The organism is Microbacterium sp. Ru50, assembly GCF_002920555.1.
GTDB classification, from domain to species: Bacteria; Actinomycetota; Actinomycetes; order Actinomycetales; family Microbacteriaceae; genus Microbacterium; species Microbacterium arborescens.
Window position 1 is genome coordinate 56691 of record NZ_PQSV01000005.1, and the last position, 56933, is coordinate 113623.

The window sequence follows — 56933 nt, forward strand, 5'->3', positions numbered from 1 at the left end:
TAGTCGAAGTTGCGCTCGCCGCACGTGCCGATGACGCGCGCGCCGCGGTACATGGCGATCTGCGCCTCGATGCTGCCGACGCCACCGGCCGCCGCCGAGATGACGACGGTGTCATCGGCGCCGATCTTCAGCTCGTCGAGGATGTCGAGGGCCGTGGTGCCTGCGAGATACAGCCCGCCCGCTGTCTCGAAGGTCACGGCGCGAGGCTTGCGCACCAGCCGGTCCGCCGCGACCGTGACATGGGTCGCATGCGCACCCGACCGCAGATGACCGACGACATCGGTGCCGACGGGGAACCCGCTGGTGCCGGGGCCCGCAGCGATGACGGTGCCTGCGAAGCAGCTGCCCGAGCGGCGCGGATAGGGATCGTCCCACTCCTTCTCGGCACCGGAGCGCACGAACCCGTCGATGTGGTTGAGCCCCATCGTGATGACCTCGACCGTCACCTCGCCGGCGCCGGGTTCCGGCAGCGGTCGCTTCACCAGACGCAGGACCTCAGGACCTCCGGGCGCGTCGTATTCGACGACCGCTGCCTCGGTGACTTTTCTCATGGCACCCTCCTGACCTGAATGTGAATCAGACAGTAGACCGCGCATCCGGGGGCGGGGAGAGCTTGACAAAGACGGATGCCGCGAGCCCGAAGGCCCGCGGCATCCGTTCGTCCGGAGTCGGGATCAGCGCGTGGCTGCCGCGTCGCCGATGTTGGTGTCGTACTCGGAGTCCTTGGTCTCCTTCGACAGCCACAGGGCGATGAAGGTGAGCACGGCGGATGCCGTCAGGTATACGCCGACGAGCCACGTCGATCCGCCCGCGAGCGCCCACAGGGTCGTCGCGATGCTGGGGGCGACGGCCGCGCCGAGGATCGACGCCACGTTGTACGAGATGGCCGAGCCGGTGTACCGCACGTTGGTCGGGAACAGCTCGGGGAGGAGCGCCCCCATCGGACCGAACGTCGCGCCCATGAGCATGAAGCCGAGTACGAGGAACGCCTGGACGAGCGCGCCGGTGAACTTCGGGTCGAGCTGCGGCGCGAGGAACACCGCGAACAGCAGGCCGAACACGGCGATGACCCCGGTGACCCACAGGAGCAGCTTGCGGCGGCCGATCGAGTCGGCGACGGGGCCCGACAGCAGCGTGAAGATGCCGAAGAAGATGACGCCGACGATCTGCATGATGACGAAGTCGGTGAACCCGAACCCGAGGCCCGGGACGTAGGCCGCGGCATCGAACGTCGCTCCCGACGCCTCGGCGGTCGCCTGCGCGGCCTCGAGGGTCGGCTTGGTGCCGTACGCGAGGGTGAAGCTCGTCATGAGGTAGAAGAGCACGTAGGTCGCGAGCATGATGAACGTGCCGAGGATCAGCGCGCGCCAGTGGCCGCGGATGACGGATCCGAGCGGGAACTTGCGGATGGCGCCGGTCTTCTCCGCCTTGGCGAACGTCTCGCTCTCGACGAGCTTGAGACGCACCCACAGGCCGACGATGACCATGACCGCCGAGAACAGGAACGGCACACGCCAGCCCCAGGCGAGGAACTCCTCGGAGCGCTGAGCCGGGCCGTCGGGGTGGGGCAGCGCGAAGTAGATCACGAGGAAGACCGAGTTCGCGATGATGAACCCGATCGGAGCGCCCAGCTGGGGGAAGGTTCCGTACCAGGCGCGCTTGCCCTTCGGGGCGTTCTCGGTGGCCACGAGTGCCGCTCCCGACCATTCGCCGCCGAGGGCGAAGCCCTGAGCGAGGCGCAGCACGAGAAGCAGCAGGGCCGCCCACCAGCCGATGTCATTGAAGGTGGGGAGGCATCCGATGAGGATCGTCGCGATGCCCATCGTCAGGAGCGACGCGACGAGGGTCGCCTTGCGGCCGAACTTGTCGCCGAAGTGACCGAAGACGACGGCGCCGATGGGGCGGGCGATCATCGCCGCGCCGAAGACCGCGAACGAGGCCAGGAGCGACGCGGTGTCGTCGTCGCTCGGGAAGAAGAGGATCGGGAAGACCAGGACGGCCGCGGTCGCGTAGACGTAGAAGTCGTAGAACTCGATCGTGGTGCCGACGAGGCTGGCGGTGATGACGCGGGAACGGGGGTTCGCGGGCGCGGCGGGGGCCGCGGTGGCGGATGACATGTGCGGTGTGATGCCTGTCTGGGAGAACGGGTGAGCGCCCTCGTGGGAGCGTGCCGGTGGGCGGACGTCCGAGGCGGGGTGGTGCGGCGGACGCTCGACGCGGGGATCACCGGCGGCGTCGACGGTGTCGGCGACGCACGATCGTCCATTCTACGGCGGATGCCGCGACCCGGCGTCCGAGTCGCGGCATCCGCGTGCGTGGTGGGCCGGGGCCCGCGTCGTCAGCGCCAGAGCACCGCGATCGCGACGTTGGCCACCGTGCCGATTCCGATCAGCCAGAAGATGGCGGCGGGAACCGACTGGGTGCGCTTCTGGCGGGCCGAGCCGATGCCCAGCAGTGCACCGATCACGAGCAGGATGACGAGCTTGACGGCGATCTTCGTGTAGTTGAACTCGTGGTCGGTTCCCCACGGTGCTGCCAGGGCGAGCCCGGCGACACCGGCGACGAGGAGGCCGTAGCTCATGACCCGCGTGATGCGGCGGGCGCCGAGGGCTTCGACGAGCCAGGCGCCGAAGAGCGTGGCGAAACCGATGAGGTGGACGACGAGGACGATTCCGCGGAGCGTTTCCATACCCTCAGCCTAGCTGAAGGTGTGGGGTTCCGACACGGTGTCAGCCGCGAAGCGTACGCAGCGTCAGTGCGGTGCGCAGCGCGGCATCCGCGGCCTCGGCACCCTTGTCCTCCTTCGAGCCGGGCAGACCCGCCCGGTCGATGCCCTGCTGCTCGTCGTCGAGGGTGAGCACGCCGAAACCGACCGGCTTGCCCGTGTCGATCGCGACGCGCGTCAGCCCGTCGGTGGCCGCCGACGACACGAAGTCGAAGTGCGGTGTGCCGCCGCGGATGATGACGCCGAGGGCGACGACGGCATCCGCTCCGGAATCCAGCGCGGCCTTCGCCACCACCGGAAGCTCGAAGGATCCCGGCACGCGCACGAGGCGCCAGGCCGCACCCGACTCCTCGAGCACGCGCTCGGCGCCGGCGATGAGGCCGTCGGTGATGACGTCGTGCCACTGGCCGGCGACGACGACGACCTTCAGGTCGCTCGCGTCGATCTGCTGGCGTTCGGGGGCGCCGTGTCCGCTCATGCGATGTTCTCCGAGTTCTGTCGGGGGTCGGTGGTCTCGTCCGCGGTGGCTGCGGCCGTGTCGCGGGCGAGCGCCGCGCTCAGCTCGGCGTCGTCGATGATGTGCCCCATGCGGTCGCGCTTCGTGGCGAGATACTGGTGGTTGTTGGCGCCCACGCCGACGAGCAGGGGAACCTGCTCGGCGATGTCGAGGCCGAGCGCGCGCAGCTGCGACACCTTGTCGGAGTTGTTCGTCAGCAGCCGGATGCTGCCCACGCCCAGGTCCGCGAGGATGCCGGCCGCCGCCGCGTAATCGCGGGCGTCGGCGGGGAGCCCCAGTGCGAGGTTCGCATCGAGGGTGTCGAGCCCGCGCTCCTGCAGCTGGTAGGCCCGCAGCTTGTTGATGAGACCGATGCCGCGACCCTCGTGCCCGCGCATGTAGATGACGATCCCGCCGTCGCGGTCGATCGCGTCGAGAGCGGCATCCAGCTGCGGTCCGCACTCGCACTTGAGCGAGCCGAACGCCTCGCCCGTGAGGCACTCGGAGTGAACGCGCACGAGCGGGGCGGCCTCGGTCAGGTCGCCCGAGACGACCGCGATGTGGTCGGTCCCGGTGACGCGATCTTTGTAGGCGAGGAACCGGAACGCGCCGTGCGAGGTCGGCACCTGCGCCTCGGCCCGCAGGCTCACGCGGCGCCGGTTCGATGCGGCACCGCCGGCGGGACGCGGGTCGGTCTCGTCGAGGTGTGCGATGAGCTGCTCGATCGTGATGACCGGGATGCCGTCGCGCTCACCGAGCTCGAGCAGACCCGGCATCCGCATCATCGAACCGTCATCGGCCACGATCTCGGCGATCGCGCCGACCGGCTCGAGACCGGCGAGCTGCATGAGCTCGACCGCGGCTTCGGTGTGACCGCTGCGCTCGCGCACGCCGCCCTCGACGGCGCGCAGGGGGAGGATGTGGCCGGGGCGGATGACGCTGCCCGGCGTCGACGCGGGATCGGCCAGCACCGTGAGGGTGCGAGCCCGGTCGGCGGCGCTGATGCCGGTGGTCACGCCCTCGGCAGCGTCGACAGACACGGTGTAGGCGGTGCCCCGAGCGTCCTCGTTCGTCTCGACCATCGGGGGGAGGTCGAGGCGATCGGCCCACTCGGCGGGCATCGGAGCGCAGATGAAGCCGCTCGAGTGACGGACCGTCCATGCGATCCACTCGGGCGTGGCGAGGGCGGCCGACAGGATGACGTCGCCCTCGTTCTCGCGGTTCTCATCGTCGGCGACGATGATCGGCTTTCCGGCCCGCAGCGCGTCGAGCGCTTCGGAGAGGGGAGAAAGGCTCATCGGGAGCCTCCTTCGTTCGAAAGGGTGGTGAATGCCAGCAGCCGCTGGACGTGTCGGGCGAGGATGTCGGTCTCGAGGTTGACCGCGTCGCCGGCGATCCGGTCGCCGAGCGTCGTCGCGGCGAGGGTCTCGGGGATCAGGGAGACCTCGAGCCACGCCTCCGGCACGATCGCGGCGCTGACGTCGCTGACGGTCAGCGAGACGCCGTCGACCGTGATCGAGCCCTTGTCGACGACGAGCGGGGCGAGATCTGCGGGCACCGAGATGCGCAGGACGCGCCACTGCTCGCCGGGACGCACTTCCAGGACGCGGCCGAGGCCGTCGACATGTCCCTGCACGATGTGCCCGCCCAAGCGGGTGTGCGCCGCGAGCGCGCGCTCGAGGTTCACGGCCCGGCCCGGCTCGATCCCGGTGAGGCTCGACACGTCGAGGGTCTGGCGCATCACGTCCGCCGTGAACCAGTCGTCGCCCTGATCGACCACCGTGAGGCAGACGCCGCTGACGGCGATGGAGTCGCCGTGGCCGGCATCCGACACCGCCTTCGGCGCACGCACGGTGATCCGCACGCCGTCACCCGACGGCTCGACGGCGACGACCTCGCCGATCTCTTCGATGATTCCGGTGAACATCAGGCGTCTCCTTCGGACGGGGATGTCGGGGGCACGGGGGAGGCGATCACCAGCAGGTCGTCGCCGAGAGTCTCGATCGAGCTCACGCGCAGACGTCGCTGGTCGGCGATCGTCTCGACGCCGAGCGAACGCAGCGCCGGGCGGTCGTCGCCGGCTGAGCCGGAGCCGATGAGCGTCGGAGCGATGTAGGCCAGGATCTCGTCGGCGAGTCCGGCGCGCACGAACGCGCTCGCGATGGTCGGGCCGCCCTCGACGAACACACGCTGCACACCGAGTTCGCGCAGCTCCGCCATCAGCGAGGGCTCGTTGGAGCTCTCGCCGCCCAGGTTCTCGCCGTCGCGGTGCAGGAACGGCAGCGGATGACGGCGAACGAGCGCGTCGTCGGGCACGGCACGCTGGCCGAGGATGACGGGCATCGGCTGCCGGTCGTGCAGGCTGCCGTCCGGTCGCCGGGCGGTCAGAGCGGGGTCGTCCGAGAAGAGCGTGCCGGTGCCCACGACGATGGCATCGGCCTCGCTCCGGCGGCGGTGCACGTCTGCGCGCGCGGCGGGGCCGGTGATCCACTGGCTCGTGCCGTCGGCGGCCGCGGCGCGACCGTCGAGCGACTGCGCCCACTTCACGGTGACGTGCGGACGACCGAGGCGTTGCACGGTCAGCCAGTCATGGATGAGGGCTCGGCCCTCGTCGGCGAGCACTCCGTCGACGACGTCGACCCCGCCATCACGCAGGCGCTGCGCCCCGCCGGCCGAGGCGTCGCCCGGGTCGGACGCCGAGTAGACCACACGCGCGACGCCGGCCTCGATGAGCGCGAGCGCGCACGGGCCCGTGCGGCCGGTGTGGTTGCAGGGCTCGAGGCTCACGACGGCGGTGGCGCCGCGGGCGGCCCCTGCGGGCAGCTGAGAGAGGGCGTCGACCTCGGCGTGCGGAGTGCCCGCGCCGCGATGCCAGCCCTCCGCGAGCACCGAGCCGTCGGGCGCCAGGAGCACGGCGCCGACCTGGGGGTTCAGCCCGCGCGGACCGTTGCCGGCGAGCTCGAAGGCACGACGCATCGCGGCGATCTCGCGGTCGGTGGTGCCCGGCATCCTTCGTCCTTCGGTCAGTCTCCGGGGACGCGGGCGGGCGCGCGCAGCGCGAACGCTGCCGTGCTTCCTCTCATCCGGACTAGCGACTCGCGTCGCATCACCGTCGGTCCCGGAATTCCACCGGATCAACCTCTCGGCCCGAGGGCCTCGAGGGTCGCGGACTCTCACCGCCGGTTCGGATTCTCACCGACCCCGGAGCACGTTCAATACTCCGATCGTACTCAACGCGCGGACGCTCGCGGCATTCCCGACTTCCGCCGTCACTTGAGCAGGCGTGAGAGCCGGCGATCGGCGAGCAGCTTGCCGCCGGTCTGACACGTCGGGCAGTACTCGAGGCTGTTGTCGGCGAAGAAGACGCTGCGCACCTCGTCGCCGCACACCGGGCACGCTTCGCCGCGGCGGCCGTGGACCCGCATCCCGCGGCGCTTCGCGTCCTTCAGATCGGCGGGCGGCTTGCCGGATGCCGCGGCGACGGCTTCGGCCAGCGTCTCGCTGAGCGCGGTATAGAGCCGGTCGATCTCGGCGTCGTCGAGGTTCGCCGCCAGTGCGTACGGAGACAACTTCGCGACGTGGAGGATCTCGTCGGAATAGGCATTGCCGATTCCGGCGACGATCGACTGATCGCGCAGCACGCCCTTGATCTGCGTGCGGCGGCCCGCCAGCAGGCTCGCGAGGGCGTCGCGGTCGAACGAGGGATCCAGCGGGTCGGGACCGAGTCGTGCGATGCCCGGCACCTCGGCCGGATCGCGGACGACGTAGACCGCGAGCGACTTCTTCGTGCCGGCCTCGGTCAGATCGAAACCGGAGTCGTCGTCGAACCCGACGCGCAGCGCGATCGGGGTCTTGCCGGGGCGGATGACGGTCGACGGCAGCGCGTCGTACCAGCGCAGCCATCCCGCCTTGGCGAGGTGGAACACGAGGTGCGTGCCGCTGTCGGTGACGAGGTCGACGAACTTGCCGTGGCGGGCTGCGGCGGTCACGGTCGTGCCCTCGAGGGTCTCGATCGGCGGGTCGTAGGTCTTCAGGGCAGAGATCGCGCTGACACGGGCTTTCGTGATTCGGCGCCCGGCGAGGCGACCGCCGAGGTAGTCGACGAGTCCCTGCACTTCCGGCATCTCGGGCATGGCGTCATCCTGGCACGCACCACCCCAACCGGGCACGGGGTTGCGCGCGGCGGCGCTGCCGGTCGGGGTTCAGTCGGTGAGGATCGGCCAGGGCTGCGGGGCGCGGTCGTCGGTGGGCAGGATGCCGGCGATCCAGCCGTCGTGGCGGCCGCGGATGTCGGACAGGCCCTGGCGCAGCATCCCCTCGTACCGGAACCCGAGGCTGCGTGCGGTCCGCGCCGAGGCGATGTTGCCGGCGACAGCCCGCCATTCGATGCGCGCGAGCGCCAGCGGCTCGGCGAACCCGAAGTCGATGACAGCACGGGCGGCCTCGCTCAGGTAGCCGTGCCCGCGCGCCGGCGCGCTCATCCAGAACCCGATCTCCGCGGCACCGCCCGGGCTCACGCGATGGAGGCCGATCATGCCGATCCAGGCGCCCTCTCGGCGGATGCCCCACGTCAGCTCGGACTGTTCGTCCCACCAGCCTGCGGCCTTCGCGACGAAGTCCTCGGCGTGCTCGCGCGTATAGGGAGATGGCAGGGTCGTCCAGCGCGGCACCTCGGGGTCCTGAGCCGCGGTCGTGATGGCATCGACGTCGTCGAGCGTGGGGATCGACAGCTCGAGCCGCGCGGTACGCAGGGTCACCGGTTCCATCCCCCGACCCTACCGAGGTCGGGCCCGGCCCCCGGCCCCATGGCTGCGCCGCGAACAGGCTCATCCCGGTGTCGCCGTGCCGAGCGGCCGCAGGCCCCGTCCTCAGCCTGCTGACGGCACGCGCTTCAGCTGATGCGGATGCCGGGGCCGATCAGCCGACATCCCGAGCCGCGATGAAGGACGCCTCGTCGGGCGCGTGCCGAGGGGAGCCCAGCCGTGCCGTCAACAGGCTGGCGGCGCCAGGGTGCCTCTCATCGCGCGGAGTGCGGCGCCTGAGCCTGTCGGCGGCACGGATCAACGACTTCCGCACAGGCGGCGGGCGAGTTCAACTGTTCACAATTGTCTTCCGCGCCGGCCCCGCACGGGACCACGGACGACACCGTGTCGGCATGGACCCTCACGCCTCGTCAGCCTGGCTTCCCTCAGAGATCATGGAGTTGCATTGCTGGTCGACATCCGATCTGCGCGCGGGTGGTCTCCGCAAGCGCGACATCGCGGATGCCGTCGCCGCCGGCCGACTCGTGAGGCCTCGGCGGGGCTCGTACCTCGTCGCCGATGCGCCACCATCCGCCGCCGCCGCAGTATCGCTCGGCGGCCGTCTGACCTGTGTGAGCCTGTTGCGCCTCCTCGGGGTGTTCGTCCTCGAGCCCAGCGGGCCGCACGTGCAGCTGCCGCGCACGGCCTCGCGCGTGCCGACGCCTGAGGTGGGCGCGGGATCGAGGCCGGTGCTGCACTGGACACCTCCCGTCGCTCCGCGCCCCAGATGGTTCGTCTGCTCGAGCATCATCGACGCGCTGGTCCGCGCGGTGCAGTGCCAGTCACCCCGAGCTGCTGTCGCCACGCTCGACAGTGCGCTCCACCTCAGGCTTCTCCATGCCGCGGATCTCGACACGGTCTTCGCCGCGCTGCCCCTGCGGTACCGCACGCTGCGGCGCTTGATCGACGGGCGGGCGGAGTCCGGGCCGGAGACGCTCATGCGGCTGCTTCTGCGTGGAGTCGCCAAGACGGTGGAGCTGCAGGTGCGTATACCTGGCGTGGGGCGAGTCGATCTGCTGGTCGATGGATGGCTGATCGTGGAGTGCGACAGCGATGCTCATCATTCGGGCCTCGACGCGCGGCGACGAGACGGCGCGCGCGATCTCGCGGCGGCAGCCCTGGGGTACCTGACTCTGCGCCCGATGGCGTCGGACATCATGTGGCGCCCCGATCGCGTCCTCGAAGCTGTGCGCGGCGCCCTCAGCCGCGGAATTCGGCCGGTTCCCGCGCGCTGACGCTCGCCGGGCGGGTAGCCAGTGTTCTGTGCGTGCCGTGCGCAGGCCGAAACGGCCGGCGGCGGGCTGTCGAGGCGTCGATGGTGCGCTGAGCCTGTTGACGGAACAGGGATGACGCGAAGCGGTGGCCGTCGGCCCGCCGGCTAGACGCACGCCGCCCTGCGGCGCCGCCAGCCCTCAGGCCGATGCCCTGGGTCCGCGCTGGGGTCGACCGGCGGCGGAGTCCGGCCGTTGTGCGTGCCGTGCGCAGGCCGAAACGGCTGGCGGCGGGCTGTCGAGGCGTGGAACGCACGCTGAGCCTGTTGACGGAACAGGGATGACGCGAAGCGGTGGCCGTCGGCCCGCCGGCGCCTGCCCCGCCAGTGAGGACGCGGCCGAGACGGGGTCAGGCGGAGGGGTTCTGCGAGATGTAGACCGCCATCGCGGCGAGGTTCGACAGTGGGGCCATGGCACCGTTGCGGGGCGCGTCGAAGACCATCGCCTCGACGCCGGCCTCGGCGTAGGACGCGACCCAGGCCGCCGCCGAGGGAAGCGGCACGGCGAGCAGGCGCGACGCCTCCTCCTCGGGCAGGCCGAAGCCGAGCGCGGCTCCATGCGCCCGGTCGGCTGTGGAGAACGCGAAGATCACCGCGCCTTCGTCGGAGCGCAGGGCGAAGGGAGTGGGCTCGTCGTCGGAGCCTCGGGCGATGAAGAGCCAGCGGTCGAGCGCGAAGGCGGCACGCCAGAGCCGCTCCTGCACCGCGGCGTCGGCGGGGGCGGCCTTCGACGCGGCCGCAGCCTCGTCGAGCGCCTCGATCAGCGCGGGCGCGGGCTCGGCCGGCATCTGTGCGGGACCGCCCGGCGTCGCGGCATCCGGGCCGCCCTCGGCCGCAGCAGGCAGCTCCGGGTCGCGCTCGGTGGATTCGTTGTCAGACACGACGCAGCAGTCCCAACTTGTCGTAGACGTCACCGAGGGTGCGGTCGGCAACCTCGTCGGCGCGCGAAGCGTTCGACGCGAGCACCCGGTCGAGCTCGGCGGGGTCGTCGAGCAGCTCGAGGGCCCGCTCGCGGACCGGTCCGAACTCGGAGACGACGACCTCGGCCAGGCCCTTCTTGAAGTCGCCGTAGCCGCGACCGGCGTACTCGTCCTCGATCGAGGGGATCTGACGGCCGGTCAGTGCTGCGTAGATGACGAGGAGGTTCGACACGCCGGGCTTGTTCTCGCGGTCGTAGCGCACCGAGCCCTCCGAATCGGTGACGGCGCGCATGATCTTCTTCGCCGACACCTTCGGGTCGTCCAGCAGCCACAGCACACCGGCATCCGACTCGGCCGACTTCGACATCTTCGCGGTCGGGTTCTGCAGGTCGTAGATGCGGGCGGTGTCCTGCTGGATGACGGGCATCGGCACGCGGAACGTCTCGCCGTAGCGCGAGTTGAACCGCTCGGCCAGAGTGCGCGTCAGCTCGACGTGCTGCTTCTGGTCGTCACCGACCGGCACGATGTCGGTCTGGTAGAGCAGGATGTCGGCGGCCATGAGCACGGGGTAGGTGAAGAGCCCGACATTGGTGGCGTCGGCGCCGTACCGCTGCGACTTGTCCTTGAACTGCGTCATCCGGCCGGCCTCGCCGAAACCGGTGATGGTCGAGAGCACCCAGGCGAGCTCCGCGTGCGCGCGGACGTGCGACTGCACGTAGAGCGTCGAGCGGGAAGGCTCGATACCCGCCGCGATGTACTGGGCCGCGGTACGCCGGGTCTTCGCGCGCAGCTCAGCCGGGTCGTTCGGCTGGGTCAGGGCGTGCAGATCGACGACGGAGAAGAATGCGTCGTAGGTGTCCTGCAGGTCGCGCCACTGCATGAGAGCCCCGATGTAGTTGCCGATCTGGAGCGAATCGGCGGACGGCTGCATTCCGGAGTACAGGCGGGGCTTGGTCACCAGAGAAGTCTACGGGCGTCCTCCCCAGCCCTGTCGCCCCCAGCCCTGTCGTCCCGGTCGCCCCCGGTCGTGGGATCAGCCCGGGAAGACGTAGTCCGCCACGACGGGGGCGTGATCGCTCCACCGGGTGTCCCACGACGGCGCGCGCACGACGTGGTAGTCGGCGACTCGCTCCGCGAGCTGCGGTGTGGCGAGGTGGTAGTCGATGCGCCACCCGGTGTCGGTGTCGAACGCCTTTCCGCGGTTGGACCACCACGTGTAGGGGCCGTCGACCTCGCCGGCGAAGGTGCGGCCCACATCGACCCATCCGAGACCCGTGCCCCGTTCACCGTCGACGGTGTCGATCTCGACGCCCGCGGGGGCGGTGAACCGGTCGAAATACGCGCGCTCGCGCGGAAGGAAGCCCGCCTTCTTGCGGTTGCCGCGCCAGTTGCGGATGTCGAACTCGCGGTGCCCGACGTTCAGGTCGCCGGTGATGACGGCGAGCTCGCCGAGCTGCGGCATCCGCTTCTCCATCGCATCGAGGAAGGCGTACTTCGCGACCTGCTTCTCGGTGTCGGCCTCGCCGGTGAAGACGTACGCGCTGACGACCGTGAGGTGTTCTCCCGCGACCTCGATGTCGGCCTCGACCCAGCGACCCTTGGAGTCGAGGTCGTCGTCGCCGAGTTCGATGCGCCACACGTCGAGGGGCTCGCGGGCGGCGATCGCGACGCCCGCGCGCCCCTTCGCGAGCGCCTCGTCCGAGACGAAGTGCCAGCCCGGCAGCGCCGCCGCGAGATCGGAGGCCTGGGCGCGGACCTCTTGGAGGGTCAGGATGTCGACGTCGGCGGTCTCGAGCCACTCGTGCATGCCCTTGCGAGCGGCGGCGCGGATGCCGTTGACGTTGACGGAAGCGATGCGAAGACGGCGTGACACGTCTGCCAGCGTAATCGCGACCGCCGACATGGCTCAGCGAGCGGCCCGCTCCTCCGCATCGAGGCGTCGGAGCAGCTCGCGAGCCCGATTCACGTCACGCCGCGCGGGAACGCGCTTCCACCACCCGGCCTCGGCGAGCGCATGCTCGGCTTCGCGCAGCTGCGCCTCGGCCACCACGCGCAGGGCCCGTCGCTCGTCGGCGCGGCGCTCCTCCTCGGTCTTGATCTCGAGCGGGATGTCGTCATCCGCGGCCGACACCGCGACCCATGAGGCCGCGACGAGGATGACGATTCCGGCGAGGCGCAGCCAGAGGAGGAACCCGATGAGCACCGAGAACGTCGCGAGGAGCGGGTTCGTGGGGGAGTAGACGGCGAGGAAGCCTGCACCCAGCTGCAGGACGCTCAGCGCGGTGCCGCCGAATATCGATCCGGGGATGATCTTCCGCCACGGCAGCGCGGTGCCGGTGAGGAATCGGATGAGCGCCGTGAGGGCGGCGGCGTTGATGACGATCGCGACCAGCACCGACGCGAGCCGGCTCAGCACGTCGATCGTCGTCGACTCGTAGGGGATCTCGAAGAGGTCGAACAGTTGCCGGACGATGCCACCGGCGACGAGGCCGAGCGCGGCGCCGAGCACGAGCACGAGGCCGAACAGCAGGGCGGCGCCGAAGTCGCGCAGCTTCAGGAGCACGTAGTTGCGCGTGTCGAAGGGGAGCCCGAAGATGTCGCGCACGGCGCGGCGGGTGAACGTCACGAAGCCGATCGCCGTCCAGATCGCGACCGCGAGCGCGACGGCACCCGTCACCGCCAGGACGCTGCCGCTGTTGCGGGCGATGTCGGCGACGTCGCTCGGCGAGACGGGACCGCTGCCGGAGATCAGGCCCGGGATGTAGCTGTTGACGACGTCGATCAGGGCGTTGATCGCCATCGACGAGCCGCCGAGCCAGAGGCCGACGACGGCGAACGCCGTGTAGATCGTGGCGAAAAGGGCGAAGAGCGACTGATAGCTGATGCTCGCCGCGAGGAGGAAGCCGTTGTGGCGCAGGAAGTGGCGCCAGACGCGGATCGGGAACCAGCCGAGCGTGCGACGGGTGATCGTCGTCGCACGCTCGATGGGCTGGTCGAGGCGCTCGCGCAATCGGGACGAGTCCCACCGTTCGCGAAGCGCATCTGTCGCCGAGGGGTCGGGATCCACGCCTTCGAATCTACCCGCGGCGGGACGGTCAGCTGCTCGGGCACGGGGCCCGCCCGGCTCAACGACCGCGCAGAACCGCCTGCTTGACCTCGGCGATCGCCTTGGTGACCTCGATGCCGCGCGGGCATGCCTCGGTGCAGTTGAAGGTCGTGCGGCAGCGCCACACGCCCTCCTTGTCGTTGAGGATGTCGAGACGAACGTCGCCGGCATCATCGCGCGAGTCGAAGATGAAGCGGTGCGCGTTGACGATCGCGGCGGGGCCGAAGTACTGGCCGTCGGTCCAGAACACGGGGCACGACGAGGTGCACGCGGCGCACAGGATGCACTTGGTGGTGTCGTCGAAGATCTCGCGGTCGGCGATCGACTGGATGCGCTCCTTGCCGGCCTCGGGCTTCGAGTTGGCGATGAGGAACGGCTGCACCTCGCGGTAGGAGGCGAAGAACGGCTCCATGTCGACGACGAGGTCCTTCTCCAGCGGCAGGCCCTTGATCGCCTCGACGTAGATCGGCTGCGAGATGTCGAGGTCCTTGATGAGCGTCTTGCAGGCCAGGCGGTTGCGGCCGTTGATGCGCATCGCGTCCGAGCCGCAGATGCCGTGGGCGCAGGAGCGCCGGAAGGTCAGCGATCCGTCGACGTCCCACTTGATCTTGTGCAGGGCGTCGAGCACACGGTCGGTCGAGTAGAGCTCGACGTCGTAGTCGACCCACCTCGGCTCGCTGTCGACCTCGGGGTCGAAGCGCCGGATGATGAAGGTGACCAGGAACGACTGGATGCCGGTGTCGTTCGCCGCCTCGGCAGGGGCCGCGGCATCGGTTTCGACGATCGTCATCAGTACTTCCTCTCCAGCGGCGGGTACCGCAGTTCGCCGGCCTCGTTCTTGGTGAACACGACGGGCTTCCAGTCGAGCCGGATGTGGTCCTCGGCGTGCGACGAGTGGGGGTCGCCCGAGAGGTAGGCCATCGTGTGCTTCATGTAGTTCTCGTCGTCACGCGTCGGGAAATCGTCGCGCATGTGTCCGCCACGGCTCTCCTTACGGTTGCGCGCGGCGACCACGACGACCTCGGCGATGTCGAGCAGGAAGCCCAGCTCGACCGCCTCGAGCAGGTCGGTGTTGAACCGCTTGCCCTTGTCGTCGACGTGGATGTTCTTGAACCGCTCGCGCAGGTCGGCGATGACGTCCATGACGTGCAGGAGCGACTCCTCGGTGCGGAACACCTGCGCGCCCTTGTCCATCTCGTCCTGGAGCGTCTTGCGCAGGACGGCGATGCGCTCGGTGCCGGGGTTGTTGCGCACGCCCTCGATGAGCTCGCGGACCTCCTTGGCGGGGTCCTCGGGCAGCGGCACGAAGTCGGCGGTCTTGACGTACTCGACGGCGTTGCGGCCGGCGCGCTTGCCGAAGACGTTGATGTCGAGCAGCGAGTTGGTGCCGAGGCGGTTCGAGCCGTGCACCGAGACGCACGCGCACTCGCCGGCGGCGTAGAGACCCGGGACGACGGTGGTGTTGTCGGCGAGGACCTCGGCCTTGACGTTGGTGGGGATGCCGCCCATCGCATAGTGCGCGGTGGGCATGACGGGAACGGGCTCGACGACCGGGTCGACACCCAGGTAGGTGCGGGCGAACTCGGTGATGTCGGGGAGCTTGGTCTCGAGGACCTCGGCGCCCAGGTGCGTGCAGTCCAGCAGCACGTAGTCGCGGTGCGGTCCGGCGCCGCGGCCCTCGGCGACCTCCTGCTGCATGCACCGCGAGACGATGTCGCGGGGAGCGAGGTCCTTGATGGTGGGGGCGTAGCGCTCCATGAATCGCTCGCCCGACGCGTTGCGCAGGATCGCGCCCTCACCGCGCGCGCCTTCGGTGAGAAGGATGCCGAGACCGGCGAGGCCGGTCGGGTGGAACTGGAAGAACTCCATGTCCTCGAGCGGCAGGCCCTTGCGCCAGACGATGCCGACGCCATCGCCCGTGAGGGTGTGGGCGTTGGAGGTCGTCTTGTAGATCTTGCCGAAGCCGCCGGTGGCGAAGACGACGGCCTTCGAGTGGAAGACGTGCAGGTCGCCGGTTGCCAGGTCGTAGGCGACGACGCCCGCGGTCTGGGTCGAGCCGTCGGGGGCGGTCACCGTGATGAGGTCGAGCACGTAGTACTCGTTGAAGAAGTTGATGCCGAGCTTGACGCAGTTCTGGAACAGCGTCTGCAGGATCATGTGGCCGGTGCGGTCGGCGGCATAGCAGGCGCGGCGGACCGGGGACTTGCCGTGGTCGGCGGTGTGGCCGCCGAATCGGCGCTGGTCGATCTTGCCGTCGGGCGTGCGGTTGAAGGGCAGGCCCATGTTCTCGAGGTCGATGACCGCGTCGATGGCCTCCTTCGCGAGGATCTCGGCCGCGTCCTGGTCGACGAGGTAGTCGCCGCCTTTGACGGTGTCGAAGGTGTGCCACTCCCACGAGTCCTCTTCGACGTTGGCGAGCGCCGCCGCCATGCCGCCCTGTGCCGCACCGGTGTGCGAGCGGGTCGGGTAGAGCTTCGAGATCACCGCGGTGCGAGCGCCCGGACCGGCTTCGATCGCCGCCCGCATGCCGGCGCCGCCGGCGCCGACGATGACGATGTCGAACTGGTGGTAGTGGATGCCGTCCTTGACGACGACCTCTTCGGTCTGGGTGCTCACGGGGCGAGCCTTTCGTTGCTGTGATTCACGTCGTCGGAGCGCAGGGTCAGCCCTGGCAGGTCTCCCAGAGCATGCTGTCCGCCGTCACTCCGAGGCAGGGGTCGAAGGTGAACACGACCAGGGTGCCGAGCAGGATCAGCAGGCCGGCCGAGAGCCAGATGGCCCAGACGAGGACCTTCCGCGCCGTTGCACCGGTGACGTAGTCGTTCACGATCGTGCGCATGCCGTTCGCGCCGTGGATCAGGGCGAGCCACAGCATGAGGACGTCCCACCACTGCCAGAACGGGCTGGCGAACTTGCCCGCCACGAACGCGAAGTCGATGCCCTTGATGCCCTCGCCGAGCATCAGGTTGACGAAGAGGTGGCCGAAGATCAAGACGACCAGCAGCACGCCGGAGGCGCGCATGTAGACCCAGCCCCACTTCTCGAGGTTGGCGCCCTTCTTGCGGACCTGCGGGCTGCGGGGAGCGGCAAGGGTGTCGGCGGTCATCAGTGACCCCCTCCAATCTCGGAGAGAACGATGGGCACGTGACGTGCAGCGAAGCCGATGATCGTGACGGCCCAGACAGCCAGCACGCCCCACCACAGCTGACGCTGATGACGCGTGGCCCACGGCCACAGGTCGACCGCGATGATGCGCAGGCCGTTGAAGGCGTGGTACACGATCGCGGCGACGAGGGCGACCTCGCCGAGACCCATGATCGGGTTCTTGTAGGTGCCGATGACGGCGTCGTAGGCCTCGGGCGACACGCGGATCAGCGCGGTGTCGAGCACGTGGACCAAGAGGAAGAAGAAGATGGCCACGCCGGTGATGCGGTGAAGCACCCACGACCACATGCCCTCGTTGCCGCGGTACAGCGTGCCGCGCGGGGTCTTTGAGGTGGTCTGGGCTACCGACGGTGTGACGCGTGCTGGTGCAGACACGGTCGTCCTCCCTGGATCGAACACGGTTCGTGGGGGCGATCGATGCCCCGGTGGGGTGGTTGACCCCCGGCGTCACATGGGCGCACAACGATTCTAGGCCGGGAAAATGACGCGGGGCGACGAAGGGCACCCTAAAGAAACGGGGTTCTTGCGCCGGGGCGAGGGCCGGGGCCCCGGTACGCTCGGAGGATGGTCGACGAGATCCCGGACTTCTACGCCGTCATCCCCGCCGGAGGGGTGGGCAGCAGGCTGTGGCCGCTGTCGCGTGCCGACGCGCCGAAGTTCCTGCACGACCTCACGGGGTCGGGGCACTCGCTGCTGCGCGACACGTGGGACCGGCTCGCGCCGCTCTCCGGTCCCGACCGCATCGCCGTCGTCACCGGTCGCGCGCACCGCGCGGCCGTCGAGGCTCAGCTTCCCGGCATCCCCGACAAGAACGTCTTCCTCGAGTCGGAGCCGCGCGACTCCGCGGCCGCGATCGGTCTGGCTGCCGCGATCCTGCACCGCCGGCATCCCGACGTCATCATCGGCTCGTTCGCCGCCGACCACGTCATCCGCGGCAGCCGGGTGTTCGAGTTTGCGGTCCGCGACGCGGTCGAGGTCGCGCGCGAGGGCTACATCTGCACGATCGGGATCACTCCCTCCGAGCCCGCGGTCGGCTTCGGCTACATCAAGCGCGGGGGCGAGCTCATCGTCGAGGGCGCCCGTGACGCCTCCCTCGTCGAGCGATTCGTCGAGAAACCCGATCTCGAGACCGCACGTGCCTACGTCTCCGACCGGTCGTATCTGTGGAACGCGGGCATGTTCATCTCGCGCGCCGACGTCCTGCTGGCCGAGATCGAGGCCAACAGTCCCGAGCTGCACGCGGGGCTGCTCGAGCTCGCCGAGGCCTGGGACGACCGCGACCGGCGCGGGCCCGCCGTCGACCGCATCTGGCCGAAGCTGAAGAAGATCGCGATCGACTACGTCGTCGCCGAGCCGGCTGCCGAGAAGGGCAAGCTCGCCGTGGTTCCCGGGCACTTCGACTGGGACGACGTCGGCGACTTCGCGAGCCTCGCGAAGCTCAACTCCAACGGGCGCAAGAACGACCTCGCGATCCTGGGAGAGAACGCGCGCATCCTATCGGACGCCGCCAGCGGGATCGTCGTCAGCCACACCTCGCGCGTCATCAGCCTCATCGGCGTCAAGGACATCGTCGTCGTCGATACCCCCGACGCGCTTCTGGTGACCACGAGCGAGAACGCCCAGCGGGTCAAGCACGTCGTCGACGCCCTCAAGCTGACGGGCCGCGGCGACGTTCTGTGACGCGCACATTGCGTCTTTGTAACCATTCGCGGGGCGCGGTGCGTCCGGCGTGCAAGCCGGGCGAAACAGTAGGTAACTTCATTCCAGCCGCCGCGAAGTCCGCGGCGCCTTCAATGTGGAGGCTGCATTGACACTCTCGACCCCTCAGAAGCTCGTCGGCATCACAGCTGCCGCGGGCCTTCTCGTCGCCCTCGCCGGTTGCGGAGCCGCACCCGATGAGGCCGGCGGATCCGCCGCACCCGAGGCGGGCTCGGACTTCACCCCCTGCCTCGTCTCCGACGAGGGCGGCTGGAACGACCGTTCGTTCAACCAGTCGGCCAAGGAAGGCATGGATCGCGCGGCCAAGGAGCTCGGCGTGGAATCGATCGAGGTCGAGTCCACCACCGAGAACGACTACGGCCCCAACCTCGAGACGCTCGTCTCGGAGGGCTGCGACCTCATCGTCGCCGTCGGGTACAAGCTCGCCCCGGCCACCGTCGCGTCGGCCACGGCGAACCCCGACATCGACTACGCGATCATCGACGACTACGCCGACACCGACTTCGACGGCAAGACCGACGCGCCGAACATCAAGCCGCTGGTGTTCAACACCGCGGAGGCCGCCTACCTCGGTGGCTACGCGGCGGCCTCGTGGTCGGCCGAGGCAGGCGTCAACAAGGTCGGCACGTTCGGTGGCGACAAGTTCAACTCGGTCACCGTCTTCATGGACGGCTTCCAGCTGGGCGTCGAGAAGTACAACGAGGACAAGGGCGCGAACGTCGGCGTCGTCGGCTGGGACATCACCGCTCAGGACGGCAACTTCACCGGTGGCTTCACCGCCAACGACACCGCCAAGCAGGTCGCCCAGGGCATCCTCGACCAGGGTGTCGACGTGATCCTGCCCGTCGGCGGCCCGATCTACCAGAGCGCCGCGCAGGCGATCCGCGAGGGCAACCGCGATGTCGTGATGCTCGGTGTCGACAGCGACCTCGCCGTCTCGGACGACACCGTCGCCGACCTGACGCTCGTGTCGATCCAGAAGGCGATCGACGTCGCCGTCTACGACGCCACCGTCGCCGCCCAGAGCGGTGACTTCACGACCGACCCGTACGTCGGCACGCTGAAGAACGAGGGCGTCAAGCTGTCGAGCTTCCACGACTTCGAGTCGCGTCTGCCGGCCGGTCTCGCCGACGAGCTGACCGCCCTGCAGGAGGCGATCGTCGCCGGTGACATCACCGTGGACTCGCCGAACTCTCCGTGAGCTCATGAGTCGTCGGGGCCGGGGAACGAAAGTTCCCCGGCCCCGACCGCTGTCCACCCACCATCCGTCGCATAGATTGGCCGACATGAAGCTCGAACTCCGGGGCATCACCAAGCGCTTCGGCACCCTGGTCGCCAACGATCACATCGACCTCGTCGTCCGGCCGGGCGAAATCCACGCTCTCCTCGGGGAGAACGGCGCCGGCAAGTCGACCCTCATGAACGTCCTCTACGGCCTCTATCAGGCCGACGAGGGCCACATCCTCCTCGACGACGTCGTCCAGGACTTCCGCGGGCCCGGCGACGCCATGAGCGCCGGCATCGGCATGGTGCACCAGCACTTCATGCTCGTGCCGGTCTTCACCGTCGCCGAGAACGTCATGCTCGGTCACGAGAACACCAAGGGCCTCGGCGTCCTCGACCTCGCTGCCGCTCGTGCGCACGTGCGCGCCGTCGCCGACCGCTTCGGCTTCCAGATCGACCCCGACGCCGTCGTCGGCGATCTGCCCGTCGGCGTGCAGCAGCGCGTCGAGATCATCAAGGCCCTCTCGCGCGAGGCGAAGGTCCTCGTGTTCGACGAGCCCACCGCCGTGCTCACTCCGCAGGAGACCGACGAGCTCATGGCGATCATGCGCCAGCTGCGCGACGAGGGCACCTCGATCGTCTTCATCACCCACAAGCTGCGCGAGGTCCGCGAGGTCGCGGACCGCATCACCGTCATCCGCCTGGGCAAGGTCGTCGGCGAGGCCTCGCCGACCGCGAGCAACGCCGAGCTGGCTGCGCTCATGGTCGGCCGCCCCGTCGAGATGGTCGTCGCCAAGGGCGCCCCGAACGTGGGGGAGGGGGGACTCGTCCTCGACGGCATCCGCGTCGTCACGCCGTCGGGCATCGTCGTCGTGGACGACGTCGACCTGCAGGTGCGCTCGGGCGAAGTCGTCGCCGTCGCCGGCGTGCAGGGCAACGGCCAGACCGAGATCGTCGAAGCGATCCTCGGGCTGCTGCCGATCGACCACGGCTCGATCCGCCTCGACGGCGACGAGCTGGGCGGCCGCAGCGTCCGCGCGATCCTTGACCGCGGTGTCGGATTCGTGCCCGAGGACCGCAAGGAGGACGGGCTCGTCGGAGCCTTCTCCGTTCAGGAGAACCTCATCCTCGACCGCTCCGACGACCGCGCCTTCAGCCGCGCGGGCACGATCGACCGCCGGGCGCTCGAAGCGTTCGCCCGCGAGCGCATCACCGAGTACGACATCCGTACGCAGGGCCCCGACACCCCGGTCGGCACCCTGTCGGGCGGTAACCAGCAGAAGGTCGTCATCGCGCGCGAGATGGCCCGTCCGCTGCGTCTGCTCGTCGCGGCGCAGCCCACGCGCGGCGTCGACGTCGGCAGTATCGAATTCATCCACAAGCGCATCATCGAGGCCCGTGACTCCGGTGTCGCCGTCCTCGTCGTCTCGACCGAGCTCGACGAGGTGGTCGCCCTGGCCGACCGCATCGCGGTGATGTACCGCGGTCGCATCGTCGGCGTCGTCCCGGCGACGACGCCGCGCGACGTGCTCGGCCTGATGATGGCCGGCGAGGTCCCCGAGGAGTCAGCAGCATGACCACCCCCACGCCCGGTCCCGGTCCCGACGTGCCCGTCGAGCCCGCGGACTCGCAGCTGCCGCCCGTCGGCGGCCCCCTGACGGGGAAGCCCGAGGTGGCTCCGCCGCCGACGACGAACCGCGTCATCACCGAGGTGATGCGCAGCAGTGCCGTCATCACCCTGCTCGCCATCGTGCTCGCGCTCATCGTCGGCGGAATCATGATGGCCGTCACCGACGAGCGCGTGGCAGCGGCATCCGGGTACTTCTTCGCGCGTCCGGGAGACACCTTCGTCGCGATCTGGCAGTCGGTGTCGGGCGGTTACGACGCGCTGTTCCGCGGCGCCGTCTTCAACTCGCGCGTCGACGACTTCGCGACGCAGATTCGTCCGCTGACGAACACCCTCGGCTTCGCGGCCCCCTTGATCGCCGCCGGGCTCGGCGTCGCGCTGGCCTTCCGCGCCGGTCTGTTCAACATCGGCGGCCGCGGCCAGATCCTCATCGGTGCCGCCTTCGCGGCGCTCGTGACGTTCAACCTCGATCTGCCGATGTTCATCCACCTGCCGTTGACGCTGATCGCCGGCATCGTGGGCGGCGCGCTGTGGGGCGGGCTCGTCGGCCTGCTGAAGGCGCGGACCGGTGCGCACGAGGTGATCCTCACGATCATGCTCAACTACATCGCCTACTACCTCGTCAGCTGGATGGTGCGCACCCCCGCGCTCCTGCAGCAGCCCGGGACGACGCAGTCGATCTCGCTGCGCACCCCGGACTCCGCGCAGTTCCCCGAGCTGCTCGGTCCGCAGTACCCGCTGCTGGACTGGGGATTCGTCGTCGTCATCATCGCGACGATCGTCGTGTGGTGGGTGATCGAGCGCTCGAGCCTCGGCCTGCGTCTGCGTGCCGTGGGCGAGAACCCGCACGCCGCTCGCGCCGCCGGCATCTCCGTCGAGCGCATGTACATCTACGCGATGCTCTTCGCCGGCGGACTCGCGGGCCTCGCCGCCATGAACCAGGTGCAGGGCCAGGTCACCACCGGCTTCACCGGCTCGATCGACGCGGGTATCGGGTTCGACGCCATCACGGTCGCCCTGCTCGGGCGTTCGCGTCCGTGGGGCGTCTTCGCCGCCGGCATCCTGCTCGGCGCGCTCAAGGCGGGCAGCTTCACGATGCAGGGTTCCGAGGGCATCCCCGTCGAGATCGTGCTCGTGGTGCAGGCGCTCATCGTCCTGTTCATCGCGGCGCCGCCGCTCGTGCGGACGATCTTCTTCCTTCCCAAGACCGAAGCTGAGAAGCGCGCGTCGGGCCGCACGAAGAACTCGTCGCGCCGCGCAGCTGTGAAGGCGGGTGCCTGATGGCAACGACCGATCTGACCTCCGCCGCCGCGGCTCCCGCCGCGGTGAAGGTCCGCCACCTCAAGCCGGCGATCGCCCTGGGCGTGGCGACGCTGCTGCTGGCGCTGCTGTTCGCCCTGGTCCCGCGAGGCGGCACGAGCACGTTCCGCCTCGCCGACGGCGGCTCGACCATCCCCATCCCCGACGTCGCGCTGCCGACCGGGCCGACCAGCTGGACGCTGCTCGTCCTGATGGCCGTCATCACGGCGGTCGCGGCGTGGGACGCCCTCTCGTACCGCCGTCCGCGCACCTGGCTGGTGGCGGTGGCCGGATTCGTGGGTGTGTTCGCCTTCCTCGTGTGGGCGGCAGCGGAGGGCCTCGTTCCCGTCATCGGTCTGCTGTTCGGCGCGGTGTCGCTGTCGGTGCCGCTCATCTTCGGCGCCCTCGGCGGTGTCATCGGTGAACGCGTCGGCGTCGTGAACGTCGCCATCGAGGGCCAGTTCCTGCTCGGCGCGTTCGGCGCCGTCGTCGTCGGCAGCATCACCGGCAACCCGTTCATCGGACTGATCGCCGCCATGGTCGGCGGTGTCCTGGTGAGCCTGGTGCTCGCGGTCTTCTCGATCCGCTACCTCGTCGACCAGGTCATCGTCGGTGTCGTGCTCAACGTGCTCGTCACGGGCCTCACCGGCTTCCTCTTCGGTGCGCTCCTCGCGCCGAACGAGGCGACCCTCAACCGGGCGACGACGTTCCAGCGCCTGCCGATCCCGCTGCTCAGCGACATCCCCGTGATCGGACCCGTGCTGTTCAACCAGACGTTCATCGTCTACCTGATGTACGTCACGGTCGGCCTCGTCGCGTGGGGGCTGTACCGCACCCGCTGGGGCCTGCGTCTGCGCGCCGTCGGCGAGCACCCGCAGGCGGCGGACACCGTCGGCATCAAGGTGAACCCGACCCGCTTCTGGAACGTCAGCCTCGCCGGAGCGATCGCCGGAGCCGGTGGCGCGTACTTCACGCTGGTGTCGGTGCCGACCTTCACCAAGGAGATGACCGCGGGCCTCGGCTTCATCGCCCTCGCCGCCGTCATCTTCGGACGCTGGGACCCGATCCGCGCCACTCTCGCGGCGCTGCTCTTCGGCTTCGCGACGAACCTGCAGAACCTGCTGACGGTGCTGCGTACGCCGATCCCCAGCGAGTTCATGCTCATGCTGCCGTACCTCGTGACGATCCTCGCGGTCGCCGGGTTCGCGGGGCACATCCGTGGGCCGGCCGCCGCCGGCAAGCCGTACATCAAGGGGTGACGCTGCTGTGACAGACATCGATTGGGACGAGCTGCGCGCCGTTGCGACCGAAGCCATGACGCGCGCGTATGCGCCGTACTCGCGCTACCGGGTGGGCGCGGCAGCGCTCGTCAGCGACGGTCGCATCGTCTCGGGATGCAACGTCGAGAACGCGTCGTACGGCGTCGGGCTGTGCGCCGAGTGCGCCCTCGTCGGCGACCTGCACATGTCGGGCGGCGGACAGCTCGTCGCCTTCGTGTGCGTCAACAACGACGGTCAGACGATCATGCCGTGCGGCCGGTGCCGCCAGCTGCTGAACGAGTTCGCCCTGCCCGGAATGCTGCTCGAGACCGTCTCGGGCATCCGCACGATCGACGAGGTGCTGCCCGACGCGTTCGGGCCCCGCGACCTCGAGGAGGCCGCCCGATGAGCGCCGAGTCCACCGCATCCGCTGTCGAGGCGTTCGACGCCGTCGACGTCATCCGCACCAAGCGCGACGGCGGCGCCGTCTCCGAGGACGCGCTCCGCTGGATGATCGACGCCTACACGCGCGAGTACGTGGCCGACTCGCAGATGGCGGCGTTCGCCATGGCGGTGCTGCTCAACGGCATGGAGCGCGACGAGATCCGCGTCATGACCGACGCGATGATCGCCTCGGGTGAGCGGATGAGCTTCGCCGGTCTCGGCAAGCGCACGGTCGACAAGCACTCCACCGGCGGTGTCGGCGACAAGATCACACTGCCCCTCGCTCCGCTCGTCGCCGCGTTCGGCGTCGCCGTGCCGCAGCTGTCGGGCCGCGGCCTCGGTCACACCGGGGGCACGCTCGACAAGCTCGAGTCGATCCCCGGCTGGCGCGCCGCGCTGTCGAACGACGAGATGTTCGCGCAGCTGCGCGACGTCGGCGCCGTCATCTGCGCCGCCGGCTCGGGCCTCGCGCCCGCGGACAAGCGGCTGTACGCGCTCCGCGACGTCACCGGCACGGTCGAGGCGATCCCGCTCATCGCCTCGAGCATCATGTCGAAGAAGATCGCCGAGGGCACCGAGTCGCTCGTGCTCGATGTGAAGTTCGGCTCCGGCGCCTTCATGAAGGACGTCGACAAGGCGCGCGAGCTCGCCCGCACGATGGTCGCGCTCGGCGCCGACTCGGGCGTTGCGACGACCGCGCTCCTCACCGACATGAACGCGCCGCTGGGCCTCGCGATCGGAAACGCGAACGAGGTGCGCGAATCGGTCGAGGTGCTCGCCGGTGGAGGACCCGCCGACGTCGTCGAGCTGACCGTCGCCCTCGCGCGTGAGATGCTCGCGCTGGCCGGACAGCCCGATGCCGACGTCGAAGCTGCCCTCGCCGACGGCCGCGCGATGGATGTCTGGCGCCGCATGATCCAGGCGCAGGGCGGCGACCCGGATGCCGCGCTCCCGACGCCCCGCGAGACGCACACGATCACCGCGCCGACAGCCGGTGTCGTCTCACGCCTCGAGGCGCTGCCGTTCGGCATCGCGGCCTGGCGCCTCGGTGCCGGTCGTGCCCGTGCGCAGGACCCGGTGATCCACGCGGCGGGCATCGACCTGCACGTCAAGCCGGGCGACGAGGTGGCCGCCGGTCAGCCGCTGTTCACCCTGCTGGCCGATGATGGTGCCCGGTTCGACCGTGCTCTGGACGCGCTGCACGGCGCGTGGGAGATCGACGACGACGCTCCGCCCGCGGGGCCGCTCGTCCTCGAGCGCATCACGGCCTGAGCCGGGCAGCATCCGTTCGTCGGGTGCCGACCACCCTCCCGTTCCATCCACCCGCCCGACCCACCCGCCCGTTCCGTCCGGAGGAGCCCGCCATGCCGATCGAACAGCACGCCGACGTCACACTGCAGGGCGTCTCGGTCCGGTCGCTGCCCAAGGTCTCGCTGCACGACCACCTCGACGGGGGCGTGCGCCCCGCGACGATCGTCGAGCTGGCGGACGAGCTCGGGACCGACCTGCCCGAGACCGACGCCGACGACCTCGCCGACTGGTTCGAGGAGCAGAGCGACTCCGGGTCGCTCGTCGACTACATCAAGACGTTCGAGGTCACCCTCGCGGTCATGCAGACCCGCGACGGCCTGCGCCGCATCGCGCGCGAGTTCGTGACCGACCTCGCCGCCGACGGCGTGGTCTACGGCGAGGTGCGCTGGGCGCCCGAACAGCACCTGCGCGGCGGACTGTCGCTGCAGGACGCCGTCGACGCCGTGCAGGAGGGCATCGAGGACGGCGAGGATGCCGCCGAGGCGAAGGGTCACGACATCCGCGTCGGTCAGATCCTCTCGGCGATGCGTCAGGCCGACCGCTCGCTCGAGATCGCGCGTCTGGCCGTCGACAACCGCGGTCGCGGCGTCGCGGGGTTCGACATCGCGGGGCCCGAGGACGGCTTCCTTCCCGCCCAGCACCGCGACGCGTTCGACTACCTCGCGTCGGAGTTCTTCCCGGTGACGGTGCACGCGGGCGAGGCCGCGGGGCTCGACTCGATCCGGTCGGCGCTCATCGACGGCCGGGCGCAGCGCCTCGGCCACGGTGTCCGCATCGCGTCGGACCTCAACGTCGTCTCGCGTGAGGGCGAAGAGGTGCTCGTGCAGTTCGGCGACCTCGCCCGGTGGGTGCGCGACCGCGAGATCCCGCTCGAGCTGTCGCCCTCGTCGAACCTGCAGACCGGTGCCATCGCCGGATGGGGCACGCAGTGGGAGGACCACCCCTTCGATCTGCTGTACCAGCTGGGCTTCTCGGTCACCGTGAACGTCGACAACCGCACGCAGAGTCGCACCTCGCTCACGCGCGAGCTCGCGACCCTGGCGCAGACGTTCGACTACGACCTCGACGACCTGCAGGCCTTCCAGCTCAACGCCGCCGCCGGGGCCTTCCTCTCGGTCGAGGAGCGCGAGGAGCTCATCGAGGTCATCGCCGAGGGCTTCGGCTCCTGACCCAGGCCTGATTTCCGCGAGGTCCCAGTTGGGCCGGGTTTCAGAGTCTGATTCCCGGCCCAGCCGGGACCTCGCGGTTTCTGCCCAGGGGCGGTGAGCGCCGGGATGCTCACAGACGCGGCGGCGGGGGAGCCGCTGAAGCGACGATGAGGTCCAGGCTGTCGGGATTCCTCGACCCCAGCCCCTTCCTGAGCCGCTGCGCGGCGTGCCGTTCTCGGTCGGTGCCGCACGCGCGATGGGTGTGACGGCGGGACGACTCGACGCGAGTGATCTCGAGATCCCGTTTCGCGGTGTCCGGATACCGCGTGGCGCCAGCCCTCCGGATATCGCCGAGCGGTGCGCCCAGTATGCGCCGAGGCTGCGGCCATGGCAGTTCTTCCGCCACGACACCGCACTCGCCCGATTCGGGGCGCCGCTCCCGCTCGGGAGCGATCCGCTCGTCCTGCACGTGTCGGCCCATCGGCCGAACCGAGAGCCGCGAGCCGAGGGGGTGGTCGGGCACCGTCTGGGCGAACGCTCACCGGCGGTGTGGGCTGTCGGCGGCATCCCGTTCGAGCATCCCGCTCGTGCGTGGCGTCATGTCGGGGCGGCTTGGCAGCACGACGACCTCGTCGCGGCCGGTGACTACATCGTCGGCCGCGGCGGGCTCGTGACGCTCGACCAGCTGGTGGACGAAGTCGAGCTGCACGCGACGCGCGGGCGCAGCCGGCTCATCCGTGCGCTGTCCGACATCCGGCCCGGTTCGGAATCGTCGGAGGAGACGCGTCTGCGTCTGGTCCTTCAGCGGGCGGGGCTCCCCGAGCCGGAGCTGAATCCGGAGTTGCGACAGGCATCGGGCGTCTTCATCGCACGGCTCGACCTCGCCTATCGGCGATGGGGTGGCCGTCGAGTACGACGGGCGCCAGCATGCCTTCGACGACGCCCAATTCGCGCGAGACGCCGACCGCTGGCACGCGATCCGCGCGAGCGGCTGGGAGCATGTGCGGATCTTGCGCCATCACCTGCGCGGTGACGGCCGACGGGCGGTCGATATGGTCCGGTCTGCTCTTCTCCGCGCTGGCTGGCGTCCCTGACCCCCGAGGCGTCACCGAGGTCCCACTTGAGCCGGGTATAGCCGCCGAGTTCCCGGCCGAACTGGGACTTCGGCGCCCCGGCACGCCGGGTCAGCGGGGGAGAGAGGCCACGAGGTCCGACAGCGCCGCGGTGACCTCGGCGCGCATGTCGGGAGCGGAGATGGCGGGGGTGCCGTCGCCGGCTTGGGGGCCGTAGTCGCCGAAGGATGCGTGGCTGGCGCCGGTGATCTCGACGAAGGCGGCATCCTCGGGGAGGAGGTGGCGGTTGTCATCGACCTTCTGCGGGGTCGTCAGACCGTCCTCCGAGCCCGACAGGCTGAGCACGGGCAGCCCCGACGCCGACAGGTCGGTGGCGCAGTACGACGCGAACAGCACGAGTCCGTCGGCATCCTCCGCCAGCTGGCAGGCACGCACGCCCCCGAGCGAGTGCCCACCGACCAGCCACGTGTCCACGCTCGGAACGAGCTCGGTGAACGACGACAGCGGGCGGGGGTCGAAGAACGCGAGGTTGAGCCACGGCCGCGTGATCACCACGGTCACCTCGTCCTCCGCCACGACGTCGGCGAGGATCGCGGCGTATGCCTCGGCCTGCACCTTCGCGCCCGGGATGAACACGAGCCCGACGTCGCTCGGCCCGGCGGCGGGCTCGAGCACGACGCTGCCCTCGACCTCGGACATGACGATGCGCTCGTCGGCGTGGACGGCGTCGAGCGGGCCCGCCTCGGCGTCCATGACTCCTACCTGGCTCCAGACCAGGATGCCGATGACACCCGCCGCGACGACCCCGATGAGGGACAGGGCGACGACGACGACGATCCGTCGTGCCCGAGACCGCCGGCGCGGGCGCCCGGGCTCGTCACCGGCCGCCCGCACCGCCGCAGCGTCTCGGCTCATCGAGCGTCGGAGCCGATCGTCGCCTGACGTTCGGCGACCACGCGCTCGACCCGTGCGTACAACGGGTGCGAAGGCTCGAGCCCGGTCACGGATGCGGTGAAGGATGCCGCGTCCTCGGCGCGCAGGCGCTGCTGCAGCTCGACCGACTGCGGGTCCTCCGGGTCGTCGAACGCGAGCGCCGCCCCGATCGCCGCGACCAGCGCGTCGACCGGCAGGCCGGCCTCGGCGGCCTCCGCGGCGGGACCCACGAAGCGCTCATGCCGCGAGAGCTTACGGAGGGGTTGCCGCCCCACGCGTCCGACCGTGTCGGGCAGCTCGGGGTTGGCGAAGCGCCGCAGGATCGTGGCGCGGTAGTCCGCGAGCTCGCCGGCGTCGAGACCGTGCTTGTGGACGAGGAGGGCCGAGGTCTCTTCGAGCGCGGCCGAGACGCTCGCGGCGATCTCCGGCACGGCGAGGGCTTCGGCCACGGTCGGGGTGCCGGCCTGCGCGCCGAAATAGGCGGTCGTGGCGTGACCGGTGTTGACCGTGAAGAGCTTCCGCTCGATGTACGGCTCGAGGTTCTCGACGAAGTGCGCGCCGGGGATGTTCGGCAGCTCGCCGCCGAACGGACCGGACTCGATCGCCCACTCGTAGAACGGCTCGACCGTGACGTCCACGCCGGCGCCGGCCGGCTGAGCGGGCACGATGCGGTCGACGGCGGTATTGGCGAAGATCGCTCGGCCCGAGACGGCTTCCCAGGCATCGCCGGCCTGTGCGCGGATCTCGTCGCGCAGCAGGTCGGTGGCACCGATCGCGTTCTCGCACGCCATGACGGCCAGCGGAGGTGCGGCGGGATCGCGCAGGGCGAGGCCGGCGAGGATATGGGGCGCGATGAACTTCAGCACGGTGGGGCCGACGGCGGTCGTGACGACGTCTGCTGCCGCGACGGCATCTGCCACGGCCTGCGGGTCCTCCGCGCTGTTGAGGGCACGGAAGCCGGTGACGGTGCGGTCGACGCCGCCCTCGCCGACCTCGTGCACCGTGTACTCGGAGGCGGCGTTGATGGCATCGACGAGGGGCGCGGCGACGTCGGAGAAGACGAGCTCGTAGCCGCCTTCGCTCAGGAGCAGACCGACGAAGCCACGGCCGATGTTGCCGGCCCCGAAGTGGACCGCGGTGCTCACTGGTTCACCGACGCGAGCAGCGCGTAGAGCTCAGCGGGGGTCTGCGCCGCCTTGAGGCGAGCGACGTCGTCCTCCTCGGAGAAGAGCAGAGCGATCTGAGACAGGATGTCGAGGTGCTCGTCGCCCTTGCCGGCGATGCCGACGACGAAGGAGACCGGCTCGCCGCCCCAGTCGACGCCGCCGTCGTAGCGGACGAACGACAGCGCCGAGTCGAGGATCGCATCCTTGGTCTCGTTGGTGCCGTGGGGGATCGCGAGCTCGTTGCCCATGTACGTCGACACGGTCTGCTCGCGCTGCTGCATGGCGTCGAAGTACGCGGAGGTCACGGCGCCGGCGGACTCGAGCAGGTCGGCGGCCTCCTTCATCGCCTCCTCGCGGGTGGCGCTTCCGGAGTGGATGCGGATCTGACCGATGTTCAGGACCTCACGTGCCATGTCTGTCTCCTTCGAATGGTGTTGCTGGGGGATGACGCGGGGCCGGGGCGGATGGACCGCCCCGGCCCCGGGTCTGGGTTTCGAGCCTACGCGTCGGCGTCGTGCTGCTTGCGGACCATCTCCACGACCTCGTCGTACTTCGGCGAGTTCATGAAGTTGTCCACCGACACGTGCACCGCGTCGGGTGTGCGCTGGCGCGCGCGGTCGGTGAGCTGGTTCTGCGTGACGACGAGATCCGCCGATCCGTCAAGGTTGGCGATCGCTTTGTTGACGACCGTGACGCCCTCGACGCCCGCCTTCTTGAACTTGTTGCGCAGGACGCTCGCACCCATCGCCGACGAGCCCATTCCCGCGTCGCACGCGAACACGATCGATTCGATCGGCTTGGTCGCCGTAGCGGTGGCGGAGCCCGCCGCGGCGTCCTCGGCGGCGGTGGCCACCTCGGCATCACGACCACCGGCGCGGCGCAGTGAATCCATCGCAGCGGAGGACTTGCCCTTGTTGGCCTCGGTCTGAGCGATCGCGGCCTCGAAGTCCGAGCCCTCGGCTGCGAGGTCGCGCTTGCGGGTGGCCCGCAGGATGACCGCCGAGACGATGAACGTCACGGTCGCGGCCAGGACGACGGACAGCAGAACCACGATCAGGTTGCCCACACCGCCGGGGAGGGCGGCGGCGACGACCGCGATGATGCTCCCCGGGGCCGCTGGGAACGCGAGGCCACCGCCGAGCAGCATGTTGGTGGTGACACCGGTGGCGCCACCGGCGATGAGGGCGAGGATGAGCATCGGCTTGCTCAGTGCGTACGGGAAGTAGATCTCGTGGATGCCACCGACGAACTGGATCACCGCGGCACCCGGGGCCGAGGCCTTGGCGGCGCCGACACCGAAGAAGGTGAAGGCCAGCAGCAGGCCGATGCCGGGACCGGGGTTCGCCTCGATCAGGAAGAGGATCGAGCGACCGAACTCCTCGCTCTGCTGCACGCCCAGCGGCGTGAACACACCATGGTTGATGGCGTTGTTGAGGAAGAGCACCTTCGCCGGCTCGACGATGATCGAGACGAAGGGCAGCAGGTTCAGGCTGACGAGCCAGTCGACCGCCGCGCCGAGACCCTGGCTGATGACCCGGAAGAACGGGCCGAAGGCGAAGAACCCGACGACTGCGAGAATCATCGACAGGATTCCCGCGGAGAAGTTGTTGACGAGCATCTCGAAGCCCGGCTTGATCTTGCCGTCCCAGATGCGGTCCATGTACTTCACGGCCAGGGCGGCGAGGGGACCCATGATCATGGCGCCGAGGAACATCGGGATGTTCGTGCCCGCGATGACGCCGACCGTGGCGATCGTCGCCACAACGCCGCCGCGCTCGCCGTAGACCATGCGGCCCGCAGTGTTCGCGATGAGCAGGGGCAGCAGGTAGGTGATCATCGGGCTGACGAGGCCGACGTACGCCATCACGTTGGTGCCGTCGCTCTCCGCCAGCGTCGTCATGGCGCCCTGCCAGCCGATCGCCTCGAGGTTGCCGGAGCCGCCGATGATGTCGGCGACCGGGTACCAGTGGATGCCGAAGGGGCTGTCGGCACCGAGGAACCCGGCGGGGATGAACAGCATGGTGATGAAGCCCCACGCGATGAAGGCCGCGATATTGGGCATGATCATGCCCGACAGGAAGGTCCCGAATCGCTGGACGGCGACGCGGGCCCCTCCCGTCTTCCTATCGACTGTTGACGTCGTTGTCATTTCTGGTTCTCCTTCTGGTGCAGTGTGCGGGTGCGGGTGCGGTGCTGATCAGATGCCGGCGGCGGTCTGCGCGGCGGCACGTGCCGAGGCCGCGTCCGTCGCGGTCAGGGCGGCTTCGGCGATGCGGCGTGCGTCGTCGAGGGTGTGGTGGAGCAGGGTGGCGCGGACGTCGGCGAGCGCGGTGGGCGCCATCGACAGGCTCGTGGCGCCGAGGCCCACGAGCACGACGGCCAGCAGCGGGTCGGCTGCGGCCTCGCCGCAGATGCCCACGGGCTTGCCGTTGGCCTGGCCCGCCTTGCCGGTCTCGTGAATGAGGCGCAGCACGGCCGGGTGCCAGGGGTCCTGGAACGACGACACCGAACCGAGCAGGCGGTCGGCGGCGAGCGTGTACTGGGTGAGGTCGTTGGTGCCGATCGAGGCGAAGTCGGCGACCTTGAGGACGTGGTCGGCCAGCAGCGCCGACGACGGCACCTCGACCATGACGCCTGCGGTCTTGATGCCGTACTCGCGGGCGATCCCGACGAAGTACTCCGTCTCCTCGACGGTCGAAACCATGGGGGCCATGACCCACAGGTCGGCCTCGGTCGCGGCATCCGCTTCGGCGAGGGCGGTGAGCTGTTCGCGCAGGATGTCCTCGCTGGCGCGCAGGGCGCGGAGACCGCGGAGACCGAGCGCGGGGTTCTCCTCGTGCGCGTCGTTGAGGAACGCGAGCGGCTTGTCGGCACCGGCATCCAGGGCGCGGACGACGACCTTCTGGCCCGGGAACGCCTGCAGCAGTTTCGTGTAGGCCTCGCGCTGCTGGGCGACGGTCGGTGCCTGCGCCGAGCTGAGGAAGAGGAATTCGGTGCGGAAGAGACCGACACCCTCGGCGCCGAGCTCGACGGCCTGCGCCGCGCCCTCCGGCTTGCCGAGATTGGCCAGCAGGGGGATCGCGGTGCCGTCGGCGAGGGCTCCGGGCGTGATCGGGGCGGATGCTGCCGACTTGCGCTCGTCGGCGCGGTTCTGAGCCTGTGCGAGCTCGTCCTCGCTCGGGTCGGTGGTGACGACGCCCTTGGCGGCGTCGACGATGACGGTCTCACCGTCGGAGAGGCCGGCCGCCTCGGTGACGCCGACGACCGCGACAATGGACTTCTCTCGCGCGAGGATCGCGGTGTGCGAGGTCGGTCCGCCCTCGGAGGTGACGAGCGCGAGGACCATGTCGAGGTCGAGCAGCGCGGTGTCGGCAGGGGCGAGGTCCTTGGCCACGAGCACGAAGGGGTGTCCCGGCTCGGGGACGCCCGGGGCCGGGACGCCGCGCAGGTGCGCGATGACGCGCTGCGCGACGTCGTCGAGGTCTGCGGCGCGCTCGCCGAGATAGCCGCCCATCGCGGACAGCTGGTCGCGGAACGAGGCGAAGGCGTCGTAGACGGCGAACTCGCCGGTCTTGCCCGCCTGCAGTCGCGTCGCGACCTCGGCCTCGAGGCTCGGGTCCTCGGCCATCATGGCCTGGGCCTCGAGCACGTCGCGGGCGGCGCCGCCCGCCTGTGCACCACGCTGTTCGAGTTCGCGTGCGACCGCGGCGACGGCATCCTTCACGCGCGCCGTCTCCTCATCGAGGGGCAGCTGCGACTTCTCGTCCTTCGGCGCGGGAAGCGGCTCCGCCATCCGTGCGATCGGTCCCTGCGCGACTCCCAGGCCGATGCCCACTCCGCGAAGCTCACTCATTGCTCGATCTCCTTCGTATCGTCCGTATTCGTATCGATGGTCGTTCGTGGTCACTCGTCGTGATCGGTGGCGAGCAGGTCGGCGAGCTCGTCCAGGACGCTCTCGGCGCTGTCGCCGTCGGCCGTGAGGGTGACGTAATCGCCGTACTCGACGCCGAGCGCGATGACTCCGAGGATGCTCGCGGCGTTCACGGGAGAGCCCGAGCCCTTCGCGATCGTGACGGTGGCACCCGACTGCTTGACCGCCTGGGCGAACAGCTTCGCGGGACGGGCGTGGAGCCCGTTGGACGATCCGATGCGGACGGTACGCGATGCCTCGCTCATGAGGAGGTCCTCTCCGTTGAAGGGATGTCGGTGCTGGAACGTGTCGTGGTGGTGGCCGGAGCGGTGATCAGCGCGAGCGTCCGGCTCCCATCGAGATCTCGGAAGATGTCGGCGGGCATCAGGATGACGCGCGTTCCGCGGGCAGCCGCGGCCTCGGTGATCCGGTCCAGCTTCGGGATGAGCTGGGGGCCGACGAGGACGATGTCCGCCGCGTCGAGATCGATCGGCAGTGACTGCTCGGTTCCGGCGGTGGCGGTGATGTCCAGGCCGCGCGCTTGCGCCGCGTGGCGCACTCGCTGTGCGACGAAAGTACTCGACGCACCCGCGCCGCATACGACCAGGATCCTCATCGACCCGCCTCCTCCTCTCCCCATTGTTGTGAGCGGTCTCAGAGGCGACAAGGCCTTCCTGCTTCCGCAGGGGCGGAAGCTCAGCCGGGCCATGATGGAATGGGAACGTGACCAGGAGCCGGCAGGACCGCGTCCTCGCGATTCTCGCGCGCGACGGCGACTGGGTGACCGCAGCCGCGCTCGCCGATGCGATCGGCGTCACGCCTCGCTCGATCCGCAGCTACGTCACCGCCCTCAACGCTCGGGTTCCCGACGGTGTCGTGGTCGAGTCCGGGCCGCAGGGTTACCGCGCGGGCCCCGACAGCTCGGGGGCCGTGCACGTGGGCGACGCCGGCACGCCACGCGATCGGCTGCACCGCCTGGTGCGCTCACTGCTGGACTCTCCCGACGGGATCGACGTCTTCGAGACCGCCGAGGCCTTCTTCGTCAGCCCCGCCACGATCGACGCCGACCTCGGCCGGGTGCGCGGGCTCCTCGGCGGCACCGAGCTCAGCCTCGAGCGCACATCGTCGCGGGCACGTCTGCGCGGTACCGAGATGGCCCAGCGCCGGCTCCTCAGCCGACTGGCGCACGAGGAGACCGACGACGGCTCGTTCGATCTCGACAGCCTCCGCCGGACTCTCGGCGAACGCTCGGTCGGCGCGGTGGCCTTCGGTCCCTTCAAAGACGACCTGGTCTCGGAGCTGACCGAGCTCGGCTACTTCGTCAACGAGTTCGGCATCGGGGATGTCGTCATGCACATCGCCATCGCCGCCGATCGCATCACGCGGGGCCGGGCGCTCGAGGTGGCGGAGGCCGACGATGCCGCGTTCCGAGCTGAGGTCGGCGACATCCTCGACCGCCTCACGCGCCGGCACCTGGGCGTCGTCCTCGGGTCGGGTGACCGCCAGCATCTCGCGGCACTCGTGCTCACGCGCGTCGTAGCCCCGGGGGCGACCGAGCCGGCGGCGCTCATCCGCGAGCGCATCGACGCCGATGTCGCGACCGCGGTGCGCGACGTCGTGCGGCGGGCAGCCGCGGAGTTCCTCGTCGACATCGACCAGGAGGACTTCGTGCTGCGGCTGTCGCTGCACGTGCAGAACCTCAAGCATCGGGCGCGCGAGCAGGCGTGGTCGCGCAACCCTCTCACGCGATCGCTCAAGACGACGTATCCGATGATCTTCGAGGTCGCCGTCTACATCGCCGACGCCCTGCGCGGCCTGCTCGGCATCCCGCTCCTCGATGACGAGATCGCCTACATCGCGATGCACGTCGGCGGGCGGCTCGAACGCAGCCGACTCTCGGCGCAGGCGCTGACGGCGACGATCGTGTGCCCCGGCTACTACGAGCTGCACGAGCTGCTGCGCTCGAGCGTCGACCGGTCGCTGGGCCAGGCGCTGGACGTCGTCGGCGTCGAGACGCGCGTCGACCCGGACTGGGCATCCATCGACACCGACCTCATCCTGTCGACCATCGCCCCGCCCGTCGGGAGCGACCGGATCGTCCACATCCAGCCGTTCCTCACCGACGCCGACATCGATCGGGTGCAGACCGCCGCCGCGCGGCTCCGCCGGGCCCGGCGCCTGGCCCGCCTGCGCGCCGAGCTGGAGCGCTACTTCGACCCGTCCGCCTTCATCCGCGGGCTCGACGGCGAGGGGGGAGAAGAGGGCGTCATCCGGCAGCTGGGCTCGCTGCTCGTCGGTCAGGGCGTCATCGACGACGACTACATCGAGCGCACGATCGAGCGGGAGCGGCTGTCGTCCACGGCCTTCACCGACGCGCTCGCCGTTCCGCACGCCATCGGGATGACCGCGACGCGGACGGCGATCTCGCTCGGGATCGCCGACCCGTCTATCGCATGGGGCGACGGCCGCGTGCAGGTCGTGGCGATGGTCGCGTTCTCCGAGTCGGATCGTGCGGCCTTCCAGACGGTGTTCGAGCAGTTGGTCGAGGTGTTCAGCGAGCGCGAGAGCGTGCAGCGGATCGTGCGGCGCGGCACGACCTTCAGCGCCTTCCTCGATGAGCTCGTGGCGGTCGTCGACGGCTGATCGCGCGCACTCAGCGGGCGAGTCGGGCTTCGAGCCCCAGCTTCACCGCGGGCCACTCGTGCGGGAGCACCGAGTACACGACCGTGTCGCGGAGCGTCCCGCGCGGCCCCAACCGGTGGTTGCGGAGCACCCCGTCCTGCTTGGCGCCGAGGCGTTCGATCGCCGCGCGTGACTGGCGGTTGTGCCAAGACGTGCGGAACTCGACCGCGATGGCGTCGCAGCTCTCGAACGCGTGGCCGAGCAGCAGGCGCTTCGCAGCGGTGTTGACCGCGGTCCGCTGCACCGCAGGGGAGAGCCAGGTGTGCCCGATCTCGACCCGGCGGTTGGGCTGATCGATGTTGCAGAACGTCGTCATCCCGACCGCGATGTCGTCCCGCAGCACGGCGAACGGGTTCATGTGACCCTCATCGCGCCAGGCGAGGCGCTGGGCGATGTCGGCCGGTACCGAAGCGGGCACCGAGGTGTACCAGGCGTATTCCAGCCCGGCCGTGGCGCGGGCGAGGTCGTCGGCATGATCGACGTCGAGCGGCACGAGCCGTACGTGATCGTCAGCGAGCTCCACAGGTTCCGTCAGCAGCACTCCCGAAGCCTAGCGGCGCGGATGCGCGATACAGACGTCGGACGGGTGGTGCTGGTGGGGTGCCCAGGGTCCCTCGAGGCGGCATCAGCCCCGCGCGTCAGGCGAATGTATCGCCAGAAGCGCGGGACCATGCAGGCCGGAGGGCGGGTGTCAGTCGATGGCCGCGAGCAGGTCGCGCACACCGGTCTCGAGCGCGGCGAGCCGCGATGCCGCATCGGCGGCCGAGTCTCCGCGAACGTCGAGGTACAGCTTGAGCTTCGGCTCGGTGCCGCTCGGGCGAACCAGGATGCGCGCGTCGCCCTCGAGCCACAGGCGCAGGATGTCACCGAGGGGCGGGCCCGACACCGGAGCGGCGAGATCCTCGAACGACACGACCGCGGCGTCGCCGATGCGGGTCGGCGGCGCGGAGCGCAACGCGGTGGTGATGCGCCCGATGACCGTGAGATCGTCGACGCGGACCGACACCTGCCCGCTTGCGAAACTGCCGAACTCGGCGTCGAAGTCGGCGAGGAGGTCGCCCAGCGTCCGGCCCTGTTCCCGTGCCTCGGCGGCGAGGCCGAGGATGGCGATGGCGGCGGAGATGCCGTCCTTGTCCTTCACGGTCTCGGGGTTCACCAGGTAGCCGAGCGCCTCTTCGAACCCGAAGACGAGGCCGGGGGCGCGCGAGATCCACTTGAAACCGGTGAGGGTGGCGTGGAAGTCGAGGCCGTAGCGCTCCGCGACGACCTGGAGCGCAGGCGACGAAACGAGCGAGCAGGCGAGCGAGGCGCCGTCGGCGACACCGCCCTCCGCGGCTCGACGCGCCGCGCGCCAGCCGAGCAGCAGACCGATCTGGTTGCCGGTCAGCCGCCGCCAGCCGCCCTCGGCGGCGGCATCCGGGATCGCGACCGCGAGGCGATCGGCGTCGGGGTCGTTCGCGAGGATGAACTCCGCGTCGTTCGCGCGGGCGGTCTCGAGTGCCAGATCCATCGCGCCCGGTTCCTCGGGGTTGGGGAAGGCGACGGTGGGGAACCGGCCGTCCGGCTCGGCCTGCTCGGCGACCGGGACAGGATGCGGGTACCCCGCAGCGTCGAGGATGCGCAGCATCGTCTCGGTTCCGACACCGTGCATGGCCGTGTAGACCCAGCGCATGCCGTTCGCGCCCGCGGGTGCCGGGGCGACGGTCGCCGTCGCGGCGACGTACGCCTCGACGACCGCGTCGTCGGCGGTCTCGTACTGCTCGGAACGGGGAAGGGCTGAGATGTCGCCGGCATCCGCCACCCGCTGGATGTGCGCGGCGATCTCGCCGTCGGCGGGCGGAACGATCTGCGAGCCGTCGTCGGCCCCGCCGAGGTACACCTTGTAGCCGTTGTCGTCGGGCGGGTTGTGGCTCGCCGTGACCATGACACCGGCGTCGGCGCCGAGATGGCGCACGGCGAACGCCAGGACCGGCGTCGGAAGGAGCCGGGGCAGCAGGATGGCGCGCAGCCCTGCGCCCGCGAAGATCTCGGCCGAGTCTCGCGCAAAGCGCGCCGAGCCCCGACGGCCGTCGTAACCGATGACCACGACGGGCGGAGCATCGGGCCCGGCCTTCTCGAGCAGGTAGGCGGCGAGTCCTGCCGCTGCCTGCGTGACGAGGACGCGGTTCATGCGGTTGCTGCCGGCGCCGAGCCGGCCGCGGAGTCCCGCGGTGCCGAAGGCCAGGCGCGTGCCGAAGCGGTCGACGAGATCGGCCGCGGCTGCGGCATCCCCCGACTCGGCCGCGGCGATGACGGCCGTCAGCTCGTCACGGGTCTCGGGGTCGGGATCCTGAGCGAGCCAGGCTCGCGCCGCGTCCCACGGGACCGCCGGCGTCGTCGCGTCGACGGTCACGCCCGTGGCGGGCTCGTCCGCGCCGGTCACAGCGCCTCGATCACGCGGGCGAGGAGCGCCGAGATCACCGGCTCGGCCTCGCGACCGGCCTCGATCACCTCGGCGTGGCTGAGCGGGGTCTCCTGGATGCCGGCGGCGAGGTTGGTGATGAGCGAGAAGCCGAGGATCTCCATGCCGGCCTCGCGGGCGGCGATGGCCTCGAGCGCCGTCGACATGCCCACGATGTCGCCGCCGAGCGTGCGAGCCATCCGGACCTCGGCCGGTGTCTCGTAGTGCGGGCCGCGGAACTGGGTGTACACGCCCTCGTCGAGCGTGGGGTCGATCGAGCGGGCGATGTCGCGCAGTCGCGACGAGTAGAGGTCGGTGAGATCGACGAAGGTGGCGCCCTCGAGCGGCGAGTCCGCGGTGAGGTTCAGGTGATCGCTGATGAGCACCGGCTGGCCGGGTCGCCACGTCGGCTTGATACCGCCGGCACCATTGGTCAGCACCATGATCTTCGCGCCCGTGGCGGCGGCGGTGCGCACGCTGTGCACGACCCGGCGAACGCCGTGCCCCTCGTAGTAGTGGGTGCGGGCGCCGATGACGAGGATGCGCTTGCCCTCGGGGGTGAGGATGCTGCGGATCGTCCCGACGTGCCCCTCGAGCGCCGGCTTGCTGAAGCCGGTGACGTCGGTGGCCGGGATGGTCGCCGTGGTCTCGCCGATGAGCTCGGCCGCGCGACCCCAGCCGCTGCCGAGGGTGAGCGCGATGTCGTGGCGCTCGACGCCGCTGATACGGGCGATGTCGGCCGCCGCCTCGCGGGCCACATCGAGCGGGTCGACAGCGGGATCGTCGAGCGGGTGCGCGGAGGAGTCAAGCATCCCCCCACTCTAAGACTCGCGACCCGTCGGACGCAGGTGTGCGCGACCGACTCTGCGGCTGAGGAAGAATGGAGACCATGTCGCCTCTCAGCTTCGAGCGCACCCAAAGCGTCGCCGTCCTCGGTGGCGGCCCCGGCGGATACGAGGCGGCGCTGGCCGCCGCCCAGCAGGGTGCGGAGGTGACGCTGGTCGAACGCGCCGGCGTGGGCGGCTCGGCCGTCATCACCGACGTCGTCCCCTCGAAGTCGCTGATCGCCACGGCCGATGCCGCGGTGGCCATCGCCGGGGCATCCGATCTCGGCGTCCAGCTGTTCGCGCGGTCGGACTCCGGCACCCCCCTCAAGCCCGAGATCGCGATCAACCTGGCGGCGGTCAACCGCCGACTGCTGTCCCTCGCGCGCCAGCAGTCCGACGACATGCGCGCCCAGCTGGTCGAAGCGGGCGTGCGCATCATCTCCGGTCACGGCCGCCTCGACGGCACCCACGCCCTGATCGCGGCGACCGGCCCCGGTGGCACCGACTTCGACCGCGTGGAGGCCGACACCCTGGTCGTCTCGGTGGGCGCGTCGCCGCGCGAGCTGCCCAGTGCGAAGCCCGACGGGGAGCGCATCCTCACCTGGACGCAGCTCTACGACATGAAGTCCCTGCCCGAGCACCTCATCGTCGTGGGATCCGGCGTGACGGGAGCGGAGTTCGCGTCGGCCTACATGAACCTCGGGGCGAAGGTGACGCTGATCTCCAGCCGCGACCAGGTGCTTCCGGGCGAGGACGTCGACGCGGCGGCCGTCATCGAGAAGGTCTTCAAGCGCGGCGGGATGACGGTGCTGTCGAAGTCTCGCGCCGAGAAGGTCGAGCGCACCGAGAACGGCGTCGTCGCGACCCTCTCGGACGGGCGCACGGTCGAGGGGAGCCACTGCCTCATGGCGGTCGGCTCGATCCCCAACACCGCCGGCATCGGTCTCGAAGAGGCCGGTGTCCAGCTCACCGACTCGGGCCACATCCAGGTCAACCGCGTTGCGCGCACGTCCGTGCCGAACATCTACGCCGCGGGCGACTGCACCACTTTCGTGCCGCTCGCCTCGGTCGCCGCGATGCAGGGGCGCCAGGCCGTCTTCCACGCGCTCGGCGACACCGTCATCCCGCTCGAGCGCCGTCGCATCACCGCGAACATCTTCACCGCGCCCGAGATCGCGACAGTGGGCCAGCAGCAGAAGGACATCGAGTCGGGTCTCGTGAACGGGTACGTTCACAAGCTCCCGCTCGCCGCGAACCCGCGCGCCAAGATGATGGGCGTCAAGGACGGCTTCGTGAAGATCATCGCGCGCGAGGGGTCGGGCACCGTCATCGGCGGCGTCATCGTCGCCCCGCGCGCGTCGGAGCTGATCTACCCGATCGCGATCGCCGTCGAGCGTCGGCTCACGGTCGACCAGGTCTCGCGGGTCTTCGCGGTGTACCCCTCGCTCACCGGCAGCATCACGGATGCCGCGCGTGCGATGCACCTGGTGCAGCGCGACGAGGACCCGCTGTCCTGAGCCGCGCGCGCGAGCGTCGGAGAATCGCGCGAAAATCGGAGTGATCCTGGCGATCGCTCCGATTTTCGCGCCTCTCTCCGACGCGCACGCGCGACGATGCGTCGCCGTGTCACCTCACATCGGCGTAGTAGCGCGTCTCCGGTTGGGCGCGGACGGCAATCCTGACGGCTGTGGTGCGGGTGGCGTCGACGAGCTCGAGAGAGTGCGGCTTCTCGTCGCAATCGATGCTCGTCTCCACGCCGCGCGAGCCGGACGTCGTCGAAGCCTCCACGGACACCGTCGCGGTGTGACCGCCGAAACACCGCACCTCGACCGCACTCGCCGGAGCCGGCTCGGCGAGCGTCAGGATGACGCCTGCGCTCCGGTCACCGGAGTTCTCGAACGGCATCGTGCGACCGCTCGCCGCGCCGATGCCGACATCCGCGCCGGCTGGTTCGGCCGCGACCGAGGCGAGCCACGCGTCCGCCGCCGCGAGGTCGACCGTGTCGGAAGCGCAGGCGCTCAGCCCGAGAGCGAGCCCCAGCAGACAGACGACGGGAAGAACACGTACAGGGCGGTGCATGCCCCCACTCTAGGGCTCAGGAGATCGTGAGCAGGGGGTGACCCGCGCCGACCGTGGTGCCGGGTGTCGCGTCGATCGCGCCGACCACGCCGTCCTTGTGCGCCTGGATGGGCTGCTCCATCTTCATCGCCTCGAGGACGACCACGAGGTCGCCCTTGACGACCTGCTGGCCGGCCTCGACGGCGACCTTGACGACCGTCGCCTGCATCGGCGACTTCACGGCGTCTCCGGATGCCGCAGCGCTGGCGCTCGCGGCGTGCGACCGGCGCGACGGCGGTACCTGAGCGGGACGGCCGACCGCGACCGGCGGCGATGCGACGCGATCGGGGAGGCTCACCTCGAGGCGTTTGCCGGCGACCTCCACGACCACCGTGTGGCGGCCGCTCGGCTCTGCGGGAGCCTCCAGTTCGCCGTCCCAGGCCGGGATGTCGTTGACGAACTCGGTCTCGATCCATCGCGTGAACACGCCGAACGTGCCGTCCTCCGCCGTGAAGGCGGGCTCGCGCACGACCCGGCGGTGGAAGGGAAGCACGGTGGGCATGCCGGCGACCTCGAACTCGTCGAGTGCTCGGCGCGACCGCTCGAGAGCCTCCTCGCGGGTGCGGCCCGTCACGATGATCTTGCCGAGCATCGAGTCGAAGGCGCCGGAGACCGAGTCGCCGGCCGTGACACCGGAGTCAAGACGGATGCCGGGACCGCCGAACGTCTTGAAGACGTGGATGCGGCCCGGCTGCGGCAGGAAGTTGCGCCCGGGGTCCTCGCCGTTGATGCGGAACTCGATCGAGTGGCCGACCGGGGCCGGGTCGTCGTAGTCGAGCGTGCCGCCCTCGGCGATGCGGAACTGCTCGCGGACGAGGTCGATGCCGGTGACCTCTTCGGACACGGGGTGCTCGACCTGCAGGCGGGTGTTGACCTCGAGGAACGAGATCGTTCCGTCGGCGCCGATGAGGAACTCGCAGGTTCCGGCCCCGACATAGCCGACCTCGCGCAGGATGGCCTTCGAGGCGGAGTAGAGGATGTCGTTCTGCTCGGCCGTGAGGAAGGGCGCGGGCGCCTCTTCGACGAGCTTCTGGTGGCGTCGCTGCAGCGAGCAGTCTCGCGTGGAGACGACGACGACGTTGCCGGCGGCGTCGGCGAGGCACTGCGTCTCGACATGGCGCGGCTTGTCGAGGTACTTCTCGACGAAGCACTCACCACGGCCGAACGCGGCGATCGCCTCGCGGGTGGCCGACTCGAACAGTTCGGCGACCTCGTCGAGCTCGCGCGCGACCTTCAGGCCACGCCCGCCGCCGCCGTAGGCGGCCTTGATGGCGATGGGCAGGCCGAACTCGTTCGCGAAGGCGATGACCTCGTCGGCCCCGTCGACCGGCCCGGGGGTGCCGGGGGCGAGGGGAGCGCCGACCTTCTCGGCGACGTGCCGGGCGGTGACCTTGTCACCGAGGGCCTCGATCGCCTCGGGGGAGGGGCCGATCCAGGTGAGGCCGGCGCCGATGACGGCGCGGGCGAACTCGGCGTTCTCAGCAAGGAAGCCGTAACCGGGGTGCACGGCGTCGGCGCCGGAGCGGCGAGCGACCGAGAGGATCTTCTCGATGGAGAGGTAGGTCTCGGCGCTCGTCGAGCCCTCGAGGGCGTACGCCTCGTCGGCGAGGCGGGCGTGGAGCGCGTCGCGATCCTGGTCGGCGTAGACGGCGACCGACGCCTTCCCGCTGTCTCGGGCGGCGCGCACGATTCGGACGGCGATCTCGCCGCGGTTCGCGATCAGGACCTTGGCGATCTCAGGCATGAATGCCAGCCTAGCGAGCGCGGGCGCTCGTCTTTTGGATCACTCGCACAAAGTGATCGACTGAACGTGGGCGGATGCCTACGAAACGGGTGTAGCGGTCACGCCGTGCGGGGCCTGCTCCAGAGGTCGGTCCAGGCCACGTCGAGCTCGCGGACGAGCAGGCGCAGCGTCGACAACGACATCCCCACCACCGTCGAGGGATCGCCCTCGACCCGCGTGATGAAGGCGCCGCCGAGGCTGTCGACGGTGAATGCGCCGGCGACCTGCAACGGCTCGCCGGTCGCGACGTAGGCCGCGATCTCGTCGGACGAGATGTCGTCGGCGAAGGTGACGGCCGCCTCGGCGACCGCGTGGGCCTCGCGCGGGGCGGCTCCCGGACGAACACGGAAGACGGAGTGCCCGGAGTGGAGGATTCCGGTGCCGCCGCGCATCCGCTCCCACCGCTCGGTCGCGACCGCCGGCCGCAGCGGCTTGCCGAGCACCTCGCCGTCGAAGGCGAACATCGAGTCGCCCCCGATGACGATGCCGTCGAAGTCGGGCTCGTCTCGTGCGAGCGTCGCGACCACGTCGGCCGCCTTGCGCCGAGCGAGCACCAGGACGTGCTCCTCCGGCGGCAGGACCCGGCCCTCCGCGGCCTCGAGCGCGGCGACGACGGCCTCCTCATCGACCTCGGGCGCCCGGGTGGCCGGTTCGATGCCGGCCTGACGCAGGAGCATGAGACGAGCGGGGGACGTCGAGGCCAGGCACACGCGCATGCCGTTCACGCTACCCGCGGGCGCGCGTGTGCGAGCATCGTGGGATGCAGTCCGGCGACCTTCTCGATCTCGACGTCACCGACGTCGCCCACGGCGGCGTCTTCGTCGCCCGTCACGAAGGCCGCGTCGTCTTCGTCCCCGACGCGATCCCCGGAGAGAGGGTGCGTGCGCGGCTGACCGACACCGCGAAGTCGTCCTTCTGGCGTGCCGAGGCGCTCGAGGTGCTCGAGGCGTCGCCGCATCGGCGACCTCACGTCTGGTCTCCGGCCGACATCGGCACCGCCCCGGAGAGCCGGCCGGGCGGAGCCGACTTCGGGCACATCGAGCTCACGCACCAGCGCGAGCTCAAGCAGCGCGTCCTGCGTGATGCGCTGCAGCGCTTCGGCGGCGTCGACAGCGACGTCGTGGTGGCGAGCGCCGGTGCCGACGAGACCGCCGACGGCACCGGATGGCGTACACGCGTCAGCCTGCACGTCGATGACGAGGGACGCATCGGACCGTTCGCGGCACGGTCTCACCGCGTCGTCGAGGTCGACGATCTGCCGCTCGCCACGCCCGCGATCGCCGAAGCGGTCACGGGCGGTCGCTCGGCCGCGCCCGGCCGCCTCGATCTCGTTCAGCCCGCCGACGGGCGCGTGCGCGCTCTTCCTCGGCCCGAGACCCCCCGCCGACGGGGCCGAGGCGGACCGCGGCCGACCGTGGACCCGGCTCTGCGCGAGGTCGTGACCGAGCGGGTCGGTGACCGGGACTTCCGCGTGGACGCCGGCGGCTTCTGGCAGGTGCACCGGCTCGCGCCGGTGGCGCTGCGGGATGCGGTCCACGGCGGGCTGCGCGCGGCGGGGCGCGACACGGTCGATCCCGACGCGTGGCACCTCGACCTGTACGGCGGCGTCGGCCTGCTCGCCGCATCCGTCGCCGAGCTCGGTGGTCCCGCTACCCGCATCACGAGCGTCGAGTCCGATCCGCGTGCCACCGACCATGCCGGCGAGAACCTGGCCGAGTGGGTGGGGGCGCGCGCGGAGACGGGTCGCGTCGACCGCTGGCTGCTCCGGACCGAGCAGACGGCTTCGAACGCCGAGCGCGCCCGGTTGCGCGCCGGAGTGACCGTGCTCGACCCGCCGCGATCGGGAGCCGGACGTGAGGTCGTCGACTCCCTGCTGCGGCTGCGCCCCGGGACGCTCGTCTACGTCGCGTGCGATCCGGTCGCGCTCGCGCGCGATCTCGGCATGCTCCGCGCGGGCGGTTACACACCCGTGTCGCTGGAGGGGCTGGACCTGTTCCCCAACTCGCACCACATGGAGGCGGTCGCGGTACTCACCGACGAGGGTCCACTGTCCTAGGCTGAGCGCATGACACGGGTGGCACTCATCGACGATCACGAGTCGGTCCGACTCGGGCTCGCCGCCGCCTGTTCCCGTGCGGGAGTCGGCGAGGTCGTCTTCACCGGCAGCACCGTCGCCGAGTACCTGCGATGGCGCAAGGACACGGGTGAGACACCCGCGGATGTCGTCGTCCTCGACCTCATGCTCGGTGACGGCGCGACGGTGTCCGAGAACGTCGCGCAACTCGTGTGGAACGGCTCGCAGGTGATCATCCACAGCGTCGCTGACCGTCCGGCCGCGGTGCGCGAGGCGCTCTCGGCCGGAGCGCTCGGCATCATCAGCAAGTCGGCGCGCGCCGACGACGTCGTCTCGGCGATCCGGACGGTCGCGCGCGGCGAGCACCTCGACAACGTCGAGTGGGCGAGTGCCGTCGACGGCGACCGTGCGTTCGCCGATGCCCAGCTCTCTGCGCGGGAGCGCGACGTTCTGCGCCTGTACGCCGCGGGCCTTCCGCTCAAGGCCGTGGCCGAGCGTCTGGGGATCGCGTATTCCACCGCCAAGGAGAACATCACCCGCGTTCGGGTGAAGTACGTCGAGGTCGGTCGTCCCGCGCCCACCAAGGTCGATCTTCTCCGCCGTGCGATGGAAGACGGTCTCGTCGCCGAAGCCTCCGATGCCCGCTGAGCCCGCGGGCGCCGGCATCCCGCGTCCCCGCCGGCCCGCGGAGTTCCGCGAGGCGCTGGCGCAGACGCAACGATTCACGCAGTCGCGCATCGACCGCATCCTGGGCATCGTCGTCGGGGCGGGGAGCGCCGTCATCGGCATCCAGGCGCTCGTGGGTGCCCTGAGCGCCCCGGTCGGGCACTCGACGTGGAACACGGCGCTGCTGATCGCCGTCCTCGGCTCGCTCCTGCTGATGTGCGTCTCGCTCATCACATCGCGCGGCGTCCGCGTCTTCACCGGCATCTTCGCCGGCGTCTTCCCGATCGCGACGTTGCTCTGGCCGCTCGCAGCCCGTACCCCCGCGGCGGTGGACGAGCAGCCCTGGCTGTGGTTCCTCATCAACGTCGGGACGGTCGCCGCGGTCTTCTGCATGCCGCTCGCGGGGCAGATCGTGTGGGCTTTCCTGCTCCCGTTGCTGTACGGCGCGATGCGGCTGACCTTGCTGCCGCTCACGCCGGCTACCGTGCTGGACGTCGCGCTGGACTCGGCGTTCGCGATCATCCTCGCGAGCGTCCTAATCGTCGTGGGGTGGATTCTGCGCTCCCTCGCCGCCAGCATCGACAGCGGGCGCGAGGGGGCCGTCCGCTCCTTCGCGCAGGCGGCGGCCGCCGATGCGGTCGAGAAGGAACGCGTCGCTGTGGCGGCCCTCATGCACGACAGCGTCCTGGCGGCCCTCATCGCGGCCGAACGCGCCGAGACCGACCGCGAGCGCACTCTCGCGGTGTCCATGGCCCGCGACGCGCTCACCCGTCTCGCCAATGTCGATCAGGAGGCGGGCGAGGGGCCGGATGCGCCATTGGCGGCCGCGGTCCTCGGCGAGGAGCTCGACGCAGCCGTGCGGCGATTGCACCCCGCTGCCGCGGTGATCCAGGATGTCCGGCCCGACGCCCGGCCGGTCCCGGGTCGCGTCGCGCGGGCGCTGCAGCTCGCGGCCGCCCAGGCGGTCACCAACTCGGTCGAACACGCCGGCGCGGCGAACCTGCGGGTGTCGTTCCGCGCAGACGGGGCAGGTTTGAGCATCGAGGTCCGAGACGACGGCCCCGGCTTCGAGGCGGCCCGCGTCGCCGAGGACCGGCTCGGCATCCGAGCCTCGATCATCGCGCGTGTCGCCGCGGTGGCAGGCGTGGCCACGGTCGATTCCGACGGGTCGGGGACGACCGTGTCGATCAGCTGGCGGGAGCGCTCATGAACCGTTCGGTGCGCTGGGTGCTCTCGGCGCTCGGGGTCGCGTTCACGGCCTATCTAGCGGTGGGCGGGATGATCTGGACCCGGCCGGTCGACGTGCCCGCCGTCTTGATTCTGAATCTCGTCGTCTACCTTGCCGTCACCGGCATGTGCATCTTCTGGCCGACGCGGCCCATGGGTGTTCCCTCTCGCCCTGGCGCCGATGCTCCGGCGGTCAGCGCCGTGACGGCGGGGATGAGCCGTCCGGCGCCGCTGCCGCTGTGGATCGCGCTGCTCGCCCTCGCCGTGACGGTCGTGATCCCGTCCGCCACGTGGTGGGCCGCGGGGGAGGCGGGGCGGCTGCAGCCTTTCGCGACCTGGAGTCTCGGCGGCCTCGGGGCCTTGATGGCGATCCTCGTGGTCCGCCGGCGATCGATCGTCGCGTGGTCGGGGATCGCGATGCTCTTCCTGCAGTCGGTGATCTGGATCGGACCCGAGCCCACCCTCTCTCTCGGCGCCGTCGGCTCGGCGCTCTGGGTGGGCGGTGCCCAGGTCATCGTGCTCCTGATCGACCGCGCGGCCGTCGAGACCGCGCAGCTGACCGCGCTCCAGCGCGAGGCGTCGGAGTGGCTGGCGACCCAGGAGGGACGCCGACGGGAGCGACGGGTGCGCGTGCAGCGCGCGCTCGCCGTGGCCGGGCCGGTGCTCTCGCGAACCATCAAGGCCGACGGCGACCTCGATGACGACGAGCGGCTGCAAGCCAGGCTCGCCGAGGGGCGCCTGCGCGATGAGCTGCGGGGGCCGCGTCTGCTGGATGACGCCGTGCGCCGCGTCCTGGAGGACGTCCGCCGGGCCGGCTCCCACGTGACGTTCCTCGACGAGGGCGGCCTCGACGGTCTCGATGACCGGGAGCTCGCCGGCATCCGGGCCGAGCTCGCCGAGGTGCTCGAGGGCGTCCGGTCGGAGCGCCTCTACATCCGTACCTCGACGCATCCCGACACGGCAGTCACAGTGGTCGGGCGGTCGCGCCACGACGACGGGTCCGACGAGACGGTGGACCTCTGGCGAGAGATCGCCCGCCCGCGTCCGCGTCCTTGACGTGCTGGGGGCGAGGGGCGGCGAAGCCGCCCGCCCCTCGCCATGCGAGTGGTTACCCGAAAACCGACTCGCAGCAGTCACCGGCATGACGCCGAGGTGACCGAACGCAGTAGCGTTCCAGCACATCAAGTCTGCGACAGCGTGCCGGATCTGTCTGTAGGTATTTCGGGGGACAAAACCGCGGCCGCGCGGACCGGGCCGGCCGACGCGTCAGCCGGTGAACCGGCCCCAGCCGAAGCCGCGGCGCAGCGGCGTCCGCAGCGCGCGCGCCGAGCTCCGCCACGCCGATTCGGGTGCCGGCTCGGGGGCGACAGCCTCGGCGGCCTCCTGGGCGTACGACTCGCTCACGACCGCGATGACGGCGGCGAGCTCCTCGGGCGTCGGGGCGCCCCGGCGCACCTCGATGCGCAAGGGGCGCTCGGCGTGCGCCGCCTCGTCTCGAGCGTCTTCGGGGCCGGTCACAGGGGGATGTTCCCGTGCTTCTTCGCGGGCAGCTCGGCGCGCTTGCCGCGCAGCGCGCGCAGCGACTTCGCGATGTAGACGCGCGTCTGCGCGGGCTCGATGATGCCGTCGAGCTCACCGCGTTCGGCGGCGAGGAACGGGGATGCGACGTTGTAGGTGTACTCGGAGGCCAGGCGGGACCGCACGGCGGCGACATCCTCGCCCGCCTCCTCGGCACGCTTGATCTCGCCGCGGTACAGGATGTTCACGGCGCCCTGCCCGCCCATGACGGCGATCTCGGCGGTGGGCCAGGCGACATTGACGTCGGCGCCCAGCTGCTTCGAGCCCATCACGATGTACGCGCCGCCGTAGGCCTTGCGCAGGATGACGGTCACGAGCGGGACGGTCGCCTCGGCGTAGGCGTAGAGCAGCTTGGCGCCGCGGCGGATGACTCCGGTCCACTCCTGGTCGGTGCCCGGGAGGTAGCCCGGAACGTCGACGAGCGTGACGATCGGCACCGAGAAGGCGTCGCAGAAGCGCACGAAGCGGCTCGCCTTCTCGCCTGCGTCGATGTTCAGCGTTCCCGCCATCTGCGAGGGCTGGTTGGCGATGATGCCGACGGTGCGACCCTCCACCCGACCGAACCCGACGACGATGTTGGGAGCGAAGAGCGGCTGAACCTCGAGGAAGTCGCCCTCGTCGACGATGCCCGCGATCACCTGGTGGATGTCGTACGGCTGGTTGGGCGAGTCCGGGATGACGGCGTTGAGGGTGCGGTCGTCGTCGGTGGTCTCCCACTCGAAGCCGGTCTCGTAGACCGGGGCGTCCGACATGTTGTTGTCGGGCAGGAAGCTCAGCAGCGAACGCGCATAGTCGATCGCGTCGTCCTCGTCCTCGGCCAGGTAGTGCGCGACGCCCGAACGGGTGTTGTGGGTGTGCGCGCCGCCGAGCTCCTCCATACCCACGTCCTCGCCCGTGACCGTCTTGATGACGTCGGGACCGGTGACGAACATCTGGCTCGTCTTGTCGACCATGATGACGAAGTCGGTGAGGGCGGGGGAGTAGACCGCGCCGCCCGCGGCGGGACCCATGATGAGCGAGATCTGGGGGATGACGCCGGATGCCGCGGTGTTCAGGCGGAAGATCTCGCCGTACTTGCCGAGAGCCACGACGCCCTCCTGGATGCGCGCGCCGCCCGAGTCGAGGATGCCGATGATCGGCATCCCGCCGCGCAGGGCCAGCTCCATGACCTTGATGATCTTCTCGCCCGCCGATTCGCCGAGCGAGCCGCCGAACGTGGTGAAGTCCTGGGAGTAGACCGCGACGGTGCGGCCGTGGATGGTTCCGACTCCCGAGACGACCGAGTCGCCGTACGGCCGGGAGCGATCCATGCCGAACGCCGTGGTGCGGTGGCGCACGTACTCGTCGAGCTCGACGAACGATCCCGGGTCGACGAGCATCTCGATGCGCTCGCGCGCGGTGAGCTTGCCCTTCTTGTGCTGCTTCTCGCGTGCCACGGTCTCGGCGTCGACGACGGCCGTCTGGTAGCGGGCGCGGAGGTCGGCGATCTTGCCGGCGGTCGTGGACAGGTCGGGCTGGTCGGTCACGCGTTCCACCCTATCCAGCGACGCCCCGCAGCCGTTGGAGCACACCCACAACGACGGCGCGGATCACCTGTGGAAACCCTCGGGCGCAACCCCTCGCCGCGTTCGGATCCGACGTCGTAGGGTGACGCCATGAGCATCCCCGAGAACGGATATCCCCGCGCGGCGGCGGTCTCGCCCCGCGTGCACGTTGTCGACCACACCGATTCGACGAACGCCCATCTCCGTCGCGACGTCGAGGCCGACCCCGATGCCCATCCGCACCTCTCGGTCCTCCTGACCACCGACCAGCGCGCCGGTCGCGGCCGCCTCGACCGCAGCTGGACGGCTCCGGCCGGCACCGCGCTCGCGATCTCGGTGCTGCTGCGCGTGGGGGCCGTGCCCGTGCATTCGCGCGGCTGGATCCCGCTGGTCGCCGGTCTCGCCATGAGCGACGCGGTCTCCGCACAGCTGCGCGACCGCCGGGTGGGCGTGAAGTGGCCGAACGACGTCCTCGTCGACGGGCGGAAGATCAGCGGCATCCTCGCCGAGGTCCTTCCGGGGGAGGACGGGGACGTCATCCTCGGCGCCGGCGTCAACACCACCATGGCCGAGGTCGATCTGCCGGTCGCGACGGCGACGTCGTTCGCGGCGCTCGGCGCTCCCGTCGACGAGGACCGGCTGCTCGCGGACTATCTCACGGGCCTGCGCGATCACATCGCGCACCTCGCGGTGTCGGGCGCGGACGAGTCGTTGCGCGAGCGCGTCGCTGCGGCCTGCGTCACGATCGGCGAGGACGTCGTCGTCTCGCTCCCCGGCGGCGAGACGCTGACGGGAACGGCGGAGCGCCTCGACGGGGACGGCCGCCTGGTCGTGCGCACCGGTGCGGTCGAGAGCGTCGTCGGAGCCGGCGACGTCGTGCACGTGCGCGGAGTCGGCTGAGCCCTGGCGGCATCCGGGCGTGCCGCCGCCGCGTTGTCGTACCCGCGCGTCATGATGGTGCTGTGACTCAGCCCGCAGCCTCGTTCGGCCGACCCGTCGCGCCTGCGCTCGGTGCCGCCGCTCCCGAGCTGCGCGTCGCGCGGTTGCGCCCGCACGCGGGACCCCTGCTGTGGCCCGCGCTGCTGCTGATCGTGGTGGCGGGCGTGACGGGGTACTTCACCGACAACCTCCCCGAGCCCTTCACCGACGTCATGCTCTGGTCGGCCGCGGGCCTCGTGGTCGTGCTCCTCGTGGTGCTGCCCTACCTGCGCTGGCTCGCGCACTCCTACACGATCACGACCCGCCGGATCATCGAGACCTCGGGACTCATCGTCCGTCGCCGCGCCGAGCTCAGCCATATCCGCGGTTACGGCATCGACGAATCGCGCGGTCCGCTGCAACGTCTCAACGGCACGGGCACTCTGACGCTCTCGAACGGCGTCGACCCCTCGATGCGGCTGCGGAGCATCCCGGCCGTCGCGCTCGTCCACGAGGTGCTCGCCGATCAGGTCGAGGTGAGCCAGATCCTCGCGCATCGCGACTCCCACAGCATGCCCGTCGTCGGCTCCGATTCCTGAGCGCCTGAGTCCGATCGCGCGTGCGGCCGGCTGGCGGGGTGCGCGATGATGGATGCGAACCCGGAGGAGGCGCTATGTCGTTGCGAGTAGGAATCGTCGGCGGAGGGCAGCTGGCCCGCATGATGATCGCGCCGGCGGTCGAGCTGGGCATCGACGTGCGCGTGCTGGCCGAGGAGGCCGGGATGTCCGCCGCGATCGCGGCGACCGCAACGGGCGACTACCGCGACCTCGACACGGTGCGCGCGTTCGCGCGCGACGTCGACGTCATCACCTTCGATCACGAGCACGTTCCGCAGCACGTGCTGCGGGCCCTCGTCGAGGAGGGCGTCGCGGTCCACCCCGGCCCCGACGCGCTCTTCTACGCGCAGGACAAGCTGCGCATGCGCGCTCGACTCGCCGAACTCGGGATGCCGCAGCCCGAGTGGGCCGCGATCTCGGATGCCGCCGGCCTGCAGGCGTTCCTCGACGACAACGGCGGGCGCGCGGTCGTGAAGACCCCGCGCGGCGGCTACGACGGCAAGGGCGTGCGGGTCGTCGGTGCCGCCGAGGAAGCCGCCGACTGGCTCGCCGCGCTCGAGCCGGGCGGACAGCTCCTCGTCGAGGAGCTCGTGGAGTTCACGCGCGAACTCGCCCAGCAGGTCGCCCGGCGGCCCTCCGGAGCGTGGCGTTCGTACCCCGTGGTCGAGACCGTGCAGCGCGACGGCGTGTGCGCCGAGGTCATCGCCCCGGCTCCGCGCGCGGGCCAGCGCCTGATCGAGGTCGCCGAGAACATCGGCGTCGCGATCGCAGAGGGGCTGGGGGTGACGGGCATGCTCGCCGTCGAACTCTTCGAGACGGCCGACGAGCGTCTGCTCGTCAACGAGTTGGCGATGCGCCCTCACAACAGCGGCCACTGGAGTCAGGACGGTGCCGTCACGGGGCAGTTCGAGCAGCATCTGCGCGCCGTGCTCGACCTGCCGCTCGGCGACACGTCTCCTCGAGCGCCGTGGTCGGTCATGATCAACATCCTGGGCGGTCCGGTCTCCGATTCGCTCGCCGCCCGCATCCCCGCCGCGCTCGACGCCCACCCCGGAGCGAAGGTGCACACCTATGGCAAGTCGCCGCGGCCGGGTCGCAAGGTCGGGCACGTGAACCTCTCCGGCGACGACCTCGACGCCGTCGTGGGCGACGCCCGCGTGGTGGCCGCTCACTTCGACGACTGAGCCCGGCGGGGCACCGCGCCGCTCCGGGATTTCCTCAGGTCGCACACCTAACCTGGGTCGGTGACATCCTCGCCGCTGCATTCATCGGACGCCCCGCTCGTGGGAGTCGTCATGGGTTCGGACTCCGATTGGCGCGTCATGAGCGACGCATCGCAGGCGCTCACAGATCTCGGCGTCGCCCACGAGGTCGAAGTCGTCTCCGCTCACCGCACCCCCGACAAGCTGCTGCGCTACGGCCGTGAGGCGCGACAGCGCGGTCTGCGCGTCATCGTCGCCGGAGCCGGCGGAGCGGCGCACCTTCCGGGGATGCTGGCGTCGCTGACGCCGCTGCCGGTCGTCGGCGTCCCCGTCCAGCTCGCGACCCTCGACGGACTCGATTCGCTGCTGAGCATCGTGCAGATGCCGGGCGGCATCCCGGTCGCCACCGTCTCGATCAACGGCGCGAAGAACGCCGGCCTGCTCGCCGCGCGCATCATCGGAGCCGGGGATCCGGCACTCGCGGACCGGCTGGAGGAGTACGCACGCGGGCTCGAGCAGCAGGTCGAAGAGAAGAACCGCCGCCTCAAGGACTCCCTGTGAGCGTCAGCGCCCCGCCGCGCAGCTCCGCGCGGCCGCGCCGCTCGAACCTCATCGAGGAACGTCCGCTCCGGCATCCCGACACCTCGTCGCCCGAGGTCATGGGTCGCCGCGGCTGGTGGCTCGTCGTGCTCAACTTCCTGCTGCCCGGGTCGGCCCAAGTGCTCGCGGGCAACCGGCGCCTGGGGCGGTTCGGTCTCGCGGCGACGATCACGATGTGGGTCCTCGCGCTTCTGACCGTGCTGACCGGACTGCTGTGGCGTCCGCTGCTCCTCTCGCTCGCCACCAACTGGTTCGTGCTGCTGATCGTCCAGGCCGTCATCGCGTTCTACGCGGTGCTGTGGCTCGTGCTGACTGTCGACACGCTGCGGCTCGTGCGGCTCGTGCGGGCGGGAACCGTCGCCCGCATCGGCGTACCGCTCCTGGCCATCGTGCTCGCCGTCGCGTCGACCTCGGCGGCGGCCTGGACATTCGATCGGGTCAACTCCGTGCGAGAGACGCTCAGCACCGTCTTCGGCGCGAGCGGGCCGAGCGTTCCGCCGTCGGACGGCTACTACAACATCCTCCTGCTCGGTGCCGACAGCGGCGAGGGGCGTGACTCCATGCGCTTCGACTCGATCTCCGTCGTGTCCGTGAACGCGGAGACCGGGGCGACCACGATCACCGGCGTCCCGCGCGACATGGGACACTTCCCGTTCGCCCCGGGGCCGATGAAGGACCTCTACCCGGACATCCACGAGGGACGCCTCGACCCCGACTGCGGGTGGAGCAGCGGCATCAACCAGCTGCAGACCGAGGTCGAGATCTGCCGTGACGGCAACGCTCTCTACCCGGATGCGAAGAACAACGGCTCGTCGCCGGGTGTGGAAGCGACCAAGGACGCCGTCGAAGGCATCCTCGGCATCACCATCCCGTACTACGTCTTCATCGACATGAAGGGCTTCGCCGACCTCGTCGACGCCCTCGGCGGTGTCGACATCAACGTCGTCGAGCGCCTGCCCAAGGGCGGTGGCCCGCGGTATGAGGGGCAGAGCGCCGAGGACTGGGCCGAGGGGTGGATCGAGGCCGGACAGCAGCACATGGACGGCGACACCGCGCAGTGGTACGCCCGGTCGCGCTACACGACGAGCGACTTCGACCGGATGCGCCGCCAGCGCGAGCTGCAGCAGGCGATCCTCGCCCAGATGACCCCGCAGAACGTACTCGACCGGTTCACCGAGATCGCCGACGCCGGCCAGGTGCTCGTGCAGACCGACATCCCCGCCGATCTGTTGCCTTTCCTCGCCGACATCGCCATCAAGGCCAAGGAGCAGCCGGTCACCACGATCGAACTCACCCCGGCGAACGGCATCGAGGAGGCCGACCCCGATTGGGCCCTCGTCCAGCAGATGGTGCAGGACGCACTCCACCCGCAGACCCCGACCCCCGAGCCGGAGGGCTGAACGATGAGCACGGTTCTCCGGGTCGTCCTCGACCAGCTGATCGACGTCGTCGACGCCGACTCCGCCGAGGCATCCCTCGAGGTGGCGCGCGCGCTCATCGAGACCGCGCCCGCCCGGTGCGAGGTCGCCGCCGTCGTTCCCTCGGATGCCGTCGACGCCGCCGCCGCGGTCGACGGCCTGGCGCAGACCATCCGGGCCCCGTTCCCGCGGACCGGCCTGCTGGCCTCCTGGCCGATGGGGATCTCGGGAGGCGTCGCGGGTGGGCTGATGCACGCGCCGACCCTGCTCGCGCCGCTCGTGAAGCACGACCGCGCACACGACAACGACCAGACGGTCGTGACGCTCTGGGACCTCGCCGTGTGGGACGCCCCCGCGCTCTTCCCGCGGGCGACTCTGCTGGCTCATCGTGCCCTGCTCAAGCGTGCCGAGAAGCACGCGGATGCCGTCGTCGTCCCCGCGCACGCGACGGCGCATCGCCTCGCCGAGATCGCGCCCAAGCTCAGCGGCCGGATCCGCGTCATCCCGGGTGCCGCCCCCGCGCAGTTCCGCGTGCCGACCGACGCCGTCGGGCGGCGTCGTGAACTCGGTGTGCCCGACCGGGTCGCCGTCGTCGCGGGCGGCACCGAGGAGCAGCTGCGCGCCGTGCTGGCCTCGATCGCGGGGGAGCAGACCTCCAGCGTCGTCGTCTTCGACGCGCCCGCCGACGTCGCCGGGGCGATCGCCGAGTCGGGCATCGACCGCGACCGCGTCATCGTGCCGGGCGGGCTCGACTCCGCCGACCGCGCCGCCGTGCTCGACGCGGCCGTGCTGCTGATCGCGCTCTCCGACGGATCGGGTTTCCCCTGGCGGGCCGTCGAGGCGATGGTGCTGGGCATCCCCGTCGTGGCGTGCGATTCACCCGTCCATCGCGAGGTGCTCCTGGACGGTGCGCGCATCGCCCCGTTCGACGAGCTGCGGGATGCCGCGGGTGAGGTGCTGGCGTCGCCGGAGGAGCTCCATCGGTGGGCCGTGCGGGCCGGGGACCGCGGCCGCGCGTTCTCGTGGCGCGATCACGCCGAGCGCGTCTGGGCGCTCCACGCCGAGCTGTGACGCGGTCGTCGGTTTCCTCCTCCTAGGGTGGACGTATGCCCGCACGCGTAGGAGTCGTCATCCGCACGGCCGACCGGCCCGAGTTCCTCGCCCGGGCGCTCGCCGATGTCGCCGCCCAGACCTTCGGCGATCGGCGGATCGTCGTGGTCAACGACGGCAGTGATCGGGCGGCCGTCGATGGCGTGGTGAGGGAGTCGGCCGCCGCCGATACCGTGACGGTGCTCGACTCCCGCGCACCCGGCGGTCGATGCGCCGCAGCGAACACGGGCGTCGACGCTCTCGACACGGAGTTCGTCGTCATCCATGACGATGACGACCTCTGGGCGCCGGGGTTCCTCGAGCGCACCGTCGCTTTCCTCGACGAGCACCCGGACGACTCGGGGGTCGGGGTCGCGACGGCGATCGTCTACGAGGAGAAGCGGGCGGGACGCTGGGTCGAGACCGGCCGCGTGCCGTTCTGGGCGGATCTGACGGCGTTGCGCTTCATCGATCTGCTCGAGGTGAACCGTGCGGTCCCCATCTCGCTGCTCTACCGCCGTGCGCTGCACGAGCGGGTCGGCCTCTATGACGA

The 56933-nt window shown here is 70.5% G+C and carries 55 protein-coding genes (2 of these 55 cut by a window edge); 22 read left to right on the forward strand and 33 right to left on the reverse strand.

Features of this window, described 5'->3' with window-relative positions; translation table 11 throughout:
* The 9 genes from C3481_RS14580 to C3481_RS14620 all read right to left on the reverse strand — a co-directional run.
* Positions 1–551 carry the 5' portion of an NADP-dependent oxidoreductase gene (locus C3481_RS14580; RefSeq protein WP_181021949.1) on the reverse strand. 430 nt of this gene lie to the left of the window's left edge, so 551 of the gene's 981 nt are visible here — the first part of the coding sequence; the start codon lies at positions 549–551; its stop codon lies beyond the left edge, outside the window.
* Positions 552–674: 123 nt separating this feature from the next.
* Positions 675–2117, reverse strand: a complete 1443-nt coding sequence (locus C3481_RS14585) for an MFS transporter (protein ID WP_064955712.1) — start codon at positions 2115–2117, stop codon at positions 675–677.
* Between the two features lie 221 nt (positions 2118–2338).
* On the reverse strand, positions 2339–2689 hold the full coding sequence (locus tag C3481_RS14590) for a hypothetical protein (RefSeq protein ID WP_064955711.1): 351 nt from the start codon (positions 2687–2689) through the stop codon (positions 2339–2341).
* A gap of 40 nt (positions 2690–2729) precedes the next feature.
* Complete coding sequence (gene ribH, locus C3481_RS14595; RefSeq protein ID WP_023955566.1) at positions 2730–3203, reverse strand: 6,7-dimethyl-8-ribityllumazine synthase; 474 nt, start codon at positions 3201–3203, stop codon at positions 2730–2732.
* Complete coding sequence (gene ribA / locus C3481_RS14600; protein ID WP_103843056.1) at positions 3200–4519, reverse strand: GTP cyclohydrolase II; 1320 nt, start codon at positions 4517–4519, stop codon at positions 3200–3202. The genes ribH and ribA overlap by 4 nt, the downstream gene beginning before the upstream one ends.
* Positions 4516–5148: a riboflavin synthase gene (locus C3481_RS14605; protein ID WP_023955562.1), complete on the reverse strand. Its 633-nt coding sequence runs from the start codon at positions 5146–5148 to the stop codon at positions 4516–4518. The genes ribA and C3481_RS14605 overlap by 4 nt, the downstream gene beginning before the upstream one ends.
* Positions 5148–6230 carry a bifunctional diaminohydroxyphosphoribosylaminopyrimidine deaminase/5-amino-6-(5-phosphoribosylamino)uracil reductase RibD gene (gene ribD / locus C3481_RS14610; protein ID WP_103843058.1) on the reverse strand — a complete coding sequence of 361 codons (1083 nt, stop codon included), beginning with the start codon at positions 6228–6230 and terminating at the stop codon, positions 5148–5150. Before ribD ends, C3481_RS14605 begins: the two co-directional genes overlap by 1 nt.
* Before the next feature lie 260 nt (positions 6231–6490).
* Entirely contained in the window at positions 6491–7354 is an 864-nt protein-coding gene (locus C3481_RS14615) for an Fpg/Nei family DNA glycosylase (RefSeq protein ID WP_088380546.1), read from the reverse strand.
* A 69-nt stretch (positions 7355–7423) separates the two neighbouring features.
* Positions 7424–7987, reverse strand: a complete 564-nt coding sequence (locus C3481_RS14620; RefSeq protein ID WP_023955556.1) for a GNAT family N-acetyltransferase — start codon at positions 7985–7987, stop codon at positions 7424–7426.
* 389 nt (positions 7988–8376) lie between these two features.
* Here C3481_RS14620 and C3481_RS14625 point away from each other — a divergent pair, with 389 nt between their 5' ends.
* Positions 8377–9258, forward strand: a complete 882-nt coding sequence (locus C3481_RS14625; RefSeq protein ID WP_258039137.1) for an endonuclease domain-containing protein — start codon at positions 8377–8379, stop codon at positions 9256–9258.
* 385 nt (positions 9259–9643) lie between these two features.
* Here the strand turns inward: C3481_RS14625 and C3481_RS14630 are convergent, their stop codons facing one another.
* The 8 genes from C3481_RS14630 to sdhC all read right to left on the reverse strand — a co-directional run bounded on the left by C3481_RS14630 (position 9644) and on the right by sdhC (position 16859).
* Positions 9644–10174 (reverse strand): hypothetical protein, encoded by a 531-nt coding sequence (locus tag C3481_RS14630; protein WP_237049150.1) that lies wholly within the window; start codon positions 10172–10174, stop codon positions 9644–9646.
* Positions 10167–11171, reverse strand: a complete 1005-nt coding sequence (trpS, locus tag C3481_RS14635) for a tryptophan--tRNA ligase (protein ID WP_023955550.1) — start codon at positions 11169–11171, stop codon at positions 10167–10169. Before trpS ends, C3481_RS14630 begins: the two co-directional genes overlap by 8 nt.
* Positions 11172–11246: 75 nt before the next feature.
* Positions 11247–12116 (reverse strand): exodeoxyribonuclease III, encoded by an 870-nt coding sequence (locus tag C3481_RS14640; protein ID WP_023955548.1) that lies wholly within the window; start codon positions 12114–12116, stop codon positions 11247–11249.
* Between the two features lie 3 nt (positions 12117–12119).
* Complete coding sequence (locus tag C3481_RS14645) at positions 12120–13280, reverse strand: YihY/virulence factor BrkB family protein (RefSeq protein WP_103843060.1); 1161 nt, start codon at positions 13278–13280, stop codon at positions 12120–12122.
* Between the two features lie 58 nt (positions 13281–13338).
* Entirely contained in the window at positions 13339–14109 is a 771-nt protein-coding gene (locus tag C3481_RS14650) for a succinate dehydrogenase iron-sulfur subunit (protein ID WP_023955544.1), read from the reverse strand.
* Positions 14109–15935, reverse strand: a complete 1827-nt coding sequence (gene sdhA, locus C3481_RS14655; protein ID WP_023955542.1) for a succinate dehydrogenase flavoprotein subunit — start codon at positions 15933–15935, stop codon at positions 14109–14111. Before sdhA ends, C3481_RS14650 begins: the two co-directional genes overlap by 1 nt.
* Positions 15936–15981: 46 nt before the next feature.
* The gene (locus tag C3481_RS14660) at positions 15982–16425 is read right to left on the reverse strand and encodes a succinate dehydrogenase hydrophobic membrane anchor subunit (RefSeq protein WP_023955540.1); all 444 of its coding nucleotides are present in this window, start codon (positions 16423–16425) and stop codon (positions 15982–15984) included.
* Positions 16425–16859 carry a succinate dehydrogenase, cytochrome b556 subunit gene (gene sdhC, locus C3481_RS14665; RefSeq protein ID WP_023955538.1) on the reverse strand — a complete coding sequence of 145 codons (435 nt, stop codon included), beginning with the start codon at positions 16857–16859 and terminating at the stop codon, positions 16425–16427. Before sdhC ends, C3481_RS14660 begins: the two co-directional genes overlap by 1 nt.
* Positions 16860–17048: 189 nt before the next feature.
* Here sdhC and C3481_RS14670 point away from each other — a divergent pair, with 189 nt between their 5' ends.
* The 8 genes from C3481_RS14670 to C3481_RS14705 all read left to right on the forward strand — a co-directional run bounded on the left by C3481_RS14670 (position 17049) and on the right by C3481_RS14705 (position 26536).
* Entirely contained in the window at positions 17049–18164 is a 1116-nt protein-coding gene (locus C3481_RS14670) for a mannose-1-phosphate guanylyltransferase (RefSeq protein ID WP_094260199.1), read from the forward strand.
* A gap of 127 nt (positions 18165–18291) precedes the next feature.
* Complete coding sequence (locus C3481_RS14675) at positions 18292–19404, forward strand: BMP family protein (RefSeq protein WP_023955534.1); 1113 nt, start codon at positions 18292–18294, stop codon at positions 19402–19404.
* An 85-nt stretch (positions 19405–19489) separates the two neighbouring features.
* Complete coding sequence (locus C3481_RS14680) at positions 19490–21004, forward strand: ABC transporter ATP-binding protein (protein WP_023955532.1); 1515 nt, start codon at positions 19490–19492, stop codon at positions 21002–21004.
* Positions 21001–22335 (forward strand): ABC transporter permease, encoded by a 1335-nt coding sequence (locus tag C3481_RS14685; RefSeq protein ID WP_023955530.1) that lies wholly within the window; start codon positions 21001–21003, stop codon positions 22333–22335. The genes C3481_RS14680 and C3481_RS14685 overlap by 4 nt, the downstream gene beginning before the upstream one ends.
* A complete protein-coding gene (locus C3481_RS14690) occupies positions 22335–23612 on the forward strand; it encodes an ABC transporter permease (protein ID WP_023955528.1) in 1278 nt (425 codons plus the stop codon). The genes C3481_RS14685 and C3481_RS14690 overlap by 1 nt, the downstream gene beginning before the upstream one ends.
* A gap of 7 nt (positions 23613–23619) precedes the next feature.
* Positions 23620–24021, forward strand: coding sequence for a cytidine deaminase (locus C3481_RS14695; RefSeq protein ID WP_023955526.1), 402 nt, complete (start codon positions 23620–23622; stop codon positions 24019–24021).
* Positions 24018–25328, forward strand: a complete 1311-nt coding sequence (locus C3481_RS14700) for a thymidine phosphorylase (RefSeq protein WP_103843062.1) — start codon at positions 24018–24020, stop codon at positions 25326–25328. The genes C3481_RS14695 and C3481_RS14700 overlap by 4 nt, the downstream gene beginning before the upstream one ends.
* A gap of 92 nt (positions 25329–25420) precedes the next feature.
* A complete protein-coding gene (locus C3481_RS14705) occupies positions 25421–26536 on the forward strand; it encodes an adenosine deaminase (protein ID WP_103843064.1) in 1116 nt (371 codons plus the stop codon).
* A gap of 517 nt (positions 26537–27053) precedes the next feature.
* On the opposite strand, the gene C3481_RS16590 is transcribed toward C3481_RS14705, so the two are convergent.
* The 8 genes from C3481_RS16590 to C3481_RS14745 form a co-directional block, all read right to left on the reverse strand.
* Positions 27054–27224, reverse strand: coding sequence for a hypothetical protein (locus tag C3481_RS16590; RefSeq protein ID WP_181021950.1), 171 nt, complete (start codon positions 27222–27224; stop codon positions 27054–27056).
* 475 nt (positions 27225–27699) lie between these two features.
* Complete coding sequence (locus C3481_RS14715) at positions 27700–28503, reverse strand: alpha/beta hydrolase (RefSeq protein ID WP_103843068.1); 804 nt, start codon at positions 28501–28503, stop codon at positions 27700–27702.
* Positions 28500–29666 (reverse strand): mannitol-1-phosphate 5-dehydrogenase, encoded by a 1167-nt coding sequence (locus C3481_RS14720; protein ID WP_103843070.1) that lies wholly within the window; start codon positions 29664–29666, stop codon positions 28500–28502. Before C3481_RS14720 ends, C3481_RS14715 begins: the two co-directional genes overlap by 4 nt.
* On the reverse strand, positions 29663–30100 hold the full coding sequence (locus C3481_RS14725; protein WP_103843072.1) for a PTS sugar transporter subunit IIA: 438 nt from the start codon (positions 30098–30100) through the stop codon (positions 29663–29665). Before C3481_RS14725 ends, C3481_RS14720 begins: the two co-directional genes overlap by 4 nt.
* Before the next feature lie 86 nt (positions 30101–30186).
* Positions 30187–31836, reverse strand: a complete 1650-nt coding sequence (locus tag C3481_RS14730) for a PTS mannitol transporter subunit IICB (protein WP_064955699.1) — start codon at positions 31834–31836, stop codon at positions 30187–30189.
* Between the two features lie 48 nt (positions 31837–31884).
* Positions 31885–33540: a phosphoenolpyruvate--protein phosphotransferase gene (gene ptsP / locus C3481_RS14735; RefSeq protein ID WP_023955517.1), complete on the reverse strand. Its 1656-nt coding sequence runs from the start codon at positions 33538–33540 to the stop codon at positions 31885–31887.
* 50 nt (positions 33541–33590) lie between these two features.
* Positions 33591–33863 carry an HPr family phosphocarrier protein gene (locus C3481_RS14740; RefSeq protein ID WP_103843074.1) on the reverse strand — a complete coding sequence of 91 codons (273 nt, stop codon included), beginning with the start codon at positions 33861–33863 and terminating at the stop codon, positions 33591–33593.
* The gene (locus tag C3481_RS14745) at positions 33860–34213 is read right to left on the reverse strand and encodes a PTS sugar transporter subunit IIB (RefSeq protein WP_023955515.1); all 354 of its coding nucleotides are present in this window, start codon (positions 34211–34213) and stop codon (positions 33860–33862) included. The genes C3481_RS14740 and C3481_RS14745 overlap by 4 nt, the downstream gene beginning before the upstream one ends.
* A gap of 107 nt (positions 34214–34320) precedes the next feature.
* Between C3481_RS14745 and C3481_RS14750 the strand changes: the two genes are divergently transcribed.
* Positions 34321–36240, forward strand: coding sequence for a transcription antiterminator (locus C3481_RS14750; protein WP_023955514.1), 1920 nt, complete (start codon positions 34321–34323; stop codon positions 36238–36240).
* 10 nt (positions 36241–36250) lie between these two features.
* On the opposite strand, the gene C3481_RS14755 is transcribed toward C3481_RS14750, so the two are convergent.
* The 3 genes from C3481_RS14755 to C3481_RS14765 all read right to left on the reverse strand — a co-directional run bounded on the left by C3481_RS14755 (position 36251) and on the right by C3481_RS14765 (position 39531).
* Positions 36251–36820, reverse strand: coding sequence for a GNAT family N-acetyltransferase (locus C3481_RS14755; protein WP_023955513.1), 570 nt, complete (start codon positions 36818–36820; stop codon positions 36251–36253).
* A gap of 150 nt (positions 36821–36970) precedes the next feature.
* Positions 36971–38671, reverse strand: a complete 1701-nt coding sequence (locus C3481_RS14760) for a phospho-sugar mutase (protein ID WP_103843144.1) — start codon at positions 38669–38671, stop codon at positions 36971–36973.
* Positions 38672–38697: 26 nt separating this feature from the next.
* On the reverse strand, positions 38698–39531 hold the full coding sequence (locus C3481_RS14765) for a purine-nucleoside phosphorylase (protein WP_023955510.1): 834 nt from the start codon (positions 39529–39531) through the stop codon (positions 38698–38700).
* A 68-nt stretch (positions 39532–39599) separates the two neighbouring features.
* Here C3481_RS14765 and C3481_RS14770 point away from each other — a divergent pair, with 68 nt between their 5' ends.
* The gene (locus C3481_RS14770; RefSeq protein ID WP_023955508.1) at positions 39600–41063 is read left to right on the forward strand and encodes an NAD(P)H-quinone dehydrogenase; all 1464 of its coding nucleotides are present in this window, start codon (positions 39600–39602) and stop codon (positions 41061–41063) included.
* A gap of 109 nt (positions 41064–41172) precedes the next feature.
* Here the strand turns inward: C3481_RS14770 and C3481_RS14775 are convergent, their stop codons facing one another.
* From C3481_RS14775 to C3481_RS14785, 3 genes are all read right to left on the reverse strand, one after another.
* A complete protein-coding gene (locus C3481_RS14775; RefSeq protein WP_103843076.1) occupies positions 41173–41625 on the reverse strand; it encodes a hypothetical protein in 453 nt (150 codons plus the stop codon).
* 16 nt (positions 41626–41641) lie between these two features.
* Positions 41642–43408, reverse strand: coding sequence for a biotin carboxylase N-terminal domain-containing protein (locus C3481_RS14780; RefSeq protein ID WP_023955504.1), 1767 nt, complete (start codon positions 43406–43408; stop codon positions 41642–41644).
* A 98-nt stretch (positions 43409–43506) separates the two neighbouring features.
* Positions 43507–44163 carry a nucleoside triphosphate pyrophosphatase gene (locus C3481_RS14785; protein ID WP_064955743.1) on the reverse strand — a complete coding sequence of 219 codons (657 nt, stop codon included), beginning with the start codon at positions 44161–44163 and terminating at the stop codon, positions 43507–43509.
* A 44-nt stretch (positions 44164–44207) separates the two neighbouring features.
* Here C3481_RS14785 and C3481_RS14790 point away from each other — a divergent pair, with 44 nt between their 5' ends.
* Genes C3481_RS14790 through C3481_RS14805 form a run of 4 tightly spaced genes read left to right on the forward strand, consistent with a single transcriptional unit; the run spans position 44208 to position 48470 of the window.
* The gene (locus tag C3481_RS14790) at positions 44208–45503 is read left to right on the forward strand and encodes a class I SAM-dependent RNA methyltransferase (RefSeq protein ID WP_103843078.1); all 1296 of its coding nucleotides are present in this window, start codon (positions 44208–44210) and stop codon (positions 45501–45503) included.
* Between the two features lie 9 nt (positions 45504–45512).
* Positions 45513–46169, forward strand: a complete 657-nt coding sequence (locus tag C3481_RS14795; RefSeq protein ID WP_064955694.1) for a response regulator transcription factor — start codon at positions 45513–45515, stop codon at positions 46167–46169.
* Positions 46159–47397 carry an ATP-binding protein gene (locus C3481_RS14800; protein ID WP_103843081.1) on the forward strand — a complete coding sequence of 413 codons (1239 nt, stop codon included), beginning with the start codon at positions 46159–46161 and terminating at the stop codon, positions 47395–47397. The genes C3481_RS14795 and C3481_RS14800 overlap by 11 nt, the downstream gene beginning before the upstream one ends.
* Positions 47394–48470: a hypothetical protein gene (locus C3481_RS14805; RefSeq protein ID WP_023955494.1), complete on the forward strand. Its 1077-nt coding sequence runs from the start codon at positions 47394–47396 to the stop codon at positions 48468–48470. The genes C3481_RS14800 and C3481_RS14805 overlap by 4 nt, the downstream gene beginning before the upstream one ends.
* Before the next feature lie 210 nt (positions 48471–48680).
* Here the strand turns inward: C3481_RS14805 and C3481_RS14810 are convergent, their stop codons facing one another.
* Complete coding sequence (locus C3481_RS14810; protein ID WP_258039138.1) at positions 48681–48932, reverse strand: acyl-CoA carboxylase subunit epsilon; 252 nt, start codon at positions 48930–48932, stop codon at positions 48681–48683.
* Positions 48929–50518: an acyl-CoA carboxylase subunit beta gene (locus C3481_RS14815; protein ID WP_023955490.1), complete on the reverse strand. Its 1590-nt coding sequence runs from the start codon at positions 50516–50518 to the stop codon at positions 48929–48931. The genes C3481_RS14810 and C3481_RS14815 overlap by 4 nt, the downstream gene beginning before the upstream one ends.
* Positions 50519–50647: 129 nt before the next feature.
* Here C3481_RS14815 and C3481_RS14820 point away from each other — a divergent pair, with 129 nt between their 5' ends.
* From C3481_RS14820 to C3481_RS14850, 7 genes are all read left to right on the forward strand, one after another.
* The gene (locus tag C3481_RS14820; RefSeq protein ID WP_023955487.1) at positions 50648–51436 is read left to right on the forward strand and encodes a biotin--[acetyl-CoA-carboxylase] ligase; all 789 of its coding nucleotides are present in this window, start codon (positions 50648–50650) and stop codon (positions 51434–51436) included.
* A 62-nt stretch (positions 51437–51498) separates the two neighbouring features.
* Entirely contained in the window at positions 51499–52053 is a 555-nt protein-coding gene (locus C3481_RS14825) for a PH domain-containing protein (RefSeq protein ID WP_064955692.1), read from the forward strand.
* 74 nt (positions 52054–52127) lie between these two features.
* The gene (locus C3481_RS14830) at positions 52128–53255 is read left to right on the forward strand and encodes a 5-(carboxyamino)imidazole ribonucleotide synthase (protein ID WP_064955691.1); all 1128 of its coding nucleotides are present in this window, start codon (positions 52128–52130) and stop codon (positions 53253–53255) included.
* A gap of 111 nt (positions 53256–53366) precedes the next feature.
* Positions 53367–53834 (forward strand): 5-(carboxyamino)imidazole ribonucleotide mutase, encoded by a 468-nt coding sequence (gene purE / locus C3481_RS14835; RefSeq protein ID WP_023955481.1) that lies wholly within the window; start codon positions 53367–53369, stop codon positions 53832–53834.
* Complete coding sequence (locus C3481_RS14840) at positions 53831–55273, forward strand: LCP family protein (RefSeq protein ID WP_064955690.1); 1443 nt, start codon at positions 53831–53833, stop codon at positions 55271–55273. The genes purE and C3481_RS14840 overlap by 4 nt, the downstream gene beginning before the upstream one ends.
* Positions 55274–55276: 3 nt before the next feature.
* Positions 55277–56362, forward strand: a complete 1086-nt coding sequence (locus tag C3481_RS14845; RefSeq protein WP_103843083.1) for a glycosyltransferase — start codon at positions 55277–55279, stop codon at positions 56360–56362.
* Between the two features lie 35 nt (positions 56363–56397).
* Positions 56398–56933 carry the 5' portion of a glycosyltransferase family A protein gene (locus C3481_RS14850; protein WP_103843085.1) on the forward strand. It continues 409 nt past the right edge of the window, so 536 of the gene's 945 nt are visible here — the first part of the coding sequence; it begins with the start codon at positions 56398–56400; the stop codon falls past the right edge of the window.

Bases quoted from the DNA above. Each gene is read 5' to 3' on its own strand.
- C3481_RS14785 (WP_064955743.1), bottom strand. From the start codon at position 44,163: ATGCGCGTGTGCCTGGCCTCGACGTCCCCCGCTCGTCTCATGCTCCTG.
- C3481_RS14690 (WP_023955528.1), top strand. From the start codon at position 22,335: ATGGCAACGACCGATCTGACCTCCGCCGCCGCGGCTCCCGCCGCGGTG.
- C3481_RS14625 (WP_258039137.1), top strand. From the start codon at position 8,377: ATGGACCCTCACGCCTCGTCAGCCTGGCTTCCCTCAGAGATCATGGAG.
- C3481_RS14740 (WP_103843074.1), bottom strand. From the start codon at position 33,863: ATGAGCGAGGCATCGCGTACCGTCCGCATCGGATCGTCCAACGGGCTC.
- C3481_RS14705 (WP_103843064.1), top strand. From the start codon at position 25,421: ATGCCGATCGAACAGCACGCCGACGTCACACTGCAGGGCGTCTCGGTC.
- C3481_RS14640 (WP_023955548.1), bottom strand. From the start codon at position 12,116: ATGTCGGCGGTCGCGATTACGCTGGCAGACGTGTCACGCCGTCTTCGC.
- C3481_RS14795 (WP_064955694.1), top strand. From the start codon at position 45,513: ATGACACGGGTGGCACTCATCGACGATCACGAGTCGGTCCGACTCGGG.
- ribH (WP_023955566.1), bottom strand. From the start codon at position 3,203: ATGAGCGGACACGGCGCCCCCGAACGCCAGCAGATCGACGCGAGCGAC.
- C3481_RS14780 (WP_023955504.1), bottom strand. From the start codon at position 43,408: ATGCCTGAGATCGCCAAGGTCCTGATCGCGAACCGCGGCGAGATCGCC.
- C3481_RS14615 (WP_088380546.1), bottom strand. From the start codon at position 7,354: ATGCCCGAGATGCCGGAAGTGCAGGGACTCGTCGACTACCTCGGCGGT.
- C3481_RS14800 (WP_103843081.1), top strand. From the start codon at position 46,159: ATGCCCGCTGAGCCCGCGGGCGCCGGCATCCCGCGTCCCCGCCGGCCC.
- C3481_RS14775 (WP_103843076.1), bottom strand. From the start codon at position 41,625: ATGCACCGCCCTGTACGTGTTCTTCCCGTCGTCTGTCTGCTGGGGCTC.
- C3481_RS14725 (WP_103843072.1), bottom strand. From the start codon at position 30,100: ATGGCACGTGAGGTCCTGAACATCGGTCAGATCCGCATCCACTCCGGA.
- C3481_RS14680 (WP_023955532.1), top strand. From the start codon at position 19,490: ATGAAGCTCGAACTCCGGGGCATCACCAAGCGCTTCGGCACCCTGGTC.
- C3481_RS14790 (WP_103843078.1), top strand. From the start codon at position 44,208: ATGCAGTCCGGCGACCTTCTCGATCTCGACGTCACCGACGTCGCCCAC.
- C3481_RS14820 (WP_023955487.1), top strand. From the start codon at position 50,648: ATGAGCATCCCCGAGAACGGATATCCCCGCGCGGCGGCGGTCTCGCCC.
- C3481_RS14685 (WP_023955530.1), top strand. From the start codon at position 21,001: ATGACCACCCCCACGCCCGGTCCCGGTCCCGACGTGCCCGTCGAGCCC.
- C3481_RS14590 (WP_064955711.1), bottom strand. From the start codon at position 2,689: ATGGAAACGCTCCGCGGAATCGTCCTCGTCGTCCACCTCATCGGTTTC.
- C3481_RS14765 (WP_023955510.1), bottom strand. From the start codon at position 39,531: ATGCTTGACTCCTCCGCGCACCCGCTCGACGATCCCGCTGTCGACCCG.
- C3481_RS14605 (WP_023955562.1), bottom strand. From the start codon at position 5,148: ATGTTCACCGGAATCATCGAAGAGATCGGCGAGGTCGTCGCCGTCGAG.
- ribA (WP_103843056.1), bottom strand. From the start codon at position 4,519: ATGAGCCTTTCTCCCCTCTCCGAAGCGCTCGACGCGCTGCGGGCCGGA.
- C3481_RS14700 (WP_103843062.1), top strand. From the start codon at position 24,018: ATGAGCGCCGAGTCCACCGCATCCGCTGTCGAGGCGTTCGACGCCGTC.
- C3481_RS14770 (WP_023955508.1), top strand. From the start codon at position 39,600: ATGGAGACCATGTCGCCTCTCAGCTTCGAGCGCACCCAAAGCGTCGCC.
- C3481_RS14715 (WP_103843068.1), bottom strand. From the start codon at position 28,503: ATGAGCCGAGACGCTGCGGCGGTGCGGGCGGCCGGTGACGAGCCCGGG.
- C3481_RS14830 (WP_064955691.1), top strand. From the start codon at position 52,128: ATGTCGTTGCGAGTAGGAATCGTCGGCGGAGGGCAGCTGGCCCGCATG.
- C3481_RS14730 (WP_064955699.1), bottom strand. From the start codon at position 31,836: ATGACAACGACGTCAACAGTCGATAGGAAGACGGGAGGGGCCCGCGTC.
- C3481_RS14845 (WP_103843083.1), top strand. From the start codon at position 55,277: ATGAGCACGGTTCTCCGGGTCGTCCTCGACCAGCTGATCGACGTCGTC.
- C3481_RS14670 (WP_094260199.1), top strand. From the start codon at position 17,049: ATGGTCGACGAGATCCCGGACTTCTACGCCGTCATCCCCGCCGGAGGG.
- ptsP (WP_023955517.1), bottom strand. From the start codon at position 33,540: ATGAGTGAGCTTCGCGGAGTGGGCATCGGCCTGGGAGTCGCGCAGGGA.
- ribD (WP_103843058.1), bottom strand. From the start codon at position 6,230: ATGCCGGGCACCACCGACCGCGAGATCGCCGCGATGCGTCGTGCCTTC.
- C3481_RS14805 (WP_023955494.1), top strand. From the start codon at position 47,394: ATGAACCGTTCGGTGCGCTGGGTGCTCTCGGCGCTCGGGGTCGCGTTC.
- C3481_RS14650 (WP_023955544.1), bottom strand. From the start codon at position 14,109: ATGACGATCGTCGAAACCGATGCCGCGGCCCCTGCCGAGGCGGCGAAC.
- C3481_RS14660 (WP_023955540.1), bottom strand. From the start codon at position 16,425: ATGACCGCCGACACCCTTGCCGCTCCCCGCAGCCCGCAGGTCCGCAAG.
- purE (WP_023955481.1), top strand. From the start codon at position 53,367: ATGGGTTCGGACTCCGATTGGCGCGTCATGAGCGACGCATCGCAGGCG.
- C3481_RS14620 (WP_023955556.1), bottom strand. From the start codon at position 7,987: ATGGAACCGGTGACCCTGCGTACCGCGCGGCTCGAGCTGTCGATCCCC.
- C3481_RS14585 (WP_064955712.1), bottom strand. From the start codon at position 2,117: ATGTCATCCGCCACCGCGGCCCCCGCCGCGCCCGCGAACCCCCGTTCC.
- C3481_RS14745 (WP_023955515.1), bottom strand. From the start codon at position 34,213: ATGAGGATCCTGGTCGTATGCGGCGCGGGTGCGTCGAGTACTTTCGTC.